This is a genomic window from Agrobacterium sp. P15N1-A, from assembly GCF_044626815.1.
GTDB classification, from domain to species: domain Bacteria; phylum Pseudomonadota; class Alphaproteobacteria; order Rhizobiales; family Rhizobiaceae; genus Agrobacterium; species Agrobacterium leguminum.
In genome coordinates, this window is record NZ_JBIUPF010000005.1 from 227504 (window position 1) to 284325 (window position 56822).

A 56822-nucleotide genomic window follows, 5' to 3' on the forward strand; every position below is an offset into this window, starting at 1 on the left:
GCGTTGAACTCGACGCCATCGCCGCGGTCGTGATCGGCGGCACGCTTCTGACCGGCGGCACGGGGCTGGTGGCGGGAACCTTTATCGGCCTTCTGATCCAGGGCTTGATCCAGACCTACATCGTTTTTGACGGGACGCTTTCCTCCTGGTGGACGAAAATCGTCATCGGTGTGCTGCTTTTCGTCTTCATCGTGTTGCAGCGCGCAATCATCTGGTATTCAAACAGGAGACTGGCCGGGCCACACCCGGCATAACCACCAAGGGAGGCTTGCTTGGGGCTGCTCGAAACGACGATAAGCGGGCGAAAACGCCGGAACAGCCACGCCCATGTGGTCTCCGAACTCGGCAGCGCCATCGTCTCGGGCAGAATTGCGGAAGGCTCCCTGCTGCCCAATGACGCGGAACTCTCCATGCGCTTCGGGGTCTCGCGCACCGTGCTGCGCGAAACCATGAAGACGCTGGCGGCGAAGCGGCTGGTGGAGCCCAAGGCGAAAGTGGGCACCCGCGTTCTTGACCGCTCGAGCTGGAATTTCTTCGATCCGGATGTGCTGGGCTGGCGCTGCGAGGCCGGCATAGACCAGGAATTCGTCACGCATCTGGCGGAGATCCGTCTGGCGCTGGAGCCGGCAGCGGCAGCAGCAGCGGCCCTGCAGGCCTCCAATGACGATATCGTTTCGCTTTACGTCATCGCCGCCAAATTCGATAATCCGAAACATACACCGGAAAGCATCGCCAAGGTCGATCTCGAATTCCACCTCGCCGTGGCGCATATGTCCGGCAACCCCTTCATGCGCTCGGCAAGCGGGCTGATCGAAGCAGCACTTGCCATTTCCTTCCAGCTCTCGTCGCCGGCCGCTTCGCCTGGCACCATCGCCGAAATCGCGTCCAATCATCTGCGCATAGTCCACGCCATTGCAGCGCGTGACGCGGATGCGGCGGTGAAAGCCATGCGTCATGTGATCGAGGTCGGTAAAGACCGGACGCAGAATGCGATCAAGACGGTTTGAGGAGGAGTAGGACCCGCAGGGGATGCGGGTCCGTTTTCTCCAACCAATTACCCCTGCGATGCCTCGACCTGCGGCACCACGCCACGGCGCGACGCCATCAGCGATGCACCGAGAAGGGCGGCAATCGCCACGAAGACGAAGACCATCGTCGCCCCCTGAAGATCGATCAACAGGCCGCCCAGAACCGCACCGCTGGAAATGGCGATCTGGAACGTGGTGAGCAGCAGCGCACCGGCGCTTTCCGCTTCATCGGAAGCGGCCCGCGTGATGAAGCTCTGCACACTGACCGGAAGCGCACCGAAGGCGAAGCCCCAGGAGGCGATGGCAAGGCCGGCAATCAGGGGCGACGCACCCGCCACGACCAGAACGGAGGCCGATGCCGCGATGAGAGTCGCCGCAAATGTCACGGCCCATGCCGTGTTTTTCTCGGAGAGGAAACCGCCGAAGAGATTGCCGAAAAAGCCGCCGACACCATAAATTAGAAGGACGAGCGAAATCGCCTCGACGCCAAGAAGCGTCACATCTTCCAGGAACGGACGGACATAGGTGAAGCCGGCAAAATGACCCGCAACGATGAACAGCGTCGTCAGAAGGCCGATCCGCACCTGCGGCCGCTGCAACAGGCGGAACATGGTGGAAAGACCGGGTGCGCCAGCCGGCGGCAGCGACGGAACGGTGAGCAATTGCACTAAAAGTGCGATGACACCGAGCGCGCCCGCAACCACAAAGGCCGAGCGCCAGCCAAGCGTCGCGCCGATCCATGCGCCCACCGGCGCTGCACAGACGGTAGCGACCGAAACCCCTGTCAGGATAATGGCCATGGCGCGCGGCATCTTCTCAAGCGGCACGAGCCTCAGCGCCAGCGCCGCCGACATGGCCCAAAAGCCGCCAAGGCCGATGCCGAGCAGGACGCGCGAGGCGAACAGCATGAAAAGACCGTTGGCGAAGGCGGCCAGCGTGCTGGAAATGATCAGCAGCGTGGTCAGCCCAAGCAATGTCCAGCGGCGGTCGATGCTGCGTGTGCCGATGACGACGCCGGGGCCGGCGACCGCCGCGACCAGCGCCGTAACGGCGATGGATTGACCGGCAATGCCGGAGCTGACGGCGAGATCGGCCGAAAGCGGCGTAAGAAGGCTGACCGGCAGGAATTCCGCCGTCACCAGCCCGAAAACGCCGAGCGAAAGCGAAACCACGGCCGCCCATTTCGCATCCGGCTCTGTCTTGCGCGGCACATATTCAAGCTCGTTTATGGTCCGGTTGTTCATGAAAATCTCCTGACGCGCATTCCCGGAATGCGTCCTGAAACGGAAAGGCGAAATGGTGAAACCGGTGGGAGCCTGGTTCAACAACCGCAAATCGATGCACATAAGCTATGCGTGACATCTCGGCGTTTCCATGCTAGAAAATCCATATTCCTTAACCAAACATCCGAATTTGCGAGAGCGCCATGAATGATGCCCTGACCGAAATGTTGCGTGGCCTGAGGCTCGATGGTGTCGAATACGGCCGGTGCCGCATGGCCACACCCTGGGCGACAGCCTTTCCCGAACAGGAAGCCGCGCGGTTTCATTTCATCGGCGTCGGTCAGGCGAAATTGCAGAAACCTTCCGGGGAATGGCTGACGCTGACCTGCGGCGACGCCGTGCTCCTGCCCCGTGGCCACGCCCATGTGCTGGGCAGCGGCGAAAATGTGACGCCTTCCCCCTTCGACCGTTTCGGCAAGAAGGAAGTGTGCCAGGGCGTTTTCGACTTGCAATGCGCCAGCGCCGGCGGCGATACCGTGGCCTTTACCGCTTCCATGCGGTTCAACATGGACAATCTGCACCCGCTGCTGCAGCTGATGCCGGATGTGATGCTGACCAGCGATCTGGCCAAAAGCGACCCGGCCATCCCCCATCTGCTTGAAGCCATGACGCGCGAGGTGGAACTGAACCGCGTCGGTGCGGGCGGCATTCTGGCAAGGCTTGCCGATGTGCTGACCGCGACATTGATCCGTACATGGGTGGAATATGGCTGCGGCGATTCCAGCGGCTGGCTGGCCGCCGTGCGCAATCCCGAACTCGGGCGGGTGCTGGCCGCCATCCACCTCAACCCCGAAAAGGACTGGAGCGTGGAGGAGCTTGCCTCGCTGATGGGCGCATCCCGCTCCAGTTTCGCGGAACGTTTCACCCGCGTGGTGGGCGAAAGCCCGGCCCGTTATGTGGTGCGCGTGCGCATGCATCAGGCGCGGCTGTGGTTGCGCGAAGGCATGCGCGTGACAGTGGCGGCGGAAAAGCTCGGTTACGATTCCGAAGCCTCCTTCAGCCGCGCCTTCAAACGTGTGCTCGGCGCGCCGCCCAGCCAGTTCCGCAGGAAGGACACGGCCGGGCTGGAGGATGCGGCATAGGAATATGTCTCAGTGGAAATTGCGGGAAATGACCTTTATCCGCTCCACCTCATCGTCATCATCGACCGTAGCCGGCGCGTGTTTCCTGATAGTGCGATGATCTTCCGGCGGCATGCCGTGGTGGAACTCATCGCCCCGCCCATGCGGCAGGGGAAAAGCGCGATTGCGCTCGCCCACGCTTGCCAGGGCCTCTGACAGATCGGTCAGCCGGTGGGCGACCAGATGGACCACCTCACCTTCCCGCTGGATTTTGCCGTAAATGCCGACCATGCCGGCGGACAACACCACGCGGCGGTATTTTTCGAAGGTTTTGACCCACAGCACCGCATTGGCAATGCCCGTCTCGTCCTCCAGTGTCATGAAGATCACGCCCTTTGCCGAACCGGGGCGCTGGCGCACCAGCACCAGACCGGCCGTTTCCAGCCATGTGCCATCCCGAACGCGCACCGCCTCCGCACAGGTGACGATGCGGCGGCGGGAAAGATCATGCCGCAGGAAGGTCATGGGGTGTTCGCGCAGCGTCAGCCCAACATGGCCATAATCCTGCACCACCTCGCCACCATCAGTCATGGGCCTGAGCGCAACGGAGGGTTCCTGAAGCTCTTCGATAACGGCATTTTCCCTGATGGAAGCGGCGGCGAAAAGCGACAGCGGCTCATCCCGCAGGGCCTTGATGGCCCAGAGCGCCTCGCGCCTGGCAAGCGAAAGCGCCGGCAAAAAGGCATCGGCTTCGGCGAGACAGACAAGGGCGGCGGCCGGAACACCCGCCCTTCGCCACAGATCGTCAACGGAGGCAAAAGGCCGATCCTGCCGGGCGGCGACGATTTTTGCAGCATGATCATTGGAAAGCCCCTTCACCATGCGCAGGCCAAGCCGCACGGCAAAGCGCTCCTCACCCTTGCCATTCTTCTTGCCCGTAGGCTCCAGCGTACAATCGAAGCGGCTGCTATTAACGCAGACCGGACGCACCTCGACACCATGATCACGCGCATCGCGCACGATCTGCGCCGGGGCGTAAAAACCCATGGGCTGCGAATTGAGAAGCGCCGTACAGAAAATATCGGGATGATGGCATTTCAGCCATGAGGAGGCATAGGCGATCAGCGCGAAGGAAGCCGCATGGCTTTCGGGGAAACCATAACTGCCGAAACCTTCCAGTTGCTTGAAGATGCGTTCGGCGAATTCCTGCTCATAACCGCGCTCTACCATGCCCGTGACCAGTTTCTCCCTGAATTTGGAAATGGTGCCTACATTCTTGAAAGTCGCCATGGCCCGGCGCAGCTGGTCCGCTTCATCTGCGGTGAAACCGGCGCAATCCATGGCGATCCGCATCGCCTGCTCCTGAAACAGTGGAACACCCATCGTCTTTCCCAGGACGCTTTCAAGTTCTTTTTTCGGAAAAAGGACCGGCTCCTTTCCCTGCCGGCGGCGTAGATAGGGATGCACCATATCCCCCTGAATGGGGCCGGGGCGAACGATGGCAACCTGAATGACGAGGTCGTAAAACTCCTTCGGCCTCAGGCGCGGCAGCATCGACATCTGCGCCCGGCTTTCAATCTGGAACGTGCCGAGCGTATCGGCCTTCTGGATCATGGCATAGGTAGGCCCGTCATCCGGCGGCATGGCGGCGAGATCATATTTCTCGCCCATGCGTGCCTCCAGCATGTCGAAGCCGCGCTTCATGCAGGAGAGCATGCCAAGCGCCAGGCAATCCATCTTCATGAACTTCACGACATCGATATCGTCCTTGTCCCATTCGATGATCTGGCGGTCGTCCATGGCGGCGGGTTCGATCGGTACCAGCTCGTCCAGTCGGTCATGGGTCAGAACAAAGCCACCCGGATGCTGGCTGTGATGGCGCGGTGTGCCGACAAGCTGGTTGGCCAGTTCAAAGGCAAGCTTCAGGCGGCGATCCTCCATATTGAGGTTCAGCTCCTTCACCTGCTTTTCACCTACCCCCTCGCTCCAGCGCCAGACCTGCGAAGACAGAAGTTTGGTCAGGTCTTCCGGCAGGCCCAGAACCTTGCCGACATCGCGCAGCGCTCCACGCCCGCGATAACGGGTAACGACGGAACAGAGTGCGGCCTTGTCACGGCCGTAGGTGTCATAGACCCACTGAATGACCTCTTCGCGCCGCTGGTGTTCAAAATCCACGTCGATATCCGGCGGTTCTCCCCGGTTCTCGGAAACGAAACGTTCGAAGACGAGATTGCTGAAAAGGGCAGGATCGATGGCGGTGATGCCAAGCACAAAACAGATAACCGAATTGGCCGCCGAACCACGTCCCTGACATAGAATATCTTTTGAGCGCGCATAACGGACAATGGCATTCACGGTCAGGAAATAGGAGGCATATTGCAGCCTGCCGACAACCGCCAGCTCATGAAGCAACGCCTTTTCAACCTTCTCCGGCAAACCGTGCGGATACCGCCCCGGCACCGCCTCCCATACCAGTTTTTCCAGCGCCTGCTGCGCCGTCAGCCCCGGCAGCGTGCGCTCCTCGGGATATTGATAGACCAGTTCCTTCAGCGAAAATTTGCAGCGTTTCGCGATTTCGAGACTGCGGGAGAGCGCCTCGGGGTAACGGGCAAACAGCCGGTGCATCTCTTCCGGCGGTTTCATATAGCGGTCGGCATGCCGCTCGCGGCGAAAACCCGCCTCGTCGATGGTGCAATTGTGCCGGATGCAGGTGACGACATCCTGCAGCATGCGCCGCTCGGGCACATGAAACAGCACGTCATTGGTCACCACGGTCGGTACACCTGCGGCTAGCGCCATGTTCGACAGTTCGAAAAGACGCATCTGGTCATTGGGACGTCTTCTGAGGCTGAGCGCCATATAAGCCCGGTCGGCAAAGGCGGCCCTCAGCCGCCGCAGGCGAAGCGCGCAGAGATCATCGGCCAGATCGGCGAGCAGCACCACGATCAGGCCTTCGCCATAGGCAACAAGATCGTCCCAAGCCAGCCGGCATTTGCCCTTGCCGCCCCTTTTCTTGCCGATGGAAAGCAGCCGGCAAAGCCGCCCGTAAGCCGGGCGATCCATGGGATAAACAAGCACGGAAAGATCGTCATCCAGATCGAGCCGGCAGCCGATGATGAGGCGGATGCCATGATTATTGGCGGCTTCATAAGCGCGGGGAATGCCCGCAAGACTGTTGCGGTCCACGATACCAAGCGCCTCGATGCCGAGGCTTTTGGCCTGTTCGAAAAGCTCTTCGCAGGAGCTTGCCCCACGCAGGAAGGAAAAATGCGTGGTCACCTGCAGCTCGGCATAACGGGGCGTATTCATGCAAAGACCCCATGGATGAACCAACCCTGCGAGCCCGTTTCGGCATGTTCGCCATCACCGGAGCGGAAAATCCAGAAGCGCTCGCCGCCTTCGTTTTCCACCATGAAATAATCGCGCACCGCAGCCTTTTCCCGGTCGCGTTTCCACCATTCGCCGAACACCCGTTCCGGTCCGTCGGCGCGCCTGACATTATGGCGCGCGCCTTTCCAGAGGAAATAACGCGGCGGATGGTCGGGCAGCAGCGCCAGCGTCTCGATGGGTTCAGGCCTGGCAAACAGCCTGACTGGACGCGGCCAGTGGCCGGGCCAGCCGAGCGTATCATCAGGCGCCAGCGCCGCAACTGAAGTAAGGGAACGTTCCGGCACATCGCTTGCCACCGCCGCATAACGATAGACCCGGTGGCCGCGATTGAGGATGACATCGACCGTATCGGCGATTTCCGCACGGCCTTCCTCCAGAAGCGAAGAACGGGCCTGCGCGGCGACAAGCGGCTCGGCATGGGTGGCGGTCAGCACCATCATCTCGATGCCGAAGCCGGGATCGATGGTGTCGATACGGTCGGTCAAAAGCCGGACAAGCTGTTTGACATCGCGCACCGGTCTGGATGTGCCGGCCCGTATGGCCTGCAGGCCGCTATCCACCCGGTGCAGCACCAGATCGACCCGGCGCGCGCCGAGGCCGCGCTTTTCCAGCGCGACGCAAAGTTCGGCAACCAGCTTTTGGCTATAACGGGCAATCGTTTCCGCCGCTGCGATGGGTTCGGGAAAGGCGCGCCGCACCTCCACCAGTTCGGCCACACGCACCGGTTCGATGGGTTCGCTGATCTCGCCGAGCGCCTGGGAAAGACGGCGAACGATCTCGGGGCCGAAACGCAGGGTCAGCGGCGCGCGCGGGGCTTCGGCAAGCTCGCCGATGCTGCGGAAACCGAGCACCTTCAGCCCGGAAACGATACGCTCCTCCACCCTGAGCGCAGCAAGCGGCAAGCCGCTGATCGCCGCACGCTGCCCGCCCGGCGGCACGATGCTGATTACCTCAGGGCTAAAACGCGCCAGCGCATGGGCCGCACCCCAGCTATCGGCAATGGCGGCGCGGGCGGTAAAGCCTGCGGCATGCAGGCGGTTGACCATGCCGCTTAGCATCAGCGTCTCATTGCCATGCAGATGGTCCGCACCCGCCGTGTCCAGCACCAGCCCGTCGGGTGGGTCGGCGGCGACGATCGGGGCATAGATGCGCAGGAAATGAAAGGCCAGCTGCTGCAGGGCGCGGGCATCACCAGCCGCATCCAGATCTTCAACGAGAAGACCCGGCACCAGCGCCTGCGCCTTGCTGACCGGCGTGCCGGGGCGGATGCCCGCTGCCTTTGCCGCCTTGTCGAGCGCCAGCACCAGCCGGCGGCTGCCCTGACGGCCGATCATGACCAGCGGCTTTTCAACCGGCGGCGCGTTCTTGCCCGAAAGACGCCGGAAACGATCCGTCGGCCATGTCGGCAGGTAGAGCGAGACGACCCTTTGCATCACAGGCTTCCACTTCAAATTCGGCACTTTCGCCGCCGCGACATCGCAAAAGCTCCAGAAACCAGCGCGGCCTGCCCACTCCCGGCACCGGCAGGGGGGATGAAGGCCGCACGGAAATGCGCCAGCGGGTCACCGCCGCCGTCGGCTCACCGAACAGCGCCGCATCGGCTTGACGCCGGAAGCGGCGGATGGCGATGCCGGTAACCCCAGAGGTTTCCGCCGCCAGCTGCAGCCGCCGCGAGGCGGTCATCGGCAGTTTCGCCACTTCACCCATCACCGCGCCGAAACCATTGCAGCGCAAGCCCTCCTCGAAACAGTCGAGCACGCCTTTCTCATCGCGGCATTCAACGATGATGAGCCGGTTCTGCGACAGGCCGGCCTGTGTCAGACCCGGCATGAACAGATCCCGCCGGGTGACACACCATAAAACCTTGCCGGAAAGCCGTGCCGCCACACCGGCAGCAAACAGCGCTGCCGCTGCCCCATCGGCAGCGCCATTGCCGCCGCCGCTCAGCTCATGCAGGCAACCGAGCTTCAGCCCGCCTCCCGGCAGGTGATGGTCGATGGCATCCACGCCGAAAGGCAGGGTCTCGTGCAGCCGCTCAGGGCCGTTACCGATCCTTTCCAGCCTTTCACGCAGCTCTTCGACAACGAGCAACTGGTCCGCGCGCTTTTGCATGGCATGACGGTTTTCAATTCCGGATTTTCAATCTTGCTGTTCTTGTTTTGTTCCTATTTCAGCAAAGAGTCAAGCAACAGGCTGTCGCTCATCAACAGTTTGCACGGGAAGAGAGGATTAAGCCCTTGCAGCGCTTCGTCCCGCCGTTAAAACGGAATTGTCCGTTCGCTGCCGTTCTTCTCACGAGAAACCGATGCACCACGGACATCAGCGTTTTGGAGGAAACCGCCGATGATCGCCAGCATTCTGATTGCCGTGGTTGCGGCCATCCACATTTACATCGTCATTCTGGAAATGCTGCTGTGGGAAAAACCGGCCGGCCGCAAGGCCTTCGGTCTCTCGGCGGATTTCGCCCGGCAGACGAAGGTGCTGGCCGCCAATCAGGGGCTATATAACGGATTTCTGGCAGCCGGGCTGATCTATGGGCTCATGCAGGGCGATACCGGGCTGAGCTTCAAGGTCTTCTTCCTCACCTGCGTTCTGGTGGCCGGTATTTTCGGTGCCGTTACCGCCAATACCATGAAGATCCTGTTCATTCAGGCGCTGCCCGCCCTTTTGGCGCTTGGCGCGCTCTGGATTGGAGTATGAACCGATGACCGCATGGAATGACAGCCGCGCCAAAGACGCCCTCAACCGGATTTTCATGGCGGCAGTCGCAAGCGCCGATCCAGCAAAGGTGCTGCAACACCACCTTCCCTCCCCGCCCAAAGGCCGCTGCGTGGTGGTGGGGGCGGGCAAGGCCTCGGCCGCCATGGCTGCCGCGCTCGAAGCGGCATGGCCGCATGTCGATCTTTCCGGTGTGGTGGTGACGCGTTACGGTCATGCCGTTCCAACCTCCCGTATCGAGATCATCGAGGCCTCGCATCCCGTGCCTGATGACAAAAGTGCGGAAGCGGCCAAACGCATTCTCGCCGCCGTTGAGGGCCTGACGGCCGAAGACATGGTGATCGCGTTGATTTCCGGCGGCGGTTCGGCGCTGATGGTCGCCCCCGCCGAAGGCATGACGCTTGCCGACAAGATGGCCGTCAATCGTGCTTTGCTTGCCAGCGGCGCGACGATTTCGGAAATGAACGCCGTGCGCAAGCACCTCTCCCGCATCAAGGGCGGACGGCTGGCGCTGGCCGCCAAACCGGCCAGGGTTGTTTCACTGCTGATTTCCGACGTGCCCGGAGACGACCCCTCCGAAATCGCTTCCGGCCCGACGGTTGCCGATCCGAGCGACATCGAAACCGTGCGGGAAATCGTCTCGCGTTATGCGCTCGATCTTCCCGAAAACGTGCGCAAGGTGCTGGAAAAAGGCGAGGAAACCCCGAAGGCGGGCGATATCGAGGAAGATATCCGGCTCATCGCCGCTCCCTCGCTCGCCCTGCAGGCGGCAGCGGATGAGGCGGTGAAACTTGGCCTTACGCCGCTCATCCTCGGAGATTCGCTGGAAGGCGAGTCAAAAGATGTCGGCGCCGTCATGGCCGGCATCGCCCTTTCCGCCAGCCGCAAGGGCCTGCCGGTCAAAGGCCCGGCCGTGCTGCTTTCCGGCGGCGAAACCACGGTCACGCTGAACAGGGGAGTTGGCGGCAAGGGGCCGGCCGGCAAGGGCGGCCGCAATACGGAATTCCTGCTGAGCCTCGCGCTGACGCTCAAAGGTGCGGACGGCATATGGGCCATTGCCGGCGATAGCGACGGCATAGACGGCGTGGAGGATGCGGCGGGTGCGGTGGTGACACCGGACACGCTTGCCCGCATGCGCGCTGCCGGTGTCGATCCGCGCCAGTCGCTCGTGGGCCACGACAGCTACACCGCTTTCAGGGCAGCAGGAGACCTTGTCGTGACGGGGCCGACACTGACGAACGTGAATGATATCCGCGCGATTTTGATCGGGGGATAGCGGGGGAGTTAGCAGGGATTACCGGCCTTCAGGCATGGGCGTCGTGGAGGGAAGACGTTTTGACTATGCCCTCGGACAGGAGTAATCTGGCGGGATATCCTTTGGAGCCTCAGCCATGCGTTCTGGAGTGCTCATACTTGGCCTGATCATGGCCCTTATTCCAAGTTTGGCGGATGCCCACAATTGCAAATGCCGAAATCGCGGCGTCATGTTCCAGCTCGGCCAGACATCCTGCCTGAAGGTCGATGGCGGCTCTTATCTCGCGCGCTGCGAGATGAAGCTCAACGTTTCGTCCTGGACAAAGATTGAGGACGGTTGCCCCATAACGGAACGGGCGCAGACGCAGTCAAGCCGCGTCAATTGATGGCGTTGGGTGGAGGCAGGCCAAGCTCTGCATCGCAGTCGCGTATCGCCACAGCCTTCATCCTTCCGGTTCCGACAAATAATCCTGAACCAAGAGCCAAGCGATGACGCGAGCGCATGCCACTTGTTTCTTCTCCCCGGCGGGGAGAAGTCCGCGGCAGCGGGATGAGGGGGCAAGGATCGAGATATTCGGCAACGTTGCCCCTCATCCGACCCTTCGGGCCACCTTCTCCCCGGCGGGGAGAAGAAGCTTGCCACGCCCCCGTGCGCAATCTTATAGCTTCACCCAGCCGCCATTCTTCTTGCCGGACTCGATGCAGGCCGTGACGAAAGCGACACCTTTAACCCCGTCATCCACGGTCGGGTAAATCACCGCCGCGTCGAGCGCCGAGCCGGTGCGGCGGGCTTCGATGGCATGCGCCGCCTCGGTATAGATGGTGGCGAAGGCTTCGAGATAACCTTCCGGGTGGCCGGACGGAATGCGGGTGACGCGTGCTGCCGCAGCCCCTGCCCCGGCGCCGCCACGGGTGATCAACTGCTTGGGCTCGCCAAGCTTCGTGAACCAGAGATAGTTCGGGTCGGCCTGCGTCCACTCGATGCCGGCCTTGTCGCCATAAACACGAACCTTCAGCCCGTTTTCGTGACCGACCGCAACCTGGCTGCACCAGAGCAGCCCCTTGGCCGCCTGCTTGCCGCCCTTTTGCTTGAAGCGCAGCATCACATGCGCGTTGTCGTCCAGCCGGCGGCCTTCGACAAAGGTGTGCACATCCGCCGCCAGCTCATCCGCTTCCAGACCGGAAATGAAGCAACCGAGATTATAGGCATGGGTGCCGATATCGCCGGTGGAACCGCCGACGCCCGATTGCGCCGGATCGGTACGCCAGACAGCCTGTTTCGCACCGGTCTGTTCCACCGCTTCCGTCAGCCAGTCCTGCGGATATTCCATCTGTACCAGACGGATGGTGCCGAGTTCACCGGCCTCCACCAGTTCCCGCGCCTGCCGCACCATGGGATAGCCGGTATAATTATGCGTGAGGATGAACAGGGCATCGGCCTTGTCGGCCACCTGCTTCAGCTTTTTGGCGTCTTCCAGGTTGGAGGTCAGCGGCTTGTCGCAGATGACATGGACGCCGCGCTCCAGAAACGCCTTGGCGGCCGGATAATGCACATGGTTGGGGGTGACGATCGCCACGGCCTCAATGCCATCCTCACGCAGCGCTTCCTTTTCGGCCATTTCCTCGAACGAACCGTAGCAACGCTCGGGATCTAGCCCCAGCTCACGGCCGGAGGCGAGGGATTTTTCCGGCGTCGAGGACAGGGCCCCCGCCACGAGATCGAAGCGATTGTCGAGCCGCGCGGCCATGCGGTGAACGCCGCCGATAAATGCCCCCGAACCGCCACCCACCATGCCAAGGCGAATCCGCTTGTTCGCCTTGTCGGTTGTCTTTCCTTCAATAGCCATAATATCTCCCCTGAAATGCTCTCAAAGCCCAAGCATACGGCGGTTGGCCGCATCGTCTGTGCCGCTCGATGCGAAATCGTCAAAGGCTTTTTCCGTGACGCGGATGATATGCGCCTTGACGAATTCGGCCCCTTCCCGGGCGCCATCTTCAGGGTGCTTCAGCGCGCATTCCCACTCGACCACGGCCCAGCCATCGAAATCATTGGCCGCCATCTTGGAGAAGACCGCACCGAAATCCACCTGCCCGTCGCCCAGCGAACGGAACCGACCCGCGCGGTTGACCCAGCCCTGATAACCGCCATAAACGCCCTGCCGTCCGGTCGGATTGAACTCCGCGTCCTTGACGTGGAACATCTTGATGCGGTCCTTGTAGATGTCGATATTGTCGAGATAATCGAGGCATTGCAGAATGTAATGCGAGGGGTCGTAGAGCATGTTGGCGCGCTTGTGGTTCTTCACCCGCTCCAGGAACATCTCGAAGGTCACGCCGTCATGCAGGTCTTCGCCCGGATGGATTTCGTAGCAGACATCCACACCCTGCTCATCGGCATAATCGAGGATCGGCGTCCAGCGTTTCGCCAGCTCATCGAAGGCCGTTTCCACCAGACCGGCCGGGCGCTGCGGCCACGGGTAGACGAAGGGCCAGGCGAGCGCACCGGAGAAGGTCGCATGCGCCTTGATGCCGAGATTTTTCGACGCCTTCAGCGCCAGCTTCACCTGCTCCACCGCCCATTGCTGACGCGCCTTGGGGTTGCCGCGCACTTCCGGTGCGGCAAAACCGTCAAAGGCCTCGTCATAGGCGGGATGAACGGCGACGAGCTGACCCTGCAGATGGGTGGAAAGCTCGGTCACTTCCACGCCGTTCTGGCGCGCAACACCGGCGAACTCGTCGCAATAATCCTTCGATTCCGCTGCTTTTTTGAGATCGATCAGCTGCCCGGCCCAGGTCGGCACCTGCACGCCGAGGTAGCCTTTTTCCGCCGCCCATTTGGTAATGCCGTCCCAGCTGTTGAAGGGTGCGGCATCGCCGGCAAACTGGCCGAGAAAAAGACCCGGCCCCTTGATCGTTCTCATAAAATAACCTCCCTGTATCGATACAGTTTAGCGGTAAAACCGCTTTGACTCCCAGCGCCAAGCTAACCGCTCGTAATTTTCAGACAAGCCCCAAAAGCGGAGGGGCGAGAGAATTTCGCCATTTCACTAAAAAAGCGAAGTAGGTTTAAAGCGCCAGCCCGCTGGCCCTGTCGAACACATGCACGCGCTCATGATGCACGGTGGCGGCAAAGGGTGCGTTGACCTTCACCAGCTGCTCGCCATCCACCACGGCCGTCACCTGATCACCCGCCAGTTCAAAGACCACATGGGTCTGCGCACCGGTCGGTTCCACCAAGACGGTGCGGCCGGAAAGCGAGATATCACCGCCAATGGTCGAGCCGATATGTTCGGGGCGAAGCCCGATCGTTACCGGCTGGCCGCGTTTGACCTTTCGGGAGGCGGCAATGCGGATCGCGGTGCCGTCCTTCAGCCGGGCGGCGGGCTGATCGCCCTCACCATCGACCACGCATTCGATGAGGTTCATGGCCGGTGAGCCGATGAAGGCCGCGACGAAGAGATTGGCGGGCGTCTTGTAAAGTTCGAGCGGCGTGCCCTGCTGTTCGATGCGGCCGTGATTGAGCACCACAACCCGGTCCGCCAGTGTCATCGCCTCGATCTGGTCATGGGTGACATAGATGGACGTCGTTCCAACTTTCTGGTGCAGCGCCTTGATTTCACTGCGCATCTGCACGCGCAGCTTGGCGTCCAGGTTTGACAGCGGCTCATCGAACAGGAAGACCGCCGGGTTGCGCACCACGGCCCGGCCCATGGCGACACGCTGGCGCTGCCCGCCGGAAAGCTGCGAGGGCTTGCGGTCGAGAAGCTTGCCGAGGTCGAGCATGCGGGCGGCTTCCGCCACGCGCTCCTCGATGACGTTTTTCGGCTGGCCGGCGAGCTTCAGGTTGAAGCCCATATTTTCGGCCACCGTCATATGCGGATAAAGCGCATAGGACTGGAACACCATGGCGATGTTGCGCTCACGCGGGGTCATGCCATTGACCACCCTGTCGCCGATGAGGATATCCCCGCCGGTGATTTCCTCCAGCCCGGCGATCATGCGCAAAAGTGTGGACTTGCCGCAACCGGAAGGGCCGACCAGCGCGATGAACTCACCATCCGCTATATCAAGCGAGATGCCGTGGATGACATCGAGCGAGGCATAGGACTTGGCGATATCCTTGAGTTCGACGGAAGCCATGTTTTGCTCCTTTCAGGTCACGATTTGACGGCACCGGCCGTCAGGCCCGCGATGATGTGTTTCTGTGCGAGGAAGAAGACGATGACGGTCGGCAGGATCGTCAGCGTGATGAAGGCGAGCACCAGCTGCCACTCGGTGCCGAATTCGCCACGATAAACCATGATGCCGAGCGGCCAGGGATATTTCGATTCCGAATTCAGCATGATCAGCGGCAGGATATAGCTGTTCCAGCTGCCAACGAAGGAAACGATGCCAACGGTGGCGACGATCGGCCGCGAAAGCGGCAGGGAAATGTGCCAGAAGAAGCGCAGATACCCGCAGCCATCCACGAAGGCGGCCTGAAACAGTTCCTCCGGCAGATTACGGAAATAATTGCGGAAGAGAAGAATGCTCATGCCAAGCCCGAAGGCCACCTGCGGCAGCACCACACCCCAATAGGTGTCGAGCAGGCCGAGATCGCGGATGCGGATGAACAGCGGCAGGATGGCGGTGGCCGCCGGGAACATCAGCCCCAGCAGGAAATAATTGAGCAGGAATGACGAGCCGAAGAACTTCACATGCGCGAAGGTGAAGGCCGCCATGGCCGAAACGGTGAGCGTCAGGAACACCGTCAACAGCGCGATGACCAGCGAATTGAAGATCTGCAGCCAGTAACGTTTGCCGAAGAGAATATCACCGTAATTGGCCCATTGCCATTCCGCCGGAATGCCGAACGGGTTGACGCGCAGGTCTCCCAGCGTCTTGAAGCCGCCAAGTGCGGTGGTGAGCAACGGGATGAGCACGATGGCCGCGATCAGGCTTAGCGATATATAAAGATAAAGCTTGGTTTGCAGCGGCATGCGGACGGAGGTGGATGTGTCAGTCATGGCGCATGAAAATCCTTTTGTAACCGAAGGCGAGCGTCACGCAGATGACGAAAAGAACGACGCCGACCGCACTGCCAAGCCCCACCTGCATGCGCATGACGCCGTAAGTGTAGAGGAACGTGACCATGGTCTGCGTGGAGTTGGACGGACCGCCGCCGGTGAGCGGCATGATCATGTCGAACAGCTGCAATGAGCCGATAACCGCAAAGAAAACGGAAAGACGAACGGTGGACCCGAGCATCGGCAGGGTGACATAACGGAACTTCTGCCAGCCGGAAGCGCCATCGATTTCGGCGGCTTCCAGCACGTTCTTGTCGACGGACTGAAGGCCTGCGATGAACAGCATCATGTGGAAACCGAAATATTTCCAGACGATGACGCCGAGCACGGCATAGATCGCCACATCCTTGTCGGCCAGCACGTAAGGGTTGGCAAAGCCGAAGAAATTGGAAATGGCAGCAAACAGGCCATAATCGCCATCATAAACGAAACGCCAGATCAGACCCGCCGCAACATCCGCCAGGACATAGGGCAGAAAGAACACCAGCCGGAAGGCGACGACGCCCGGAATGCGGTGCGCCAGCATCGTGGCGAGCCAGATGGCCAGTGGGATCTGGATCAGAATGGAAATCAGGATGATGAGGCCGTTATTGAGCAGGGCCTGCGAAAAGGCGGCATTGCCGAACAGGACCTGAAAATTCCTTAAGCCGACGAAATCCGTCGGCGTGCCATAGCCGTTCCAGCGATAAAGGCTGTACCACGCCGCCTCGCCCATGGGCAGGATGACGAACAGGGTAAACAGCAACAATGCCGGCGGCAGGAAGACCAGAAGGGTCAGCGCCCGGTCATGCGCAACCGAACTTTGCTTGCGCTTTGTCTTCGCCGCGCCGCGCGCCGGTATCGACGCAGAAGTCATGGAAATATCCGTCATCTCTATCCGCTTTCATGGAGGCAGATAATTGCGGCGCCGCATCCCGCGCGGCGCCGTCATGGAACACAAATCAGCGAAGCTCGAAAGCGTCCTGAATTTGCTTGGCGCCCTCTTCCGCGCTCATCTGGCCGGAAACGATCTCGACGGAGACGTCGTTGACGACACGGCCGACGGTGGCCCCCAGCGTCTGGTCGAAGAAGTTCTGGTGCCAGGTGGAGCCGGCAAGCTGTTTGGCCGAATCCGCCAGCAGCGGGTTCTTGACCGCGCCGTCCGCTCCGCTCGCAACCGGCAGGATCATGCCGGCAGCCGCCATCTTTTCTTCGCTTTCCTTGCTGGTCAGGAATGTCGCAAAATCAATGGCTTCCTTGGATGCATTTTTCGTGACTGCCCAGCCGTTCAGACCGCCCAGCGTATCGGTGGCCTTGCCCGCGCCGCCCTCGACGACGGGGAAGGCGAAGCGGCCGATATTGTCTGCGGCCAGCCCCTTGCCGTCACCGGCATTCTTGCGCTGGTTGGCTTCCGTATTGTCGAAACCGAGAATAATCGCTGCCTTGCCATCACCGAAGACGCCGAGCGCCTGCGGCCAGGTGGAGCCGAGATAACCGGGCTGGAAGGGTTCCAGCTTGCCGAATTCGGCCAGCTGCTCGCCGGCCTTGATGATGGCCGGATCCATGAAGCCTTCGCCCTCACCCTTGCGGGCGGCATCGAACACGGCCTGCCCGCCATTGCGCATGACGAGATAGCTCCAGTAGAAATGGATCGGCCATTTTTCACCGCCGCCGCCGGCGATCGGGACGATGCCCGCTTCCTTGATCTTCTTGACCGTGGCGCTGAAATCGTCCCAGGTCTTGATGTCCTCGGCCTTCACCCCGGCCTTGGCAAACAGCTCCTTGTTATAGAAGAAGCTGACGAGGCTGACCTTGTAGGGCACGGCCCAGACCTTGCCATCGAAAGAAAGGCCGTCGATTGCGGATGCATTGTAGGCCTGACGCAGCTTGCCGCCATCGGCGTCGAAAACCTCCGTCAGGTCCTTCAGTGCGCCGGTCTTGGACTGTTCCTCAAGAACGCCGCCACCCCAGCTATAGAAAAAATCCGGCACGTCGTTGGATTGCAGCAGCGTCGGCAATTTTGCCTTGAAAGCCTCGTTTTCGAGGAACTGCAGCTGAATATCGACATCGGGATGCTTGGCCTCGTATTCCTTGGCGATCTCCTCCCAGACAGCCACGGATTTCGGGTCCAATTCCACATGCATCCATTTAACGACGGTCGCCGCCGAGGCGCTGGCCGCGCCGAGCATCAGGGCTATGCTTGTCGTTGCGGCAAAGGCGATCCGCCTGCCGCTCAGGCTTGCGCCTGCGTGCCAATAGGTCATGTTCGTGATCCTCCCTGGGGTTCCTCACCATTTATTCCCCAATGCGGATTAATTCACCCCACGCCCTGCCCAATGTCAAGGCGGGTTGCTGATTTTTTACCCTGACGGCTTGACACACCCCTCCCGGCAGACGTTATTTAATCCGCAATCCGATATAAATTCGTTTTAGATCGAACCCGATCGCAGCAGGACCCCATGAAGACCGCAGACCCCGAATTAATGCGCGCGATCAACAGGCTGAGCGTGCTGGACAGTATCCGCCGCCATGGGCCGATCTCGCGGGTGGAAATCAGCGAAAGAACGCAGCTCTCCACCACCACCGTTTCGGCGATCACCGCCTCCCTGCTCGATGACGGGCTGATTCTCACCCGCCATATCGGCGATATCCGCACCGAAGGCGCACGCGGCAGGCCGCGCGTGATGCTGGAACTGAACCCGGATGCCGCCCGCGTGGTGGGCGCGAAGATCGCCGCGAGCCGCATGGTCTTCGTCGTCACCGATTTCTGCGGCAACGTGCTTTCGACGCTTGCCCTGCCGATCCGTGTCGACCGCCAGCCGATTGGCGTCATCGCTGATCTGGTGGAGGACGGGGTTCGCCGCTGCGTGGTCGATGCCGGTCTTTCGCTGGAAGATGTGGACATGGTCTGCCTCGGCCTGCCCGGCGTCATCGAACATCGCACCGGGAAAATCCGCAGCAGCCCGATTTTGCGGGAAGTAAACGTCAATTTCGCCGAGGAAATGACCGCACGGCTGAATTCGCCGACCATCATCGAAAGCGACGCCCACGCCATCACGCTCGCCCACCACTGGTTCGGCCATGCGCGCGATCTGGAAGACATGGTGCTGATTTCGCTCGAACAGACGCTCGGGCTTGGCGTGCTGCATCAGAACCAGCTGTTTCGTGGTGCCGGCGGTCTCAGCCACAATCTCGGCGATCTTGTCATCGGCCTTGCCAATGAGGGCACGGTGCGGCTGGCGAGTCAGGCGGGTGAAAACGCCATTCTGGGCTCACGCCCTGCGGATGGGCGCTTTGCCGAGGCGATCCGGCTCGGCCGTGGCATGCAGCATGCCCATGCATTGATCGCGGCGGAAGACCACGATCTCATCGCGGCCGCTTTGCGCGCCGGCGCAGCCCTCGGCCTGACGCTTGCCAATATCGTCACCCTGTTTGCGCCGCCGCGCGTCATCATCACCGGCTCCAGCCTCGAGCTCGGAGAACCCTTCATCGCCAGCATCCGCGACAGCTACAACGCCGCCGTGCCGCCCTCGCTGGCCGGCGTCGCCGAGCTTGTTTTCGACATTGCGAGCGACGAATTATGGGCGCAGGGGGCAGCGGCCGTCGCGCTTTACGAGCTTTACGAATCGCCATGGAACACCACGGGGCCGGCACTCTGACCAGCAAGGTTGAGCACGGGCTTGGCATTTCTGATTTACGGGAGGAAATCACATGAACAGGGTCGGTATCGGCATCATCGGCTGCGGCAACATTTCCAGCGCCTATCTCAAGGCCATGGCGTCGTTTCCCATTCTCGACATTCGCGGTCTCGCGGATATGAACGAGGCGGCGGCGAAAGCCCGCGCCGATGAATTCGGCCTTCAGGCAACCAGCATCAACGCGCTTCTCGCCGATCCTTCCGTGGAGATCATCGTCAATCTGACCATTCCCAAGGCGCATGTGGAGGTGGGGCTGCGCGCGCTGGACGCCGGCAAGCACGCCTATTCCGAAAAACCGCTCGGCATCAATTTCGCCGAGGGCAAACGGCTGGCGGATGCGGCAAAGGCAAAGGGTCTGCGCATCGGCTCGGCCCCGGATACCTTCCTCGGCGGCGGGCACCAGACCGCACGCCGACTGATAGACGAAGGCGTGCTGGGCCAACCGGTTGGCGGCACGGCCACCTTCATGTGCCCCGGCCATGAACGCTGGCACCCCAACCCCGCCTTCTATTACGAAGTTGGCGGCGGGCCGATGCTGGATATGGGACCCTATTACATCACCGATCTCGTCAACCTGTTCGGCCCGGTCGCCAGGGTGGCGGGTTTCGCCATCGCGCCACGCAATGAGCGCCTCATCACCAGCGAGCCGAAGAACGGCGAAAAAATCCCCGTCCATGTCGCCACTCATGTTTCCGGCGTGCTGGCTTTCGAGAACGGCGCCGTGGTGCAGGTGGGCATGAGTTTCGATGTAGCGGGCCACAAACATGTGCCGCTGGAACTCTATGGCACTGAAGGCACGCTGATCGTTCCCGATCCAAACCATTTCGGCGGCGAAGTGCAATTGCTGAAGAAGGGCGGCCAGTTCGAGCCGCAGGCGCTGTCATCCCCCTATGCGGACGGCAATTATCGCTCGATAGGTGTCGCGGATATGGCCCATGCGATCCGCGAAAACCGCCCGCATCGCGCTAATGGCGATCTTGCCCTGCATGTGCTGGAGGTGATGGAAGCCTTCCAGACCGCATCGGACAGCGGCGCCGCCGTTTCCATCACCACCAAGGCGGAGCGCCCTGCCCCGCTTGAAACATCGCTGGTCGACGGCCAGCTCGGCAAATAATCCTGAGGAGGAAATAAATGCGCGAAGCACTCATCGTCTGGGGCGGTTGGAGCGGCCACGAACCGCAGGAATGCGCCACCATCGTCAAGGACATGCTGGAGGAAGACGGTTTCAAGGTCTATGTCGAGCACAGCACGGAAGCTTTCGCCGATCCTTCAGTGCATGATCTCAGCCTCGTCGTGCCCATCGTCACCATGTCGAAGATCGAGAAGGAAGAGATCAAGAACCTGACGGCCGCCGTGGAAAACGGCGTCGGCATTGCCGGCTTTCACGGTGGCGCGGGCGACAGTTTCCGCGAATGCGTCGAATATCAGTTCATGATCGGCGGCCAGTGGGTTGCCCATCCCGGCAATATCATCGACTACCATGTCAACATCACCCGCCCCGACGATCCGCTGATGGAGGGGATTTCCGATTTCCCCTATACATCGGAGCAATATTACATGCATGTCGACCCCTCCAACGAGGTGCTGGCGACGACGAAGTTTACAGGCGACCACGCATGGTGGATCGACGGCGTGGTGATGCCGGTGGTCTGGAAACGCAAATACGGCAAGGGCCGCGTCTTCTATTCGGCGCTCGGCCATCAGGCCAAGGAGTTTTCCGTGCCGCAGATGAAAACCATGTTCCGCCGCGGCGCGAATTGGGCGGCGCGTTGAGGTTATCGGCGACGTCATCAACTCTGTTGAAACTTGTCGTCTTTGAGCCTTGCATTGATGGTGACGAGGAGAGGTATCACCCCTTCGTCACATCATGGTTCCCCTTGGGAAAGCCCGAAGCTAGCGTGCTGTACCACTTACCGCTGTTCTTCAGCGTGCGCACCTGTGTGTCGTAATCCACATGCACGAGACCGAAGCGCATGCGATAGCCCTCGGCCCATTCGAAATTATCCATCAGGCTCCAGGCGAAATAACCGCGCATCGGATAACCCTCGCGGATGAGATCGGCGACGATGCCGAGGTGTTCGGCGTAATAGTCGAGACGCGGCTGGTCATCCACCTCGCCGTTTTCGACGTCCATATTATAGCAGGCGCCGTTTTCGGTGATGTAGCATTCCGGCAGGTCGTAACGCTTGTAGAGCGTTTCCACCAGCGACTGCAGCGCCGGGGCATAGACCTCCCAGCCGATATCGGTCTTCACATCGCTGACGGCCGGGGCCGGTATGGTCGCGGGGAATTCCGCGCCCGGTGTCGCATCGTCGGCAACGCGCATCGGCGTGTAATAATTCAGGCCCCACCAGTCTAGCTTCTGGCTGATGATGGCGAGGTCTTCCGCCTCCACCACCGGCATGCGGCTTCCCAGCGCCTCCATCATCTCGGCCGGATATTCGCCCTTGAAGACCGGATCGAAAAACGCGCCGTTGTGGAACTGGAAGGCCCGTTCGGCGGCCTTGAGATCGGCCTCGCTATCGGAAGCCGGGATGACGGAATGGGCATTCAGCACCAGCCCCACCGGCACCTTCGGCGCGACATGGCGGGATGCCTCCACACCGAAACCATGGGCGAGATTGATGTGATGCATGGCGGCAAGGGCCGCCTCCATGTTGCGCTCTCCCGGCGCATGAATGCCATAGAGATGGCTGAGCCACACCGCGCACCAGGGTTCGTTGAAGGTCGCCACCGCATCCAGCCGGTCGCCCAGGCGGGCCATCACGGTCTTGGCGTATCGCTGGAAAGCGTGCGCGGTGGAGCGCGAGGCCCAGCCACCATCGCCCATCAGCGTCAGCGGCAAATCCCAATGGTAAAGCGTCGCATAGGTCTTGATACCGCGCGCCTTGCAGCCATCGACGAGGCGGTCGTAGAAATCGAGCCCCTTCTCGTTGATCGGCCCGAAACCATCCGGAATGATGCGCGGCCAGGCGATGGAGAACCGATAGGCCTCGACACCCATGTCCTTGATGAGATCGAGATCCTGCTCCCAGCGATTATAATGATCGCAGGCAATATCGCCATTGTGACGCTCGAAGACGTGGCCCGGCATGTTGCAGAAGGCGTCCCAGATGGAGGGCTTGCGGCCATCCGCCCGGGTGGAGCCTTCGATCTGGAACGAGGCGGTCGCGACGCCGAACAGGAAATCGCCGGGGAAACGGGCGGCTAGCGTTTTGGGATCGGTCATCTACGAGGCCCTTCTCTGTCCATCGAGCGTGAAAAGATCAGCAGCGGTTTAGACCATGTCGGCCGGCAGGTACAGTCGTGGGCGGCAGGAATCTACAACGTTTCAGGATGCGCAGTTAACAAGTCCAAAGCGCTTTGCATGCGGGCGCGCCGCCGCAGCGGTTTGCCGGCGGCGCGAGAGATCGACCCGGCGAATGCGGGTGGGAGATGGGAGGTGGTGGAAGTCGTTGCATTCACCGGGCCGTATCATCAGGGCAGCCTGGGCAGCCCATCGGTCACAGCCTTTTCACGGCACCTATCGGATCGGTCCTTCCCGCCTCTGGCCCGGCGGAATGCCTTTCCGAAACACGGTCTGCCAGAACCATGCTTGTCGATGCCGGCCTCCGGTTCGCGAAAGACGCCGCGCGTATCGCCCTTCCGTTCCGGTTGCGGGAGGAATGATGCGGCCAAATGGGCAGATGGGGATGAGTGGGGAAGGATTTTTTCGGAAGTGGCTGAAAAGGATGGAATGCTGGCGCAGAGTTTTCCGCATCTTTTGGAGCAGAACGGAGAGCAAGCCCCCCTCATCCGGCCCTTCGGGCCACCTTCTCCCCGGCGGGGAGAAGAAATATGCCGTGCCCTCAGCGTGGCAAGGAGTGTGGAGCTTGTTCTTCTCCCCGCCGGGGAGAAGTGCCGGAGCGTAGCGAGGCGATGAGGGGGCGACGTAGCCATCGCCCCCTCCATCGCGTCAAACGTAACGATTGACCACGTTTTCGAGATATTCCTGACGACCGGACTTCGGCTCGGGATTGATATCCTCGCGTTCGACCAGGGCGGCAATCTCTTCCAGCTTCAGTTCGCCGCGCAGCATCTTCTGGGCTTCCGGCTCCTCCCACTTGGCATAACGGTCCTTGAGCGGCTTCGAAAGCGCACCGTCCTCGATCATCTTCGCCGCCGCCTTCAGGCCGCGGGCGCAGCAATCCATGCCGCCAATATGGCCGATCAGCAGGTCCTGCGGATCGAGCGACTGACGGCGCAGCTTGGAATCGAAGTTGGTGCCGCCGTTCTTGAAACCGCCACCGGCCAGAACATGGTAATAAGCCAGCGCCATTTCCGGCACGTTATTGGGGAACTGGTCGGTATCCCAGCCGGACTGGTAATCGTTGCGGTTCATGTCGATGGAGCCGAAAATGCCGAAGGCATTGGCCATCGCCAGTTCGTGCTCGAAGGAATGGCCGGCGAGAATGGCGTGGCCCTGCTCGATATTGACCTTCACTTCCTTTTCCAGACCGTTCTTCTGCAGGAAGGCGTAAACGGTGGCGACGTCGTAGTCATACTGGTGCTTGGTCGGCTCCTGCGGCTTCGGCTCGATCAGGATCGTGCCTTCGAAGCCGATCTTGTATTTATACTCCACCACCAGATTGAGGAAGCGGCCGAGCTGGTCGAGTTCACGCGACAGATCGGTGTTGAGCAGGGTCTCGTAACCTTCACGGCCGCCCCAGAGAACATAGTTGGCGCCGCCGAGCTTCTTGGTGGCGTCCATGCAGGTCTTCACCGTTGCAGCGGAGAAAGCGAAAACATCCGGGTCCGGATTGGTCGCCGCGCCCGACATGAAGCGGCGGTTGGAGAAGAGGTTCGCCGTGCCCCACAGAAGCTTCACGCCGGTATCGGCCTGCTTTTGGGCAAAATAATCAACGATCTCGTTGAGGTTCTTGGTATTCTCCGCGAAGTTCCGGCCCTCCGGGCGCACATCGGCGTCGTGGAAGCAGTAGAACGGCGAACCGAGCAGCGAGAAGAATTCGAAAGCCACGTCGGCCTTCAGTTTTGCCGCTTGCATCGTATCTTCGAACCATGGGCGCAGGAAGGTCTGGCCGCCGAAGGGGTCGCCGCCCGGCCAGGTGAAGGTATGCCAATAGGCCACCGCGAAGCGCAGGTGATCTTCCATGCGCTTGCCGGCGACGATTTCGTCGGGGTTGTAATGACGGAAGGCCAGCGGGTTGGTGCTGTCGGGGCCTTCATATTTGATCTTGGCGATATCGCCGAAGAAACCTGTGCTCATGGTGATCCTCCTCTTGGGGTGGGTTTAGATGGTGTTCTGAAATTTCAGGGTTGGCGTTTGCCGCTCACCCCCCTCTGTCCTGCCGGACATCTCCCCCTCAAGGGGGGAGATCAGCAGGACGCTATCGATCGCTCCATACTCAGCCTCGCATGAGGACGAGATGTAGCCGCTTGTCGATCTCCCCCCTTGAGGGGGAGATGCCCGGCAGGGCAGAGGGGGGTGAAGCCGCACACGCCGTGTCTCAATGCGAAAGCGCCCGAATAGCCGGATAAAGCGCATGATAGCGCCGGTAAGCCTCCTCATAGGCGCCGGCCAGCGCCGCCACCGGCTCGATGGTCTGCGCCGTTTCCGGCTGCGCGCAAACCGCCACCGGATCGGCCCCGGTCGCGGCGATGAGGCCGAGGCGGGCCGCACCGAAGGCGGCGCCGAAATCGCCCTCGGCTGGAATATCGACGGGCACGCCGAGCGAGGTGGCGATGGAGGCCAGCCAATAGGCCGAGCGCGAACCGCCGCCGATGGCGGTGACGCGGGAGATGGACGTGCCAGCCGATTTCAGCGCTTCGAGATTGTCCCTGATCGCGAAAGTCACGCCTTCCAGCACCGCCTGGGTCAGCGCCTTGCGGTCGCTTTCATGCGAAAGGCCGATGAAGGAGCCGCGAATGGCGGCGTCGTTATGCGGGGTGCGCTCGCCAGAAAGATAGGGCGCGAAGGTCACCCCGGTCGGTGCAAGCAGCGTCTCGCCCAGCTCGCCGGTCAGATCGGCGACGGATTGGCCGGTGAGGCGCGAGTACCAGTTCAGCGCATCGGTGGCGGAGAGGATGACGCCCATCTGGTGCCAGGTATTGGGCAGCGCATGGCAGAAGGCATGCACGGCGCTTTCCGGCTTCGGCAGGTAAGATGCATTGGCGGCGAAAAGCACGCCGGATGTGCCGAGCGACACGAAGGCATGGCCTTGCCTCACCGTGCCCATGCCGCAGGCGGAAGCAGCATTGTCGCCCGCGCCGCCGGCAACGACGGTGCGGCCGGAAATGCCCCATTCGGAGCCAAGTTCGGCGCGCAGCACGCCCGCCTCATCCGTGCCTTCCACCAGCGAGGGCATGTGTTTTTCATCCAGCCCGGTGGCGGCGAGAAGTTCGGAAGACCATTTGCGCGCGCCGGTATCGAGCCAGGAGGTGCCGGCGGAATCCGACATTTCGGAGATGTATTCGCCCGTCAGCCACAGACGCAGATAATCCTTCGGCAGCAACACCTTGGCCACTTTCGCGAAGATTTCAGGTTCGTTCTTCGCCACCCAGGCAAGTTTCGGCGCGGTGAAACCGGGGAAGACGATGTTGCCGGTGATCTTGCGGAAACGCGGATCGGCATCCAGCGCGGCGGCCTCGGCATAAGAGCGCGTGTCGTTCCACAGGATGCAGAGGCGCAGCACCTTGCCGGCCGCATCGATCAGCGTCGCGCCATGCATCTGGCCGGAAAGGCCGATGCCCTTGACGGCGGCAAGCTCCTTCGGAAACTTCTGCTTCAGGCCGGCAACGGCGGTTTTCGTCGCGGCAATCCAGTCGGCCGGGTCCTGTTCGGACCAGCCGTGATGCGGGCGCGAAACCTCCAGCGAGCCGTTGGCCGAGCCGATGATTTTCTGATCGCCGTCCATCAGCAGGGCTTTGACGCCGGATGTGCCAAGATCGAGACCGAGATACATGTATTTCTCCATTCCGGCGCGCCATGCGCCGCTTTCAGCGTTTTTTAAAAGTCACCGCATTCCGGACGGAAAACCGGCGGCCACTTTTCCTGGAAATGCTCTCATCAGGGAAGATTGTCCCTGAGGAATATGTCGATACGGATACGTTCCTGCGCGGCGATGACGGGCAGGCCGTCGGCCCGCGCCTTCAACACGCGGATGGCGCTGCGCACCTCATGGCCGGCATCCTGGTTGAGCACGGCGTCCAGCAGCCCTTCCCGCAGCGCATTGGCGGTGTTTTCCGTCAGCTCATGGGCGATGACCGAAAGCGCTCTTTCGTCCTCTGCCGCGCCAAGCGCCCGGATGAGGCCGCGATTGCCCGCGCCGAGGCTGTAGATGCCGGAGAGCGCGGCATTGCCGAGCGCCTTGCGCACCAGCGTCTCGACGGTCAGCGGATCGTCCCTGCCCTCCAGCACCGGCAGCAGCCGCAATTGCGGAAATTCGGATTCGATGACGGTACGAAATCCTTCCAGACGTTCGCGATGGTCGCGCACCAGCATGGAGCCGGCGACAACCGCGACATCGCCGCCGCGCCCGGAGAGAAAACGTCCCATCAGGCTCGCCGCCGTGCGCCCGGCCGCGACGTTGTCCACACCGGCATAATGATCCCGCCGCGAACCGGAAAGATCGGACACCAGCGTCACCGTGGCGATGCCGTCTTCGGCCAGCCGGTCGGCGGCTTCGGCCACATCTTCGGAATCGGTGGCGACGAAGGCGACGCCCGAGGGTTTTTCCCGCCGCGCGACTTCCAGAGCCTCCGTCAGTGCCGTGGCATTGAACGGCGGCACCTCGATGACGCGGATCGCCGTGCGCTCCAGATGCGCCCGTGCCGCTGCGGCCCGCACTTCGGCGCGCAGCGTCGCCATGAAGGAATTGTCATTGCCCGGCAGGATGAAGACCAGCGAATAATTGCGGCCCTTGGCCAGATTGGCGGCCGCGATATCGCGCACGTAACCAAGCTCGGCAATGGCCGCCTCTACCCGTGCCCGCGTTGCCGCATGCACGCCGGGGCGCATGTTCAGCACCCGGTCGATGGTGGCGAGACTGACGCCCGCCCGCTCGGCGATATCGTGAACTGTCGGCTTCATGGCTCCTCCCTCCCCTTTGCATATCCAGCTTTGCCGTCGAGGTAAACTGAAAAATGATGTACGTACCTCATATTTCACGGAAAGGCGGTATCGGGTTGGCGGCTCTTCGCGAAACGGTGCCGTGCGTTTCTTCTCCCCGAGGGGGAGAAGGTGGCCCGAAGGGTCGGATGAGGGGGCAACCCAGCGATAGACCGAGAACGCGCCCCCTCATCCCGCTGCCGCGACCTTCTCCCCGGCGGGGAGAAGAAATATGCCGCCCTCGCTCGCTCCATATTCAAAACAAAAAAGGGGCCGTCATTTCCGACGGCCCCAGCTCTGCGGTGGATGGGAGGGGATTCTTGTTAGTGCGCCGCGTCTGGCGGCGGCGCTGCCTTGGGTTTCTGGATCAGCACGGTCATGAAGATCAGGCTCGAGAACAACAGCGTCAGCGCGAAGAACACATCCGCGAAGGCCAATATCCATGCCTGCTGCGAAACCATGCCGACCAGTTTCTTGACGGCGACGGACGCGCCGTCCAGCCCGTAGGAATCGTAGTTGGCGCCGACGCTGTTCAGCCATTCCAGCGCCTGCGGGTTGGAATAGCTTACATGTTCGGCCAGCCGCACATAATGGTCGTCCGTGCGCTGCGACAGCATGGTGTTGATGATGGCAAGACCGACCGCGCCGCCGAGGTTACGGGTAAGGTTGAACAGGCCGGACGCATTGCGGATGCGGGCCGGCGGCAGGGTGCCGAGCGCGATGTTGTTGATCGGCACCATGCACATCATCAGGCCGAAACCGCGCAGGACCTGCGGGATCAGCAGCTCGTAGAAATCCCAGTCAGTCGTCACATGCGTCATGATCCATGTGCCGCAGCCGAAGCTGATGAAGCCAATGGCCATCATCGCCCGCGGATCGAGCTTGGTGGAGACCTTGCCGGCAATCGGCGCGGTGAAGAACATGGCAAGACCGGAGACGAACATGGTCTCCCCGATCATCAGCGCATCGTAACCGCGCACCCGGCCGAGATAGAGCGGGTAAAGATAGGTCAGCCCGTAAAGCCCGATGCCCATGACGAAGGAAAACAGCGAGCCGATGGAGAAGTTGCGGTCGGCGAAGGCGCGGATATCGACGACCGGGAATTCCACCTTGAAGGCGCGCCAGAAGAACACGACCGCGCCGATGACCATGGCGACCGTTCCCATGACGATATGCTCGTCGTTGAACCAGTCCTTGTTGTTGCCCTCTTCCAGCACATATTCCAGCGAGCCGAGGAAGACGGCCATGGAGATCAGCCCCCACCAGTCGAACTTCTTCCAGAGCGACTTTTCCGGCTTGTCGAAATCGATCAGGCTCCAGGTGAGGATGGTGACGATGATGCCGGGGATGATGTTGACGAGGAACAGCCAGTGCCAGGAAAAGGCATTGGAGAGATAACCGCCGACAGTCGGGCCGATGGTGGGCGCAAGCGTGGCGACGAGACCGATGATCGGCGAGACGACCGAACGCTTCGAGGGCGGGAAGATCGTGAAGGCGGCGGCGAAGACGGAGGGGATCATGCCGCCGCCGATAAAGCCCTGGATCGCGCGGTAGACGATCATCTGGTCGATATTGGTGGCTGTGGCGCAGAGCGCGCTCGATATGGTGAAACCGGCCGCGCAGGTGGCGAAGAGCACGCGCGTGGAGAGAATACGCGCCAGCGTGCCCGACAGCGGGATCATGATGACTTCGGCGATCAGATAGGACGTCTGCACCCAGGCGATCTCATCGGAACCCGCGCCGAGACCCGCCTGGATTTCCGCGAGCGACGCGGAGACGATCTGAATGTCGAGGATGGACATGAACATGCCGAAGACCATCGCGAAGAACGCGATGAGCCTGCGCCTGTCCATCGGGGGATCGGCGGGGATGGACGCCCCGCCCGTACCGACAACCGTAGCCGCCATGATCTTGACCTCAACGGCGCATCAGCGATGCGCCTTACTTGGCTTCCGGGTTAACTTGCGCGGTTTTCGTGGTTTCCGGCGCCGTGCGGGTATCGACATCGACAACGACGCTGAGGCCGGCGCGCAGATTGTGCCTGGCGAGGTCTTCCTTCGAGAAGACGATGCGCACCGGCACGCGCTGGATGACCTTGGTGAAGTTGCCGGTCGCATTTTCCGGCGGCAGCATGGAGAAGACCGAGCCCGAGCCGGGCGAGATCGACTGCACCGTGCCTTCGATCGTCGCATCGTCAAAGGCGTCGACATGCACGCGCACCTTCGAACCGGGCACGACGCGGGCGAGCTGCGTTTCCTTGAAATTGGCGTCGATATAAAGCTCGTTCATCGGCACCAGCGAAGCCAGACGCTTGCCCACCGAAACCAGATCGCCGTTCTGAACCGCCAGATTGCCGATGACGCCGTCATAGGGCGCCTTCAGAACCGTGAAGGAAAGATCGCGGGCGGCCTTGTCGCGGGAAAGCTGCAGCGAACGGATCGTGCTTTCGGCTTCCTCGCGCTGGGCGCGCAGGAGTTCCACATTGGCCTTGGCGGAGGAGATGGCGGCATCGCCGGCCACGACATTCGCCCTGGCCTGATCGAGCGCGACCTGCGCATTGTCGGAAGCGGCAACCGTGCCGACATCCTTCGCCTGCAGCTCGCTGGCGCGCTTCTGGGTGATTTCGGCACCGCGAAGGGCGGCATCCAGCGCGCCCTTCTGGGCGACGGCCTGTTCCAGCGAAGCTTCGCCGCCGACGATCTGCGCATCGATGCGCTTCAGCGACAGTTCCTCGGTGCGGATCTGGGCTTCGGCCTGATCGAGCGCGATGCGATAATCGCCATCGTCCAGCGTCACCAGCGGATCGCCCGCCTTGACTTCCTGGTTCTCGACCACGTTCACCTTGGCGACATAGCCCGAAACCTTCGGTGCGATGACGGCGATATCGCCTTCTATATAGGCGTCGTCCGTCGAGACCATGAAGCGGCCGTCGACCCACCAGTTGTAACCGTACCAGCCGGCGCCGGCGAGAAGGGCAACGGCGATGACCGGCAGAAGCTTCGAACGCTTCTTCTGCTTCGGCGCGGCGATGGTCTGGGGCTGCTGCGGCGGCGCGGCCTCGGCCGGCTTTGCCGGAGAGGTCTCGGCCTTGGCGGAGATATCCGCCTCTTCCGCATCGTTGACGGCGCGAACCGCGCTATTCTTCTGGGCCGACATGGGAGCTTACCGTGATAAATTGAAGAAAGTTTTTCGAACTGAACCGTTCGGTTCGATTGACATAATCTCTTTCCTGACACATATCAAGTGTTATCGAACCGATTGGTTCGACGTTCGGTTAATTTTTTTTACGCCATTGCGATGCTAAGAGGCGGGTAGCGATGGCAGGTGAAGACAGGGATATGGAGACGGAAACGGAAACGGGCTGTCCGGGCAATGCCGCCGGGCGTTTTGCGGCGGGTGAAGACCCGGCCAAACGCGAGCAGATTCTGGCGGGCGCCTGGCGTGTGTTCAAGCGCAAGGGTTTCGATGCGGCCAGCATGAACGACATCACGCGTGAAGCGGGCGTTTCCAAGGGCACGATCTATGTCTATTTCTCCAACAAGGAGGATCTGTTCGCGGCGCTGGTCGACCAGCACCGGCAGGAATTCGCCACCTCCATGCGCAATATTCTGGCCGGCACCGAAGAGGTGCGCGACGGGCTGAAACAATTCGGCAAGGCCTTCGCCAACAAGATGATCTGCTCGGACATGGTCCCGGCCATGCGCTCGGTCATCGGCGTCATCGACCGCATGCCGAAGCTGGCGCAGCGCTTCTTCATCGCCGCACCCAACAATGTCCGCACCGTGCTTCAGGATTTCATCGAGCACCATGTCGCGCTCGGCCATCTGAAGGTCGATGACGTGGAACTGGCCGCCCGGCAATATATCGAGCTTTCCACCGGCACCTTCTTCAAGCTGCGCCTGTTCGGTGAGATCGAAGGCCCGGTTCCGGAAGAAGAACTGGACCGGGTGATCGCCAGCGCCATCAAGGTATTCATGGCCGCCTACGGAACCGACAAGGCCTGAGATCATTAGAGTTTTTTCGCTTTTCTCCGAATCGCGAAAACACTCCAGCTCTTTGTTTCGGAGCATTCCCGGACGGAAAACCGAGGGCCACTTTTCCTGGAAATGCACTCGCAACGGCGTGAACGCCAATACGCGGTCTGCGCGAAATTTCGATGAAATCTTGCGCCCCGGAGCCATCAACTCCTTGTTTCTCGCGTATTGCGCTATAAATTCCACCCACCGAATGTTTCGGCTGGCCTTGTTGCTGAAAGGAAAACCTACTTGATGGAGTCCATTCTCCCTCTTCTATCTGACCCCGCCGCCTGGGTGGCGCTCGTCACGCTGATCGTCATGGAGGTCGTGCTCGGCATCGACAACCTGATCTTCATCTCCATCCTCACCAACAAGCTGCCGCCCGAACAGCGCGAAAAAGCCCGCAAGATCGGTATAGGCCTTGCGCTCATCATGCGTCTCGGCCTGCTCGGCACCGTCGCATGGATCGTGCAGCTCACCACGCCGGTCTTCGAACTCTTCGGCCACGCCTTCTCCTGGAAGGACATGATCCTTATCGCCGGCGGTCTTTTCCTGATGTGGAAGGCCACCAAGGAAATCCACCACAATGTCGACCCGGAAGACCACAAGGAAGACATGGTGGGCGGCCCCGTGGGCATTAATTTCGGCGCCGCCATCGGCCAGATCCTGCTGCTCGACCTCGTCTTCTCGGTGGACAGCATCATCACCGCCGTCGGCATGACGCCGCATCTGCCGATCATGATCGTCGCGGTCATCGTGGCCGTCACCGTCATGCTGCTGGCCGCAACGCCACTCGCCAACTTCATCGAGCGCAACCCCACCATCGTCATGCTGGCGCTCGCCTTCCTGATGATGATCGGCACGACGCTGATCGCCGAAGGCATGGGCTTCCATGTTCCGAAGGGCTACGTCTATGCCGCCATGGCATTCTCTGCGCTGGTGGAACTGCTCAACATGCTGGCCCGCAATGCGAGGCGAAAGAAAAAACAGCCGCAGTGACGGCTGCAACGACTGGCAGGGCCCGCCGCATGCGGGCCTTGCGCTGCCAAGACCGGACAAAGCGGGGTCGACATCCCGCACCGCCCGGGAGGGGAAGAGAACATGGCTTTCGTCATCAAAGCGGAAATCTCAAATCCCGACGCGGAAACCTTCGCATTCGCCGCGCAAAAAACCATGTATGGCGGCAAGACAATAAGGGAAGGCGACACCGTTTTTCTGTTTGCCAGTGAAAATGAGGGCGGGCATGGCCTCATCGCGCGCGGCACGGTGACAAGCGCCCAAGCCGTTGCCCGCAAACCCGGCATCGCGCGACAGACACCCCGGGTCGATCTCACCATAAAACGAACCGAAACCGCTCTGCGCCCGCTCGGTCGTGCGGAACTGCGCGACTTCCGTGACTGGGACGACGGGCAGCCCGGGACCGAACTCAATTTCAAGCTTTACCGCCAGGCGACAGACAAGATCGTCGGCATCTCTGACCGGGCAGCAGATTATATCGACACTTTTTTCATGCAATGAAACGATATGCGCCTGCGGGAGGAACTCCCGTTGCGCACTTGCGTTGATGGATACGTTCCTTACAAAAAAGCATATACGATTCCATCCCCGCATGCGAAAGTAACCCGCCCAGATGACGACAGACCAGATCCTCGCCTTCACCGTCATCGCCGGCATGATGGTCGCGTTCATCTGGGACAGGCTGCGTTACGATGTCGTCGCCTGCAGTGCGCTGCTCGTGGCCGTCGCGCTCGGCGTCGTGCCTTTCGAAAAAGCTTTTTCCGGTTTTTCGGACGATATCGTCATCATCGTCGGCAGCGCGCTGGTGGTCAGTTCGGCGGTGGCGCGGTCGGGCATCGTCGATATGACGATCAAGAAATATTTCCCCGAAATGCATTCCAAGAGCCTGCAGCTGGCCTTCCTGATGATCGTCGTCGCCGTCATGTCGGCCTTCATCAAGAATATCGGCGCGCTCGCCATCATGATGCCGGTCGCCTTCCAGTTCGCCCGCAAATCCGGCAGCCCGGTCTCCTATTATCTGATGCCCATGGCCTTCGCCGCCCTGCTGGGCGGTCTGATGACGCAGATCGGCACCTCGCCCAACATCGTCGTCTCGCGGCTGCGCGAGGAGATGACGGGACAGAGTTTTTCGATGTTCGACTTCACCCCCGTCGGCGCGGGGCTGACCGTCATCGGCATCATCTTCCTGACCTTCGGTTACCGGCTGCTGCCGGTGCGCAACCGCCAGCAGGCATCGGTGGAGGATATTCTCGACCAGTCCGCCTATACCGCTGAAGCCACCCTGCCCGCCGACAGCACCCATGCGGAGAAGCCGCTGCGCGAATTGCTGAAACAGGCCGACGGCGATGTGATCGCCAGCACCATCCTGCGCGGCCCCCGGCGCATCTCCCCCTTCCCCGATGTGACGCTGAAGGCGGGTGACACGATTCTTCTCGAAGGCAGCCCGGAGGGGCTGGACCGCATCGTCTCGCAGGCGAAGCTTCTGCTTTCCGGCAAGCCGCTGATGGAAAACGGCCAAAAAACCGTCGATCTCATTTCCATGGAAGCGGTCATCAGCAATGAATCGGTGCTGAGCGGCATTTCCGCGCGTGAGCTTTCGCTCTCCTATACGCGCGGCGTCAATCTGATCGCCGTCAGCCGGCGCGGCCAGCGCGTCAGCCAGCGGCTCTCCGAGCTGACATTGCAGGCGGGCGACGTCATTCTTCTGCAGGGCAGCCGCAAGAACCTGCCGCAGGTATTGCAGGAATTTTCGCTCTTGCCGCTGGCGCAGCGGGAAATCCTGCTGGGCGTGCAGCGCCGCGCGCTTCTGCCCGTCATCGTGCTCGCCGCCGCCATGATCGCCGCCGGCAGCGGGCTGGTGCCGGTCTCCGTCGCCTTTTTCGCCGCCGCCTTCATGATGATCGTCGTCGGCGCAATACCGCTCACCGAGGTCTATAAATCCATCGACGGGCCGATCCTCGTCATGCTCGCCGCCCTCATTCCCGTCAGCGACAGCCTACGCACCAGCGGGGCGAGCGAACTGATCGCCGCCTGGCTTGGCCATGCCGCACAGGGATTGCCGCCTTTTGCGGCGCTCGGCATGATCCTGCTCACCGCCATGGCAGTGACGCCCTTTCTCAACAGTGCCGCCACCGTGCTGGTCATGGCCCCCATCGCCGCCGGTTTCGCCACCACGCTCGGTTTCCGGCCGGAGGCCTTCCTGATGGCGGTGGCGATCGGCGCGGGCTGCGATTTCCTCACCCCCATCGGCCACCAGTGCAACACGCTGGTCATGGGTCCGGGCGGTTATCGCTTCAGCGACTATCCGCGCCTTGGCCTGCCGCTGTCGATCATGATCGTCATCGCCAGCATTCCCATGCTGCTTTACGTCTGGCCAGTGAACTAGGACTCTCAGCTGGGACGCTGAACCAGCGCGGGCTTCGTATTTCCTTGACGCCTGCGGCAGAATATGGCCTAAGCCGAGACCGAACGGGAATGTGCAAAAGGCGCTTTCATTGCGTCTTCCAACATGATTTCCTGCCGCATCCAAACGAAAACATCGTGACAGACGGGTGAAACCGCCCCGATGTCACTGCCACGTCACGACGAGTGAATTTCATGACCACTTCCGGCGTTCGCGTCCGCATCGCACCTTCCCCCACCGGCGAGCCGCATGTCGGCACCGCCTATATCGCGCTGTTCAACTATCTCTTCGCCAAGAAACACGGCGGCGAGTTCATCCTGCGCATCGAGGATACCGACGCCACCCGCTCGACCCTCGAATATGAGCAGAAAGTGCTGGAAGCCCTGCGCTGGACCGGCCTCACCTGGTCGGAAGGCCCGGATGTCGGCGGCCCTTACGGTCCCTATCGCCAGTCCGAGCGCAAGGCCATGTACTGGCCCTATGCCGAAGAGCTTCTGGAAAAAGGCCATGCCTTCCGCTGTTTCTGCACGCCCGAGCGGCTGGAAGAAATGCGCGAAGCCCAGCGCGCCGCCGGCAAGCCGCCGAAATATGATGGCCACTGCCTTAACCTCAAGGCCGAGGAAGTCACCGCCCGCGTCGCCGCCGGCGAGCCCAACGTCGTGCGCATGAAAATCCCGACCGAAGGTTCGTGCGATTTCCATGACGGCGTTTATGGCGATGTCTCGATCCCCTGGGATTCGGTCGACATGCAGGTGCTGATCAAGGCCGACGGCATGCCGACCTATCACATGGCCAACGTCATCGACGACCATCTGATGAAGATCACCCATGTGGCGCGCGGCGAAGAGTGGCTGGCATCCGTGCCCAAGCACATTCTGCTTTACCGTTATTTCGGCTGGGACCAGCCGGTGTTCATGCATCTCTCGCTGATGCGTAACGCCGACAAGTCGAAGCTTTCCAAGCGCAAGAACCCGACCTCGATCTCCTATTATTCCGCGCTGGGTTACCTGCCGGAAGCGCTGATGAACTTCCTTGGCCTGTTCTTCATCCAGATCGCCGAAGGCGAAGAACTTCTGACCATGGAAGAACTGGCGGCGAAGTTCGATCCGGAAGCGCTGTCCAAGGCCGGCGCCATCTTCGACATCCAGAAGCTGGACTGGCTGAACGGCCGCTGGCTGCGCGAAAAGCTTTCGCCGGAGGAGTTCATTGCCCGCACGCTGGAATGGGCGATGGAAAATGCCCGCCTGACCGAAGGGCTGAAGCTTGCCCAGAGCCGCATTTCGAGACTCGGCGAGTTGCCGAACCTTGCCGGCTTCCTGCTGGCAAGCGATGTCGGCCTGACGCCGGCCTCCTTTGCCGGGCTGAAGAGCAAACCGGAGGAAATCCACGAGATCCTCACCACGGTTGCCGCCGACCTCGAGAAGATGCCGGACTGGAACGTGGAAGCGATCGAGGCCGAGCTGCGCGATGTTGCCGAACGCACCGGCAAGAAGCTGCGCGTCGTGACGCCGCCGCTCTTCGTGGCCATGTCCGGTTCCTCGCGCTCGCTGCCGCTGTTTGACTCGATGGCGCTGCTTGGCCGCTCCGTGGTGCGCCAGCGGCTGAAGATGGCGATTGCCGTTGTGGCCACGATGGTGGGCAGCGGAAGCTGATGATGACGTGCTGGCGGTGACGGCAGCACACTGAAATATACCCCTCTGCTCGGGGTACCCCCCTCTGCCCTGCCGGGCATCTCCCCCTCAAGGGGGGAGATCAGGTGCCGCACCCGCTCGCTCCATGGGCACGGTGCCCGCCGCTTGTCGATCTCCCCCCTTTGAGGGGGAGATGTCCGGCAGGACAGAGGGGGGTAAGCCCGGAGCGCACAGGGTAACCGCAACGAACAAGCCCGCTGAAGGCGAATACGATGAACGACAAGACGACCGAAACCACCGCCCTCTCCTCCGACGCGACAGAAGTGCGCCGCCAGAAACTTGCGCTGCTGCGCGAACAGATCGGCGATGTCTATCCGGCGCATTTCCACCGCACGCTGACCAATGCCGAGCTCGCGGAAAAATACGCCGATATCGAAGCCGACGTCGAAACCGGCGATACGGTGACGGTGGCCGGCCGCGTTTATTCCTCGCGCAATTCCGGCATGTTCATGGATATTCATGACGCCTCGGGCAAGGTGCAGATCTTCTCCCACAAGGATACGACACCGGAAGCGGCGCGTAACCTTTTGCCGATGATCGATATCGGCGACATCATCGGCGTGACCGGCAAGGTACGCCGTACCAAGCGCGGCGAGCTGACGATCAACGCCGAAGAAATCACCATGCTGACGAAGTCGCTGCTGCCGATGCCGGAAAAGTGGCACGGCGTCTCCGACATCGAGCTGCGTTACCGCAAGCGCCACCTCGATATCCTCTCCAACGAGGAATCCAAGCTACGCTTCCTGCAGCGCTCGAAGATTCTTTCCGGCATCCGCCGCTTCATGGAGGCCGAAGGCTTCCTCGAGGTGGAAACGCCAATGCTGCAGACCATCTATGGCGGCGCGACGGCCGATCCGTTCAAGACCTTCCACAACACGCTGAAGATGGACATGTATCTGCGCATCGCGCCGGAACTGTTCCTGAAGCGCACGCTGGTTTCGGGCCTGACCGACAAGGTCTTCGAAATCAACCGCAACTTCCGCAACGAAGGCGTTTCCACAAGGCACAATCCTGAATTCACCATGATGGAGTGCTACTGGGCCTATGCCGACTACGAAGACATCATGGGTCTCGTGGAGCGGCTGTTCGAGACGCTGGCGATTGCCCTGCACGGCACGACCGAAGTTGAATTCCAGGGCCAAACGATTTCCTTCAAGGGCCCGTTCAAGCGCGTGCCGATGCCTGACGCGGTGAAGGAAGCGACCGGTATCGATTTCCTTGGCCTCAAGACCGACGAAGAAGCCCGCGCTGCCGCCAAGGCCGCCGGTTTTGCCGTCGAGAAGGACTGGACCTGGGGCGAATGCCTTGCCTTCATCTTTGAAGAAAAGGTCGAAGGCACGCTGATCCAGCCGAGCCATGTGACGCATTTCCCGAAGGACATTTCGCCCTTCGCCAAGGAAGTGCCGGGCGAACCGCGCCTCGTCGAGCGTTTCGAAAGCTATTGCAACGCCTGGGAAGTGGGTAACGCCTTCTCCGAACTCAACGATCCGGAAGAACAGCGCCGCCGCATGGTGGAGCAACTGGAGCAGGCGCATGCCCGCGGTGAAAAGGACAAGCAGCTGGACGACGAGTTCCTCGACGCCATCGACCAGGGCATGCCGCCCGCCGGCGGCCTCGGCATCGGCGTCGATCGCCTGATCATGCTTCTGACCAACGCCCCGTCGATCCGCGACGTCATCCTCTTCCCGGCCCGCCGTAACAAGGCGGACTGATCGGACGAAACCCGGGGCGGCCTCGCGGCCGCCTTCCACTCCCCGATTTTCTCGCTAGTGGCGAAGGGGAGTATTTTCTTGACGTCGGGGAGTGTGACGAGGTTTCGCCCCGTTTGTCTGTCGGTTTTCCTCTCCATAGATAGACGCTCGCAAGTAATTATCCGGCTTTCAGCGAACGGATCGCGTCAGTTTATTTAACTTTCAGTAGAATATACTGGCGATATCGCCTCAACTTGTGATACCCATTCTCCATCATTCGCATTGTGTTTGACGGCTTTCGATCAGGAGGCCGCCGGGGGAGATACGCATGCCCGAGAATGAGCTTCCCAGATACCAGCCCGATATGTTCGCCGCACCTGAAAAGGAATGCGACGTGGTGATGAAAGGCGGCATCACCTCCGGTGTCGTTTATCCCTATGCGGTTCTGGAACTGGCGCGCCGGTATCGCTTCCGCTCGATAGGCGGCACATCGGCCGGGGCGATTGCCGCCGCCTTTGCGGCGGCGGCGGAATATTCCCGCACGGTCAGAAACGATCCGGATGGTTTCACCCGCCTGCAGGCTCATTGCGACACGATACCTACTATTCTGGACAGGCTTTTCCAGCCGCAGCGCCGTTTTCGCCCGCTGATGCGTTACCTGCTGTGGGCGCAGGCCGGCGGCTGGCCGGGCAAGGTTTTGGGCCTGCTTCTGGCTTTTCCGCTGGCAGCCATAGTTGGCATTGTCATCGGCGCAGGCGCCCTGTGGGTTCTGGGCGGCGGTTGGGCCGGGTCGGTTCTCGGTGGGCTGGTGGGAATGCTGGCCGGCATCCTCGGCCAGATCCTGTGGCTGGTTTTCTACCGGTTGCCAAGGGACGGCTTCGGTTTCTGCTCGGGACTGACGGTTTCCGATGCCGAGGTTCCGGGCCTCACGGAATGGCTTCATGCATCGATCCAGGACATCGCTTTCGGCAGCGACGCCGCAACCGCGTCACCGCTGACCTTCGGCGACCTCATCGGCGCGGAGCCGGAGAAGCCGGTCATCAACCTGAAGATGGTCACGACGAACCTGTCGATGCGGCGGCCGCACACGCTTCCGACCACCAGTCTCATGGTGGCTTACGACCCGACGGAATGGAGCCAGCTCTTTCCCGCGGCCGTGATGAACTGGCTGAAGCAGATCGCAACACCGGGCGGCCCCTTTCCCGAACTCAAGGCTTTTCCCGAGCCCGCCCAGTTGCCGGTCATCATTGCAACGCGCATGAGCCTGAGCTTTCCGGTGCTGTTCAAGGCCATTCCGGCCTATACCAACGATCGCGGCACGCTGGATATCGTGCAGCGTCTCGGTGGCAAAGCGCGGCCCGTCATGAAGGCGAAAATCTGGTTCTCCGATGGCGGCATCAGCAGCAACTTCCCCATTCATCTTTTCGATGCCCTGCTTCCGTCGCGTCCCACTTTCGCGCTTAGCCTCGATGAATTGCCGAAATCCATCGCAAGTAGCGGCAAGCGCGTCACGATCCCGCAGGCGGCGGGCGAAGGGATCGGCGTGCCCGTTCACAAGATGGAAAAAATGAGCGGCTTTCTCGGCAGCATCCTCAGCTCGGCGAAGGACTGGCAGGATCAGTCGCTCGCCACCATGCCGGGCCAGAGAGAACGCATCGCCCGCGTTTTCCTCAACGAGGAGGAAGGCGGGCTGAACCTCACCATGCCGCCGGAACGCTCTGCGAAGCTGATGAGCTACGGCCTCGAGGTCGGATCGCTCTTCGCCAATGGCGCGCTGGATTTCGACGAGCATCGCTGGCGACGGACGCTCGTTGCCTACGATCGGCTGGAAGACACGGTGTTTGCGACCGAGCGCCTGTGGAACGAAGGCAAATATCAAGACTGGCTGACGGGCTATATCGACAAGATCGAGAGCTACGAAGCGGTGACAAAGGGTGATCGGGAAAAGCTGATCGCCCGCATTGCCGCCTTTGCCGCCCTGTCGCAGAGTTTCTCTCCGGCAATCGTCAACAAACGGAAGAAATTTCCAAATCCGGCTGGCCGCCTGCGGATCGGGCCGGATATCTGACACGTCAGATGCGAGCCCCGGAAGGATTCGGGGAGAGAAACCGCCCTCGCCCGCTTAGTGGCTCGCGGCCTTTTTCTCTGCGCCGGGTTCTCCCGCCGGCGCATTTTCGGCCGCCGGCTTTTCTTCCGCCGCCTGTGCGGTCGTCGAGCCTTTGCCGAAGATCAGCGATTTCAGATAAGACAGGCTGAAGATGCTGCCGCCATCGACTTCCGGCGTCGAGGTCAGAAGTTCGTCGGCAACCGGTTCGCCATGCGCTTCGGGAGACGGGGTTTCGCCATGGGCAGCGCCGCCTTCGTTGGCTTCCGCCGGCGCGCCGCCGTGGCCGCCCGCGCCGTCATCTTTGGTTTCGCCGTGTCCCGTCGCACTTTTCGCGGGCTTTGCTTCATGGCCTTCAGAACCGGCATCCAGAGCCGGGGTGGCGCAATCGGCCGAATCGCTGAGGCTTGCCGCCAGCGCCTCGGCATCTTCCAGCGGCAGATCGATGCGCAGGCCGTAAAACTGGCCGCTGGCATTGGCGGCGCCATCATAATAAAAGGCCGAATAACGATGGGCATCCGCGCCTTCGGGAATTTTTGCCGGATCGGGAATGAAAACCACCTGTGCGGCAATCGCACGGCCACGCATTTCCGAGCGCAACTGCGGACCGTTTTTATCGAGCACGGAGACCTGAACCAGATCGGGTTTCTGCTTGTCGTAGACCGCCCTTGCCACACGAAGCGCAGTCTTCAGCCGCTCTGTGCCGTCACCGCCCTGGGTGCGAATGAATTTGCGGACCCATAAGGAACCGTTCTTGCGGATATTGACCGTCTGGACCGCGTCGCAGGAAAGCCCGTTGGTGGAGGCATAGGATGGGCCGAGCAGCCGCTCGCTGCCGATAAACACGGCAGCAGAGCCGGTCGCACCCGCCAAAAGCAGGATCCCGCCTCCAATCATAACGAGCTTGCGCGAAAACCGCATTCGTCCGAATACAGCTTTCACCCGCAACATCCTGACATCAAGTACCCCGCCTCTCGCCCTCACCCCAATACGTGGCTCGAAGGATGAGGAACACACGCGGGACAAGCTTCGGACCACGCTGTCCGAGCCTTGCGATAGTGCCGCTTTCTCATTGAAAAAAGTTTAATCCCGCCGGCGCAACACCGGCAAAAACGCGCCATTTTCGGACATTTGCAAAACGCGCTAATTTGCGAATGATTTGCAATAGCGTTGACAAGCGTGATTTTATAACAGATGGTATTGCGAATTAATCGCAACAAAATCTGGTGAGCCCCGTGAACTTCCATAAAATCCGCCACGCCATTTTCGCTTTTTCGCTTTTTCTTCCCGGCGTCGCCCTTGCTCAGGAAAAGCCGACCGTCGTGACGACCTTCACCATCATCGCCGACATGGCGCGCAATGTGGCGGGCGATGCGGCCGAAGTGGAAAGCATTACCAAGCCGGGCGCTGAAATTCACAACTACCAGCCGACGCCGCGCGATATTCTGAAAGCCCGCAAGGCCGATCTCGTGCTTCGCAATGGCCTCAATCTGGAATTGTGGTTCGAAAAGTTCCTGGCCAACCTCTCCGGCGTGCCGAGCGTGACGGTGAGCGAAGGCGTGGAGCCCATGGCGATCAGCGGCGGCGCCTATCAGGGCAAACCCAATCCGCACGCCTGGATGTCGCCCGATAACGCCTTGATCTACGTGGAAAATATCCGCAAGGGCCTGACCGATATCGACCCCGCCCATGCCGATGTCTATGCCGCCAATGCCAAGGCCTATTCGGACAAGATCAGAGCCACAGTACAGCCGATCCGCGACACGCTTTCTGTTCTGCCTGAAAACAAGCGCTGGTTGGTAACGAGCGAAGGCGCGTTTTCTTATCTCGCTCGCGATTTCGGCCTGAAGGAACTGTTCCTGTGGCCGGTCAATGCCGACAGCCAGGGCACGCCGCAGCAGGTGCGTGGCGTGATCGACGCCATGCGCGAGCACAATATCCAGGTCATCTTCAGCGAAAGCACGGTTTCCGCCGATCCCGCCCAGCAGGTGGCCAAGGAAACCGGCGCGGCCTATGGCGGCATCCTTTATGTGGACTCGCTGAGCGAGGCGGACGGCCCGGTTCCGACCTATCTGGACCTTTTGCGCGTGACCAGCGAAACCATCGCCAAGGGGCTGTCTTCATGAGAATGGGCAGTAAAAAATCAGGCGGCGGCCTGACGGTTCAAAATGCGACAGTGACCTATCGAAACGGCCACACCGCATTAAGAAATGCCAGCTTTTCCATCCCCCGCGGAACGATCACTGCACTTGTCGGCGTCAATGGCGCCGGCAAGTCCACGATTTTCAAGGCGATCATGGGTTTCGTGCCGCTGGCGGCCGGTTCCGTCTCCATTTTCGACCTGCCGGTGAAGGAAGCGCTCCGGAAAAACCTCGTCGCTTATGTGCCGCAGGCCGAGGAGGTGGACTGGAGCTTTCCGGTGCTGGTGGAGGATGTGGTGATGATGGGCCGCTACGGCCACATGAATTTCCTGCGCATCCCCTCGAAACGCGACCATCACATGGTCGAAGAGGCGCTGAAACGTGTCAATATGCTGGACTATCGCAAGCGCCAGATCGGCGAACTCTCCGGCGGGCAGAAGAAGCGGGTGTTTCTGGCCCGCGCGCTGGCGCAGGAGGGTCAGGTGATCCTGCTGGACGAGCCTTTCACCGGTGTCGACGTGACGACGGAAGAGCAGATCGTCGCACTTTTGAAGGCGCTGCGCGACGAGGGACGCGTGATGCTGGTCTCCACCCATAATCTCGGCAGCGTGCCGGAATTCTGTGACCGCGCCGTCTTCGTCAAGGGCACGGTACTGGCATCGGGCAAGACGGCGGATACCTTCAACGAGGAGAACCTGCAAAAAGCCTTCGGCGGCAGCCTGCGCCATTTCGTGCTTGGTGGGGCAGACCTGCATAACGACGCCGATCCGCGCCGGGTGAAGGTCATTACCGATGACGAGCGGCCTTTCGTGATCTACGGCAAGAATGGCCAGAACGGGCGCGATCCTGAGGCTCCGAAAGAAAAAGTCGATGATAAACAGCCTTCTTGAGCCCTTCACTTACGGTTACATGCTGAACGCCATCTGGGTCAGCGCACTGGTGGGCGGCGTCTGCGGCTTTCTCTCGGCCTATCTGATGCTGAAGGGCTGGTCGCTGATCGGCGATGCGCTTTCCCACGCCATCGTTCCCGGTGTGGCCGGCGCCTATATGCTGGGCCTGCCCTTTTCGCTCGGCGCATTCCTTTCCGGCGGGCTTGCGGCCGGTTCCATGCTGTTCCTGAACCAGAAGACGCGGCTGAAGGAAGACGCGATCATCGGGCTGATCTTCACCTCGTTTTTCGGGCTTGGCCTTTTCATGGTCTCGCTCTCGCCCACCTCGGTCAATATCCAGACCATCGTGCTCGGCAATATTCTGGCGATCACCGCCGAAGACACCATCCAGCTGGCGCTGATCGGCGGTATCAGCCTGCTGGTACTGGCGCTGAAATGGCGCGACTTCATGGTGGTGTTCTTCGATGAAAATCACGCCCGCACCGTGGGGCTGAAGCCGGAAGTGCTGAAAGTGATCTTCTTCACCCTGCTTGCCGCTTCCACGGTTGCCGCCCTTCAGACCGTCGGGGCCTTCCTTGTCGTCGCCATGGTGGTGACGCCGGGCGCCACCGCCTATCTGCTGACGGACCGTTTCGAGCGGCTGATCCTGATGAGCCTTATCATCGGCGCGGTCACCAGCTTCGTCGGCGCTTATCTCAGCTATTTCCTCGATGGAGCGACCGGCGGCGTCATCGTCGTGCTGCAAACGGCGATCTTCCTTGCTGCCTTCGTTTTCGCGCCCAAGCACGGCCTGCTTGCTTCCCGCGCCAAGGCCCGCAAGGCGCTGGAGGAAACGCCATGAGCGAATATCTCGAACTCGCCATCCTGCCGTTTCAGCTGCCCTTCATGCAATATGCCTTCGTGATCACGCTGATGATCGCGGTGCCGATGGCGATGCTCTCCTGTCTTCTGGTGCTGAAGGGCTGGTCGCTGATGGGCGATGCGGTTTCGCACGCCGTGCTGCCCGGTGTGGTGGTGGCCTATATCGTCAACATCCCGCTTTCCATCGGCGCTTTCATCGCCGGCATGATCTGCGCGCTCGGCACCGGTTTCATCAAGGAAAACAGCCGCATCAAGGAAGATACGGTGCTCGGCATCGTCTTTTCCGGCATGTTCGGGCTGGGGCTGGTGCTTTACGTGAAGGTGCAGAGCGATGTGCATCTCGACCACATCCTCTTCGGCGACATGCTGGGCATTGCGCCGTCGGACATGCTGGAGACGGGCCTGATCGCGCTGTTCGCCACGCTGTTTCTCGGTATCCTGCGCAAGGATCTGCTGGTCAACGCTTTCGACGCGCAGCATGCGAAAGCCATCGGCCTGCCGGTGCGTATCCTGCATTATGGCCTGCTGATGGTTCTGTCGCTCACCGTCGTCGGGGCGCTGAAAGCGGTGGGCATCATCCTCTCGGTCGCCATGCTGGTCGCGCCGGGCGCAATCGCCTTCCTGCTGACCCGGCGTTTTTCCGCCATGCTGCTGGTGGCCATTGCGGTGGCGGTCGCCTCGTCGCTCTCGGGCATATGGCTGAGCTTCCTCATCGACAGCGCACCGGCTCCCACCATCGTCATGTTCATGAGCCTTGCTTTCGTCGCCACCTTCATCCGCACCATCTGGAATGCCCGCCGGATCGATGCGGCGCGTGAAACAGGCTTCTAGAGCATTTCCACGAAAAGTGGCCCCGATTTTCCGTCCGGAAATGCGCCAAAACAAAGAGTTGGAGTGTTTTTGCAATTCGAAGAAAAGCGAAAACACTCTAAAACAACGATTTTTGCGGGCGTATGGAACATTTTCGCCTTTTGCGCGTCATTTTACCGAGCCTGTCGCGGGGCGGCGAGCTCGGCAAATTACGCAAAAGGGGAAGCGCCATGCTGAAGTGGGCTCTTATTTTCTTTGTTATTTCTTTGATCGCAGGCGTATTCGGCTTCACCGGCATTTCCGCGGCGGCGGCGGGCGTGGCCCGAATCCTGTTCTTCATCGCCGTGGTGATCTTCCTGGTCTTCCTCGTGCTTGCACTGATGGCCGGAAGCGCCGTCGTCTGAATGAAAAAGGCGACCGGTTTTCACGCCGGTCGCCTCTCCTTTCTCCCTTAAAAAGATTCAGCCCGTCCAACCGCCGTCAATGACGTGAATCTGGCCGGTGGTGAAACCTGCCTCATCCGAAGCGAGATAGGTGACGAGTGCTGCGATTTCGTCCGGCGTGGCGATGCGGCCCATCGGCTGGCGGGCGATGAAATCGGCCAGCGCCTGTTCGTAATTGCCGGTGGCGCGCAGGCGGTCATGCAGGGACGGGCTATCGACCGTGCCGGGGCAGATGGCGTTGCAGCGAATGCCCCTGGTGACGAAATCGGCGGCGATGGCCTTGGTCAGACCCACCACGGCCGCCTTGGAGGCGGTATAGGCGAAACGGTTCGGCACGCCCTTCACACTGGAAGCGACGGAGGACATGTTGACGATTGCGCCCTTGCCCTTTTCCAGCATGCCGGGCAGAAAGGCGCGGCAGGTGCGGTACATGGCCTTGGCGTTGAGATCGAAGGAGAAATCCCAGTCCTTCTCTTCGCATTCGAGGATGGTGCCGGAATGAACGAAGCCGGCGCAGTTGAACAGTACATCCGCATGGCCGATATCGGCGGCGAAATCCTTGACGCCATCGCCATCCAGCACGTTCAGAACCCGGGTTTCCGCACCTTTCAGCGTCGAAAGCGCCTGCTCGTTGATATCGGTGGCGATGACGCGCGCGCCGAGCGAGACGAACCGCTCCGCCGCCGCCCGGCCGATACCCTGACCGGCGGCGGTGATCACCACTGTCCGGCCGTTAAAATCCTGCACCATGAATAGCCTCCCGCTATAGCGCGCCCGCCCATCAGGGTTTAGGTCGCTGAATTTCGATGATCTCAAATATGGATCGACAATTCATATGTAAACGCGGTATTCATATGGCGTCAAGCAAACTTGCGTGGATGGCGGCTCTCGGGCAACCATATTTTCAGGCTGCCCACCCGGCGACCGCGCAAAACACCATCGAGGCCAGATGACCGACGACGACAGCGAAAGATATCGCGCTCCCGCCCTCGACAAGGGTCTGGACATTCTCGAACTTCTGGCCCGCACCGATGGCGGGCTGACGCAGATCGAGATCGCCAAGTCTATCGGCAAAAGCCCGAACGAGCTTTATCGCATGCTGGACCGGCTGGTGCGCCGCGGCTATGTGCAGCGGCTTGACGGAGACCGTTTCTCATTGACGCTGAAGATGTTCGGGCTGGCGCATTTCCACGCGCCGATCCGCCGGCTGGTCTCCTTTGCCGCACCGGTTATGCGCGATTTTTCCGCGAGCGCCGAGCAGGCCTGTCATCTGGCGGTTTATGATCGCGGCAGCGTCGTCGTCATCGCCCAACAGGAATCGTCCACCTATTGGGCCATGTCCATGCGGGTCGGCGCGCAGATGAGCCTGTTCCACACCGGCTCCGGCCATGTGCTTCTGGCCTTCCAGACCGAGGCGCAGCGCCAGATCATGATAACCGAACAGGTGCGCGGCAGCGGCGAAACCGTGCCGCCGGACCTTGCCGGGCGGCTGGCGGAGGTGCGCAAAAACGGTTTTGAATCCATGGACAGCCTTCAGACCGCCGGCGTGCGCAATATTTCCGCACCGGTGCTGACGCTCGACGGCACGGCGCTTGCCGTCATCACCTGCCCCTATATCACGCCGCTCGGCGGCAAGGCCCCGACACGCGAGGCCTGTGAAGCGCTGATCCGCGAGGCGGCAAAGCGGATTTCCGAAGTGGCGACGGGAAACGGAAATTCCTGAGACGCACAAAAAAACGCGACCGGCAGGGACCCGATCGCGTTTTGAGTGACTGGAGATTTATATCTCTTAAACGCGGGGGAACGTGGATGGTTCCCCCTTTTTGTATCAGGCCGCAGCCAGCGTCAGCTCCTTGCGGACCATTTCGCGCAGCGTCACCAGATCCTTGGCGAACAGGCGGATGCCTTCCGAAAGCTTCTCGGTGGCCATCGCGTCCTCGTTGAGCGCCCAGCGGAAGGCCTTCTCGTCGAGCGACTGCAGCGGCTCTGCCTTGACATTGTCAGGCGAAAGCTTGCGCTCCAGCTTGCCGCTGTCCTTGTCCAGTTCTTCCAGCAGCGCCGGGCTGATCGTCAGGCGGTCGCAACCGGCCAGCGCTTCGATTTCGCCGACATTGCGGAAGGAGGCGCCCATGACGACGGTGCCGATGCCATTGGCCTTGTAGTAATTGTAGATGCTGCGCACCGAAACGACGCCCGGATCGGTCTCGGCGGTGTAGGTCTCACCGGTGGACTTCTTGTACCAGTCGAGGATACGGCCGACGAAGGGCGAGATGAGGAAGACCTTGGCTTCGGCGCAGGCAATCGCCTGCGCCTGCGAGAAAAGCAGGGTCAGGTTGCAGTCGATGCCTTCGGACTGGAGAACCTCGGCAGCCTTGATGCCTTCCCAGGTGGAGGCCAGCTTGATGAGGATGCGTTCACGCTCGATGCCGCGCTCCTTGTAGGCGGCGATGATGTGGCGCGCCTTGGTGATGGAGGCCTGCGTATCGAAGGAAAGGTCGGCATCGACTTCGGTCGACACGCGGCCGGGAACGAGGCCGGCAAGGGCCGCGCCCACGGAAATGGCCAGACGGTCGGCAACGGCGGCAACTACGGCGTCGGACTGGCCGCCCTGCTTCTTGCCCCATGCGACGGCTTCCTTCACCGCATCCGCAAAGGCCGGCGTGCCGAGAGCCTTCAGAACGATGGTCGGGTTGGTGGTGCAATCCACCGGCTTCAGGCGCGCAACCGCCTCGATATCGCCGGTATCGGCAACGACCGTGGTGATGGCGCGAAGTTGTTCGAGTTTGGATGTCATATCTGATGATCCTTCATGATCTCTTGAAAACTTGCTCAGCCGTCATTTCGTTCCCGCACCGGGGGTGCGCCCAAGGCCGAAATCGCGGTTTCGTCGGTTCCAACTATCGCAAGTCGAAGACGCGAAAGTCAAGACATTTGCGCATCCCAATTGACATAAGTTTCACGCCTGCGATACTCGGTCGCTAATAAAGAATGGCGGAAACCGTGGCGAAACTGAGAAGAGAAACCCATACGGCCTATTCGGAAGCGGCTTCGCTGAGGCTACGCGCCGCATGGCTCTATTATAATCAGGGCATGACGCAGAAAGACGTCGCGGAAAAACTCGGCATCAGCCGCTCCACCGTCATCCGCCTTCTGGACGAGGCGATGAAGCGCTCCGAAGTGCAGATATGGATCAACGAGGGCATCGAGGATTTCGTCGAGCTGGCCGGCCAGCTGGAGGCGGCTTACGGGCTGGACGAGGCGGTGATCATCCCTTCCCCCGGCCCATCCCCGGACAAGGCGAACGCCGAAGGCACGGCCAAGGCAGTCGGGCTGGCGCTCGGGCAGTTCCTCTCCGAAGCGGTGCCGAACGAGGCCACCATCGGCGTCGGCTGGGGCCGCACCATGACCGCCTCGCTTTCGAGCTTCCGCCCGCCGCGCCGGGAAAATTGCAAGGTCGTCTCGCTGCTCGGCGGTATCGTCGCCGTGCACCAGACCAACCCGCTGGATTACACCTGGCGGCTGGCGAGCGCGCTCGGGGCGGAATGTTACATGTTCCTTGCGCCGCTCCTGGTGGATTCCGTCGAGACGAAACGGGCGCTGATTGAAAAATGCGGGCTCGCGACGCTTTACGATCTCGCCGAAACGCTCGATCTCGCCATCGTCTCCTGCGGCGATATCGGCCCGCATTCGACATCGCTGTCGGAAGGCTTCATTTCCAAGGCGACGCTGCAGGAACTCATCGATGCCGGCTGCGTCTGCGACACCATGTTCAATTTTATCGATGCCGAAGGCCGCTCCGTCGATCACCCGATCAACCAGCGCGCCATGGCGATCGATCTCGATACGCTGCGCAAGGCCAAACACATCGTGCTGGCCTCCGGCGGCGCCCACCGCGCCATCGCCATCCGCGCCACGATCAAGCGGATCGGGTGCAATACGCTGATAACAGACGAGGCGGCGGCAAGAGCGTTGATGGAGCTAGTTTAGGCCTCATCAGTCGATTTAGGCTCTCCCTCATTCCTGTGCTTGTCACAGGAATCCAGTCGGCGCGCGTCTGCGCGACGGGAAGAGTCTTTTCAACCCAAGGACTTGGGTTGGCTGGATCCCTGTGACAAGCACAGGGATGACGGAAACCGGCCTCACACCTTCCCCGTTTCCCAGCCGAGCATCGCCCGCTTGCGGGTCAGGCCCCAGTGGTAGCCCGTCAGAGCCCCGCTTTTCCCCACGGCGCGATGGCAGGGAACGACGAAGGACACCGGATTGGCGCCGACCGCCGCACCAACCGCACGCGACGCGGTAGGCTGGCCGATATCGCAGGCGATGTGCGAATAGGTGACGGCGCGGCCCATCGGGATTTTCAGGAGGCTTTCCCAGACCCGCACCTGAAAATCCGTGCCGAGCAGAACCACGCGCAGCGGCCTGTCCGCCGACCACATGGACGGATCGAAGATGCGGACGGCGTAGGGTGCCGTCGCTTCGCGATCCTCGAGATATTCCGCATTCGGCCAGCGGCCGGCCATGTCCTCGAAGCAGGCCCTTTCCTCACCCGGATCGGCAAAGGCGCAGCCGGCAAGGCCACGATCTGTCACCATGACCAGCGCAAGCCCGAAGGGCGAGGTGTGGAAACCGTAACGGATCGTCAGCCCGCCGCCCTTGGCTTTCCATTCGCCGGGCGACATGGCCTCATGGGTGACGAACAGATCGTGCAGGCGTCCCGGCCCCGACATGCCGACCTCGATAGAGGTTTCCAGCAGCGGCAAATCCTCCTCGCGCAACAGCCGCTTGGCATGATCGAGCGTTACGGCCTGCAGGAATGCCTTGGGCGAAAGGCCTGCCCAGCGGGTGAAGGTCTTCTGCAATTGCGTCGGCGACTGGCCGAGCTCAGCGGCGATGGCTTCGAGGGAGGGCTGCTCGCGATAATCCAGCGTCAAAAGCTCGATAACCCCGCGTACCGTATCGTAATCCGTTCCGATGGGGGTGATGTCTTCGTTCAGCATAATATTGGCGTTCATCGCAAATCTCCTAACGTTAGGAGGAAACCATTAAAGCGACTTCGTCTCCACCCGTTTCTTGCGCCGTACTCAGTTTCTACCGTCATACCGGCCTCGAGCCGGTATCCAGCCAGCCCAAGTCCTTGGGCTGAAAGGAGTCTTTTCCGCCGCGCGGACGCGCGTCGGCTGGATTCCGGCTCAGCGCCGGAATGACGGAGGGAGAGCTGGATTATCCTCTTACATCCGCCGCCTGACAGTCGCGAGCGCGCCGCCGAAAGCTTTCGCGAAGCTCTCCCGGTCATCCGGGTTGAGAAACGAACCGATATCAGTCGCCCGGCCTTCACCCGTCACATGCATGGAGACGATGCCGATCTCGTCATGCCGTCTCACCCTGAAACGCGCCCAGAAGGGATTGAAGCGATGCTCCACCATCCGCCCGGCCGGAGAGAATTTGCGAATAGACAGGCTGGTGCGCGAGACGCTGACCTCTTCCCGCGCCTTCGCCGCCCGGTAGTTGGCGCGGAAGGCGGCATAGAGCAGCAGGAAATCCAGCCCGAAGAACAGGCCGACCGGCCATGCCCCGGTGGCGAGGAAAAAGCCGCCATAGACAAGGCAGGCAAGCCCGGAGAAAAGCAGGAGCAGCCGGAAACCCCTTCTGCCAAGCGAACGGTGCGGAACGAGTTCCGCCGCGAAAATCGGCTGGTCGTTGAGCGTATCCACGTTGCTTTCCTCAAGGCGGGCTGGCTATAGATAGTCCATGACAGTCGCCAAAAAACGATCCAGCACCCAAACATTGAAAAAGTCAAATCCGGCATCCGCGCGCAAGCCGGCGCGGGTGAAAACGGCCTATTCGAAGGACGAGCTCACCGAGATCTTCCGCCGCTTTTCCATTCAGCGGCCAGAGCCGAAAGGCGAGCTGGAACATACCAATCCCTTCACCCTGCTGGTGGCCGTGGCGCTTTCCGCACAGGCGACCGATGTGGGTGTGAACCGGGCCACGCGCGCTCTGTTCAAGGTGGCCGATACGCCGGAAAAGATGCTGGCGCTCGGCGAGGAAGACCTGATCGGTTATATCAAGACCATCGGGCTTTACCGCAACAAGGCGAAAAACGTCATTGCCCTGTCGCAGATGCTGATTGACAATTTCGGCGGCGAGGTGCCGAAAACCCGCGAGGAACTGGTGACGCTGCCGGGTGTGGGCCGCAAGACGGCCAATGTGGTGATGTCCATGGCCTTCGGCGCGCCCACGCTTGCGGTTGATACACATGTGTTCCGCATTGCCAACCGGCTCTGTCTTGCGCCGGGCAAAACCCCTGACGAGGTTGAAGACCGGCTGATCCGCATCATTCCCGAACAATATCTGTTCCACGCCCATCACTGGCTGATCCTGCACGGGCGTTACTGCTGCAAGGCGCGCAAGCCGGAATGCGAACGCTGCGTGATTGCCGATATCTGCAAATCGCCGGAAAAGACCTTCGATATCCCAGCGCCGCTGGTGGAGTTACCCGCGCAGCTGTTCAGTGCTGCCGGCGGCGAATGAGGGATCGCGCCGGCTGACGGCCTTGTGCAGATGCACCATCATCGAGGCGGCAAAAAGCGGCGTCAACAGGTTGAGAAACGGCACCGCCAGGAAGGCCGCTATCACCAGCCCGGCCATGAAGACGGTGGTGCGGTGTTTTGAGCGAAACTGCCTTGCCTCCACGGGGGAGCGGAAACGCATCGCCGCGAACTCGAAGAATTCCCGGCCGAGCAGATAGCCATTCACCAGAAAAAACGCGATGAGATTGATACCCGGCACCAGAAGCAGCAACAGCGCGACAAGGTTGCCGGCAATGACGACGCCGAAAAACTTGATGGAAGATAGAACGGCCTCGCCGACCGGCATCGCCTTGCCCGGCGGATCGTTCGGATAGCTCTTTTTCTCAACCACTTCGGCGACATCATCGAGAAACAGGCCGGCAATGACGGCGGTGACCGGCGAAATGAGCAGTGCGAGCGCCAGCGCCAGCCCGATGCCGGCGAAAATGGCGAAAACGAAGGTCAGCCAGCCCGCCCAGTCCGGCACGCCGGGGATCAGCGTATCCACCCACGGCAGGGCGAAATAAATGAAGATCGAGCGGATGGCGAACCACAGCGCGGCAAGCACGAGAAGCGTGAGCCCCAGAACCTTCCAGAATACCGACCGGGTTTCGGCGGCAAAGAGATTGTGGAAGGCAAGCCTCGCCGCATCAAAAATCATCCGGAACTCCTCGACGCCTTTCGCGTTGAAACACACTTACCAGACGAGAGATAAGTGCTGCCCGCCCGCTTCGCAAGACGGACGGAAAGATGCCAAATGGCTGGATTTAAACCGCAGATGGAATTTCTCTTGAATAAAAGGTATCTCTAAAATATAATAATATACCTATTACATTTCGCATTCCGGTCCGGTGGAGGACAAGGCCGGAAAAGCTATCCCCCACCGTCAAATTGCGGTTCGCACGCTCGTTTGCGCGCGCGCATGCATCATCGTTAAATAAAGATAAAAGAATGAGGCGTTGGTGGAAAAGCTGCTGTTGAACCTTACGCGCGCCATGAAGACAGGCACCCCTTCAGAGCGCAAGATCGCCAAATATCTGATCGAACATCTGGACGAATTGCCGTTCGAGACGGCGCAGACGCTGGCCGCCAAGCTCAGCCTCAGTCCGATGACGGTCGGCCGTTTCCTGCGCTCGCTGGGATACCGGCAATTCAGCGATATACGCGCCGATCTGCGCCATGCCGAAGAAACGGCCGGCGCGGACCAACCCGCCATGACCGAAGGCGGCGAACGCCATTCCAACCCGTTTTCACAGCTTCTGTCGCAGCAGATTCAGGCCATCCAGACCGCTTTCGACATGACCACCCAATCGATCTGGCGGATTGCCATGAACGAGATCGCCACGGCGGCCAATGTTTTTCTGGCAACCTCTCCGGAAGGTCTCGATGCCGGGCGGCATTTTTACGGGCGGCTTCTGGAGAGCCGGGGCCATATCCATTATCTCGGCAGCGACAGCGCGGCCTATGTCGCCCTGTGGGATTTCGACCCCGCGCAGACGCTGCTCGTCATCATGGATTGCGGCGGCGCCCTGTCGCCCCTGCAACGCCTGTCGGCAATGGCGCGCAAAAGCGGCTACAGGACATTGCTGATCACCACACGCTTTTATGAATGGGGACCGGAAAGCGCAGATCTCTGCCTTGCCATGCCGCAGGCGCAGAATGGCGGCCAGGGCCTGCTGCAACTGGTCTCCCTACTGGAATTCACCCTCTGTGCGCTTGGCGCCAGCGCCGATGACAGCGGCAGGGCAAGGGCAAAGAACCTGACCGCCCTGAAACGCTCGCTGCGTGGCTGATTGCGTTTAGCGGCAGCGGCGGCATATGGAATCGAGCGGTTGCCGCTTGTTTCTTCTCCCCGCCGGGGAGAAGTCCGCGGCAGCGGGATGAGGGGGCTGGAGTGCGTTCATCGCTGGCGTTCCCCCTCATCCGGCCCTTCGGGCCACCTTCTCCCCGGCGGGGAGAAGAAACGCGCGGCACCTACTCGGCCTTGCCATTTGCCTTCAGAAAATCAAAGGCTCTCGAGTTCCTGACGATGACGGTACATGGCGAGAAAGCGGCGATAATCCCGCTCATAACGGGGGCCACGCGCCGGATTGCCCGATATTTCTGCATTGCCCGGATACATGGCGGCCCCTGCAGCCGCAAGGTTCGCATGCACCCCGCCAGCCGTCGCCGCCGTCATCGCCGTGCCGAGCAGCACCGCGTCGGCGGTGGCGGGAACGACGATGCGCTTGCCCGTCACATCGGCATAAAGCTCCATCAGCAGCGGGTTCTTCACATGCCCGCCGGTAACGTGCAGGCTTTCCACCGCATAACCGAAACGCTCCATCGCATCGAGCACATGGCGGGCGCCGAGCGCAATGGCGACGGCCGTGCGCCAGTAAAGACGGCAGAGACTGTCGAAAGACGTGTCCAAAGTCAGCCCGCTGATGACGCCGACGGCATGCGGGTCGGCAAGCGGCGAGCGGTTGCCGTGGAAATCCGGCAACACATGCAGCCGCTCGGCGAAGGCCTCGCCCTCAAGCGCGCGCAATTCCGTTACCCGCGCAACGATGCGGGCATGCAGCGCCGTATCCGGCTCACCGCCAGCCGCGTGCATGCGCACAATATGGTCGAGCAGCGCGCCGGTGGCCGATTGCCCGCCCTCCACCAGCCAGTGACCCGGCAGGATCGCCTGCCAATAGGGCCCCCAGAGGCTGTGGCCGGGCATCTGCCGCTCCGACATGGCGACAAGGCAGCTCGATGTACCGGCGATCAGCGCCACATGCCGGCCCACATCCGCAGACAGGCAGCCGCCCAATGCGCCGAGCGCGCCGGCATAGGCGTCGATCATGCCCGCCGCCACCTGGCAGCCGGTATCGAGACCCAGCTCGGCGGCGGCCTCGGGCGAAAGCGGGCCGATGCTGTCACCCGGCATTACCGTGGTTTCGGGCAGCCCTGCCCGCTCTCTCAAATCGGCAAGGCCCGCCAATTCGAGATAATCCGCCTGCCAGCCGGGATTTTCCTGCGCCAGGAAATTCCACTTCGCCGTCTGCGTGCAATTTGAACGCTGCGCTGAACCGGTCGCCTTCCACGTCAGAAAATCCGCCAGATCGAAAGCGAAGGACATGCGCGACCAGCTTGCCGGCATATGCGTCTTCAGCCACATAAGCTTCGGCATCTGCATTTCCGGCGAGACGCTGTTGCCAGCGAAATCCAGCACCCGGTGGCCGGATGCCGTCAGCCTATCGGCCTCGCCTATCGCCCGGTGATCGAGCCAGACGATGGTGTCGAACCGGTCTTCCCGGGTAACGGAAACCGAAACCGGCTCGCCACGCCCATCGCGGATGACCAGCGAGCAGGTGGCGTCGAAACCGATGGCGGCTATGCTTTGCGGCGAAACACCGGCCTCGGCGAGCGCCGCCCTCACCACGATGCAGACCGCTTCCCATATGTCGGTGGAATCGTGTTCGGCGTGGTTTTCCTGCGGCCTCTGCATCAGGATCGGATGGGTGGAGCGGGCAAGCAGCCGGCCAGCCGGATCGAAAATGCCGGCCCGGGCGCTGGCGGTGCCGACATCGACAGCGACGAGATTTTGACGCATCAAGACTGCAATTCCATCCCTTGCGCAACGACCTCCGGACGGCAGCAGGCAGAGTCCCGCTCAGCCTGCATCGCGTTCCGCCCGCCTGTCAAAACCGCCCTTCCCCACATAATGGCCGACAAGTTGGACCAAATCCGGCATCGCGTCAAACACCGCATCCGCCCCAAGCCCGGTGATCTTTTCACGGAATGCGGGAAAGCGCGCATGCGAACCGCCGGTGAAGGCAAAAACGCCCATGCCGGCCGCTTTTGCCGCGGCAATGCCGGCCGGGCTGTCTTCGATCACGATGCAGTGACGCGGCTCGACGCCCATTTCGCGCGCCGCATGAAGAAAAAGATCCGGCGCCGGCTTGCCGTTCTTCACCATGGTGGCGCTGAAGACATGCGGCTCGAATTTATCGATCAGCCCGGTCAGCCCCAGCGAATAACGGATGCGTTCCGGCTGGCTTGAGGAGGCGACGCAGCGCCGCAGCGGCAGGAGCCTGTCCAGCGTTTCGCCAATGCCGTCAATCGGCCGAAGCTCGGTGCGGAAACGCTCGAACAGCGTCGCCCGCATATGGTCGAGAAAATCGATGTCGGTTTCGACACCGTAATCCTCAAACAGCGTCGCCGTCATGCTGGCGACGCTGCGGCCGAGAAAACGCTCATAGGCCTCTTCCTCCCCCATCGTCACGCCGAGATGGGAGAGCATGTCGAGAAGGACGGAGATGGAGACCGGCTCGCTATCGACGAGAACGCCGTCGCAATCGAAAATCAAAAGGGGCCCGGTCTCGTCTTCCATCTCATGGTCACTTTTCAGCCAGCTTGTCATCCAGATAAAGCTTCAAAGTCTTCGCCGTGCCTTCTTGCCACAGCGTCTTCAATGCATGGGCAAAGCGTTTACGGAAAAGCTCCGATTCGGCAACCTCCCCGAAAATATCGCCAAGCGCGAGGAAGGCCATCGGATCGTCCTTGGCCTTGATCGCCGCCGCCTGAAGCCGTTCGGCGCTGGCATCGTTGAAGGCGATTTCCCTGCCGCTGTC

At 61.2% G+C, this 56822-nt stretch carries 50 protein-coding genes (2 of these 50 running past the window's edge); 25 read left to right on the forward strand and 25 right to left on the reverse strand.

Translation table 11 applies throughout. From position 1 onward, the window contains the following. Positions 1-254, forward strand: partial view of a galactofuranose ABC transporter, permease protein YjfF gene (yjfF, locus tag ACIK7D_RS18460; protein WP_127758064.1) — the 3' portion only. Its footprint begins 727 nt before the window's first position; 254 of the gene's 981 nt are visible here — the last part of the coding sequence; the start codon falls outside the window, past its left edge; the stop codon is at positions 252-254. A gap of 18 nt (positions 255-272) precedes the next feature. Further along, positions 273-1007 (forward strand): FadR/GntR family transcriptional regulator, encoded by a 735-nt coding sequence (locus ACIK7D_RS18465; protein WP_127758065.1) that lies wholly within the window; start codon positions 273-275, stop codon positions 1005-1007. A gap of 47 nt (positions 1008-1054) precedes the next feature. Here ACIK7D_RS18465 and ACIK7D_RS18470 read toward each other — a convergent pair whose 3' ends face one another. Then, positions 1055-2272, reverse strand: a complete 1218-nt coding sequence (locus ACIK7D_RS18470; protein ID WP_400157008.1) for an MFS transporter — start codon at positions 2270-2272, stop codon at positions 1055-1057. Positions 2273-2454: 182 nt separating this feature from the next. Here ACIK7D_RS18470 and ACIK7D_RS18475 point away from each other — a divergent pair, with 182 nt between their 5' ends. After that, positions 2455-3393, forward strand: a complete 939-nt coding sequence (locus tag ACIK7D_RS18475; protein WP_080820666.1) for an AraC family transcriptional regulator — start codon at positions 2455-2457, stop codon at positions 3391-3393. A 9-nt stretch (positions 3394-3402) separates the two neighbouring features. Here the strand turns inward: ACIK7D_RS18475 and ACIK7D_RS18480 are convergent, their stop codons facing one another. From ACIK7D_RS18480 to ACIK7D_RS18490, 3 genes are read right to left on the reverse strand one after another with little or no spacing between them, the layout of a single operon-like run. Next, entirely contained in the window at positions 3403-6681 is a 3279-nt protein-coding gene (locus tag ACIK7D_RS18480; RefSeq protein WP_400157009.1) for an error-prone DNA polymerase, read from the reverse strand. Next, positions 6678-8195, reverse strand: a complete 1518-nt coding sequence (locus tag ACIK7D_RS18485; protein ID WP_400157010.1) for a Y-family DNA polymerase — start codon at positions 8193-8195, stop codon at positions 6678-6680. Before ACIK7D_RS18485 ends, ACIK7D_RS18480 begins: the two co-directional genes overlap by 4 nt. Then, positions 8110-8874: an ImuA family protein gene (locus ACIK7D_RS18490; protein ID WP_127758068.1), complete on the reverse strand. Its 765-nt coding sequence runs from the start codon at positions 8872-8874 to the stop codon at positions 8110-8112. Before ACIK7D_RS18490 ends, ACIK7D_RS18485 begins: the two co-directional genes overlap by 86 nt. Positions 8875-9105: 231 nt before the next feature. Between ACIK7D_RS18490 and ACIK7D_RS18495 the strand changes: the two genes are divergently transcribed. The 3 genes from ACIK7D_RS18495 (at position 9106) to ACIK7D_RS18505 (ending at position 11120) form a co-directional block, all read left to right on the forward strand. Then, a complete protein-coding gene (locus ACIK7D_RS18495; RefSeq protein ID WP_080820661.1) occupies positions 9106-9462 on the forward strand; it encodes a DUF1304 domain-containing protein in 357 nt (118 codons plus the stop codon). Positions 9463-9466: 4 nt separating this feature from the next. Continuing rightward, a complete protein-coding gene (locus ACIK7D_RS18500) occupies positions 9467-10756 on the forward strand; it encodes a glycerate kinase (RefSeq protein WP_400157011.1) in 1290 nt (429 codons plus the stop codon). A gap of 115 nt (positions 10757-10871) precedes the next feature. Continuing rightward, on the forward strand, positions 10872-11120 hold the full coding sequence (locus ACIK7D_RS18505; protein WP_080820656.1) for a hypothetical protein: 249 nt from the start codon (positions 10872-10874) through the stop codon (positions 11118-11120). Between the two features lie 273 nt (positions 11121-11393). Here the strand turns inward: ACIK7D_RS18505 and ACIK7D_RS18510 are convergent, their stop codons facing one another. From ACIK7D_RS18510 to ACIK7D_RS18535, 6 genes are all read right to left on the reverse strand, one after another. Then, complete coding sequence (locus ACIK7D_RS18510; protein ID WP_400157012.1) at positions 11394-12581, reverse strand: Gfo/Idh/MocA family protein; 1188 nt, start codon at positions 12579-12581, stop codon at positions 11394-11396. Positions 12582-12602: 21 nt separating this feature from the next. After that, on the reverse strand, positions 12603-13655 hold the full coding sequence (locus ACIK7D_RS18515; RefSeq protein ID WP_059757362.1) for a sugar phosphate isomerase/epimerase: 1053 nt from the start codon (positions 13653-13655) through the stop codon (positions 12603-12605). A gap of 145 nt (positions 13656-13800) precedes the next feature. Then, entirely contained in the window at positions 13801-14874 is a 1074-nt protein-coding gene (locus ACIK7D_RS18520) for an ABC transporter ATP-binding protein (protein ID WP_400157013.1), read from the reverse strand. Positions 14875-14891: 17 nt separating this feature from the next. Further along, on the reverse strand, positions 14892-15740 hold the full coding sequence (locus ACIK7D_RS18525; protein WP_035220775.1) for a carbohydrate ABC transporter permease: 849 nt from the start codon (positions 15738-15740) through the stop codon (positions 14892-14894). Continuing rightward, positions 15733-16671 carry a carbohydrate ABC transporter permease gene (locus ACIK7D_RS18530; protein WP_400157014.1) on the reverse strand — a complete coding sequence of 313 codons (939 nt, stop codon included), beginning with the start codon at positions 16669-16671 and terminating at the stop codon, positions 15733-15735. The genes ACIK7D_RS18525 and ACIK7D_RS18530 overlap by 8 nt, the downstream gene beginning before the upstream one ends. 70 nt (positions 16672-16741) lie before the next feature. Beyond that, positions 16742-18043: an ABC transporter substrate-binding protein gene (locus tag ACIK7D_RS18535; protein WP_400157015.1), complete on the reverse strand. Its 1302-nt coding sequence runs from the start codon at positions 18041-18043 to the stop codon at positions 16742-16744. 195 nt (positions 18044-18238) lie between these two features. On the opposite strand from ACIK7D_RS18535, the gene ACIK7D_RS18540 reads away from it, so the two are divergent. From ACIK7D_RS18540 to ACIK7D_RS18550, 3 genes are read left to right on the forward strand one after another with little or no spacing between them, the layout of a single operon-like run. Beyond that, entirely contained in the window at positions 18239-19438 is a 1200-nt protein-coding gene (locus tag ACIK7D_RS18540; RefSeq protein WP_020809468.1) for an ROK family transcriptional regulator, read from the forward strand. A 52-nt stretch (positions 19439-19490) separates the two neighbouring features. Next, on the forward strand, positions 19491-20591 hold the full coding sequence (locus ACIK7D_RS18545; protein ID WP_400157016.1) for a Gfo/Idh/MocA family protein: 1101 nt from the start codon (positions 19491-19493) through the stop codon (positions 20589-20591). Positions 20592-20608: 17 nt separating this feature from the next. Next, on the forward strand, positions 20609-21250 hold the full coding sequence (locus ACIK7D_RS18550) for a ThuA domain-containing protein (RefSeq protein ID WP_003523774.1): 642 nt from the start codon (positions 20609-20611) through the stop codon (positions 21248-21250). A 76-nt stretch (positions 21251-21326) separates the two neighbouring features. On the opposite strand, the gene ACIK7D_RS18555 is transcribed toward ACIK7D_RS18550, so the two are convergent. The 6 genes from ACIK7D_RS18555 to ACIK7D_RS18580 form a co-directional block, all read right to left on the reverse strand. After that, positions 21327-22706: a GH1 family beta-glucosidase gene (locus tag ACIK7D_RS18555; protein WP_400157017.1), complete on the reverse strand. Its 1380-nt coding sequence runs from the start codon at positions 22704-22706 to the stop codon at positions 21327-21329. Positions 22707-23432: 726 nt separating this feature from the next. Next, a complete protein-coding gene (gene xylA, locus ACIK7D_RS18560) occupies positions 23433-24743 on the reverse strand; it encodes a xylose isomerase (RefSeq protein ID WP_080820641.1) in 1311 nt (436 codons plus the stop codon). A gap of 241 nt (positions 24744-24984) precedes the next feature. Next, complete coding sequence (gene xylB / locus ACIK7D_RS18565; protein WP_400157018.1) at positions 24985-26439, reverse strand: xylulokinase; 1455 nt, start codon at positions 26437-26439, stop codon at positions 24985-24987. A 104-nt stretch (positions 26440-26543) separates the two neighbouring features. After that, a complete protein-coding gene (locus ACIK7D_RS18570) occupies positions 26544-27566 on the reverse strand; it encodes a LacI family DNA-binding transcriptional regulator (protein WP_400157019.1) in 1023 nt (340 codons plus the stop codon). A 341-nt stretch (positions 27567-27907) separates the two neighbouring features. Then, positions 27908-29491 (reverse strand): DHA2 family efflux MFS transporter permease subunit, encoded by a 1584-nt coding sequence (locus ACIK7D_RS18575; RefSeq protein ID WP_400157020.1) that lies wholly within the window; start codon positions 29489-29491, stop codon positions 27908-27910. A 34-nt stretch (positions 29492-29525) separates the two neighbouring features. Further along, positions 29526-30740 (reverse strand): HlyD family secretion protein, encoded by a 1215-nt coding sequence (locus tag ACIK7D_RS18580; protein ID WP_127758078.1) that lies wholly within the window; start codon positions 30738-30740, stop codon positions 29526-29528. Positions 30741-30901: 161 nt separating this feature from the next. On the opposite strand from ACIK7D_RS18580, the gene ACIK7D_RS18585 reads away from it, so the two are divergent. The 7 genes from ACIK7D_RS18585 (at position 30902) to ACIK7D_RS18615 (ending at position 40471) form a co-directional block, all read left to right on the forward strand. Beyond that, positions 30902-31588 (forward strand): TetR/AcrR family transcriptional regulator, encoded by a 687-nt coding sequence (locus ACIK7D_RS18585; protein WP_080820634.1) that lies wholly within the window; start codon positions 30902-30904, stop codon positions 31586-31588. Positions 31589-31852: 264 nt separating this feature from the next. After that, complete coding sequence (locus tag ACIK7D_RS18590) at positions 31853-32599, forward strand: TerC family protein (protein ID WP_400157021.1); 747 nt, start codon at positions 31853-31855, stop codon at positions 32597-32599. Between the two features lie 174 nt (positions 32600-32773). Next, complete coding sequence (locus tag ACIK7D_RS18595) at positions 32774-33118, forward strand: hypothetical protein (RefSeq protein ID WP_400157022.1); 345 nt, start codon at positions 32774-32776, stop codon at positions 33116-33118. A 112-nt stretch (positions 33119-33230) separates the two neighbouring features. After that, positions 33231-35003, forward strand: coding sequence for an SLC13 family permease (locus ACIK7D_RS18600; protein WP_400157023.1), 1773 nt, complete (start codon positions 33231-33233; stop codon positions 35001-35003). A gap of 212 nt (positions 35004-35215) precedes the next feature. After that, complete coding sequence (gltX, locus tag ACIK7D_RS18605) at positions 35216-36673, forward strand: glutamate--tRNA ligase (RefSeq protein WP_127758081.1); 1458 nt, start codon at positions 35216-35218, stop codon at positions 36671-36673. 251 nt (positions 36674-36924) lie between these two features. Next, positions 36925-38424 carry a lysine--tRNA ligase gene (lysS, locus tag ACIK7D_RS18610; RefSeq protein ID WP_065117072.1) on the forward strand — a complete coding sequence of 500 codons (1500 nt, stop codon included), beginning with the start codon at positions 36925-36927 and terminating at the stop codon, positions 38422-38424. A gap of 307 nt (positions 38425-38731) precedes the next feature. Further along, a complete protein-coding gene (locus ACIK7D_RS18615) occupies positions 38732-40471 on the forward strand; it encodes a patatin-like phospholipase family protein (RefSeq protein ID WP_400157024.1) in 1740 nt (579 codons plus the stop codon). 54 nt (positions 40472-40525) lie between these two features. Here ACIK7D_RS18615 and ACIK7D_RS18620 read toward each other — a convergent pair whose 3' ends face one another. After that, positions 40526-41428 (reverse strand): hypothetical protein, encoded by a 903-nt coding sequence (locus tag ACIK7D_RS18620; RefSeq protein ID WP_400157125.1) that lies wholly within the window; start codon positions 41426-41428, stop codon positions 40526-40528. 314 nt (positions 41429-41742) lie between these two features. Between ACIK7D_RS18620 and ACIK7D_RS18625 the strand changes: the two genes are divergently transcribed. The 5 genes from ACIK7D_RS18625 (at position 41743) to ACIK7D_RS18645 (ending at position 45613) form a co-directional block, all read left to right on the forward strand. After that, the gene (locus ACIK7D_RS18625; RefSeq protein ID WP_400157025.1) at positions 41743-42633 is read left to right on the forward strand and encodes a metal ABC transporter substrate-binding protein; all 891 of its coding nucleotides are present in this window, start codon (positions 41743-41745) and stop codon (positions 42631-42633) included. Then, positions 42630-43538, forward strand: coding sequence for a manganese/iron ABC transporter ATP-binding protein (locus ACIK7D_RS18630; RefSeq protein WP_003523118.1), 909 nt, complete (start codon positions 42630-42632; stop codon positions 43536-43538). The genes ACIK7D_RS18625 and ACIK7D_RS18630 overlap by 4 nt, the downstream gene beginning before the upstream one ends. Further along, complete coding sequence (locus tag ACIK7D_RS18635) at positions 43519-44379, forward strand: metal ABC transporter permease (RefSeq protein WP_400157026.1); 861 nt, start codon at positions 43519-43521, stop codon at positions 44377-44379. The genes ACIK7D_RS18630 and ACIK7D_RS18635 overlap by 20 nt, the downstream gene beginning before the upstream one ends. Further along, positions 44376-45230, forward strand: coding sequence for a metal ABC transporter permease (locus ACIK7D_RS18640; protein ID WP_400157027.1), 855 nt, complete (start codon positions 44376-44378; stop codon positions 45228-45230). Before ACIK7D_RS18635 ends, ACIK7D_RS18640 begins: the two co-directional genes overlap by 4 nt. Positions 45231-45439: 209 nt before the next feature. Then, positions 45440-45613: a DUF1328 domain-containing protein gene (locus ACIK7D_RS18645; protein ID WP_003499086.1), complete on the forward strand. Its 174-nt coding sequence runs from the start codon at positions 45440-45442 to the stop codon at positions 45611-45613. Between the two features lie 57 nt (positions 45614-45670). Here the strand turns inward: ACIK7D_RS18645 and ACIK7D_RS18650 are convergent, their stop codons facing one another. Next, positions 45671-46402, reverse strand: coding sequence for an SDR family oxidoreductase (locus ACIK7D_RS18650; protein ID WP_174024694.1), 732 nt, complete (start codon positions 46400-46402; stop codon positions 45671-45673). A 199-nt stretch (positions 46403-46601) separates the two neighbouring features. Here ACIK7D_RS18650 and ACIK7D_RS18655 point away from each other — a divergent pair, with 199 nt between their 5' ends. Continuing rightward, a complete protein-coding gene (locus tag ACIK7D_RS18655; protein ID WP_003523122.1) occupies positions 46602-47375 on the forward strand; it encodes an IclR family transcriptional regulator in 774 nt (257 codons plus the stop codon). 105 nt (positions 47376-47480) lie between these two features. Here ACIK7D_RS18655 and tal read toward each other — a convergent pair whose 3' ends face one another. Further along, positions 47481-48446 carry a transaldolase gene (gene tal / locus ACIK7D_RS18660; RefSeq protein WP_080820620.1) on the reverse strand — a complete coding sequence of 322 codons (966 nt, stop codon included), beginning with the start codon at positions 48444-48446 and terminating at the stop codon, positions 47481-47483. A 206-nt stretch (positions 48447-48652) separates the two neighbouring features. On the opposite strand from tal, the gene ACIK7D_RS18665 reads away from it, so the two are divergent. After that, a complete protein-coding gene (locus ACIK7D_RS18665) occupies positions 48653-49639 on the forward strand; it encodes a sugar-binding transcriptional regulator (RefSeq protein WP_035259694.1) in 987 nt (328 codons plus the stop codon). Between the two features lie 152 nt (positions 49640-49791). Here the strand turns inward: ACIK7D_RS18665 and ACIK7D_RS18670 are convergent, their stop codons facing one another. After that, positions 49792-50664, reverse strand: a complete 873-nt coding sequence (locus ACIK7D_RS18670; protein WP_400157028.1) for a methylated-DNA--[protein]-cysteine S-methyltransferase — start codon at positions 50662-50664, stop codon at positions 49792-49794. 216 nt (positions 50665-50880) lie between these two features. Next, positions 50881-51363: a DUF2244 domain-containing protein gene (locus ACIK7D_RS18675; RefSeq protein WP_003523126.1), complete on the reverse strand. Its 483-nt coding sequence runs from the start codon at positions 51361-51363 to the stop codon at positions 50881-50883. 37 nt (positions 51364-51400) lie between these two features. Here ACIK7D_RS18675 and nth point away from each other — a divergent pair, with 37 nt between their 5' ends. Next, positions 51401-52183 carry an endonuclease III gene (gene nth, locus ACIK7D_RS18680; protein ID WP_400157029.1) on the forward strand — a complete coding sequence of 261 codons (783 nt, stop codon included), beginning with the start codon at positions 51401-51403 and terminating at the stop codon, positions 52181-52183. Here nth and ACIK7D_RS18685 read toward each other — a convergent pair. Beyond that, a complete protein-coding gene (locus ACIK7D_RS18685; protein WP_262532461.1) occupies positions 52145-52882 on the reverse strand; it encodes a sulfate transporter family protein in 738 nt (245 codons plus the stop codon). The genes nth and ACIK7D_RS18685 overlap by 39 nt on opposite strands. A 298-nt stretch (positions 52883-53180) precedes the next feature. Here ACIK7D_RS18685 and ACIK7D_RS18690 point away from each other — a divergent pair, with 298 nt between their 5' ends. Beyond that, positions 53181-54014 carry a MurR/RpiR family transcriptional regulator gene (locus ACIK7D_RS18690; protein WP_400157030.1) on the forward strand — a complete coding sequence of 278 codons (834 nt, stop codon included), beginning with the start codon at positions 53181-53183 and terminating at the stop codon, positions 54012-54014. A gap of 212 nt (positions 54015-54226) precedes the next feature. On the opposite strand, the gene ACIK7D_RS18695 is transcribed toward ACIK7D_RS18690, so the two are convergent. The 3 genes in view from ACIK7D_RS18695 to ACIK7D_RS18705 are tightly spaced (at most 60 nt apart) and all read right to left on the reverse strand, a layout consistent with a single transcriptional unit that may run on beyond the window. Further along, entirely contained in the window at positions 54227-55801 is a 1575-nt protein-coding gene (locus ACIK7D_RS18695) for an FGGY-family carbohydrate kinase (RefSeq protein ID WP_400157031.1), read from the reverse strand. A gap of 60 nt (positions 55802-55861) precedes the next feature. Further along, positions 55862-56581 (reverse strand): HAD family hydrolase, encoded by a 720-nt coding sequence (locus ACIK7D_RS18700; RefSeq protein WP_400157126.1) that lies wholly within the window; start codon positions 56579-56581, stop codon positions 55862-55864. A 7-nt stretch (positions 56582-56588) separates the two neighbouring features. Beyond that, positions 56589-56822, reverse strand: the end of a protein-coding gene (locus ACIK7D_RS18705) for a mannitol dehydrogenase family protein (protein WP_400157032.1). It continues 1251 nt past the right edge of the window; 234 of the gene's 1485 nt are visible here — the last part of the coding sequence; its start codon lies beyond the right edge, outside the window; it ends in the stop codon at positions 56589-56591.

What these genes read in the sequence shown, in the direction of transcription:
- ACIK7D_RS18470 (WP_400157008.1), bottom strand. Translation starts at nt 2,272, where the DNA reads ATGAACAACCGGACCATAAACGAGCTTGAATATGTGCCGCGCAAGACA.
- ACIK7D_RS18475 (WP_080820666.1), top strand. Translation starts at nt 2,455, where the DNA reads ATGAATGATGCCCTGACCGAAATGTTGCGTGGCCTGAGGCTCGATGGT.
- ACIK7D_RS18480 (WP_400157009.1), bottom strand. Translation starts at nt 6,681, where the DNA reads ATGAATACGCCCCGTTATGCCGAGCTGCAGGTGACCACGCATTTTTCC.
- ACIK7D_RS18485 (WP_400157010.1), bottom strand. Translation starts at nt 8,195, where the DNA reads ATGCAAAGGGTCGTCTCGCTCTACCTGCCGACATGGCCGACGGATCGT.
- ACIK7D_RS18490 (WP_127758068.1), bottom strand. Translation starts at nt 8,874, where the DNA reads ATGCAAAAGCGCGCGGACCAGTTGCTCGTTGTCGAAGAGCTGCGTGAA.
- ACIK7D_RS18495 (WP_080820661.1), top strand. Translation starts at nt 9,106, where the DNA reads ATGATCGCCAGCATTCTGATTGCCGTGGTTGCGGCCATCCACATTTAC.
- ACIK7D_RS18500 (WP_400157011.1), top strand. Translation starts at nt 9,467, where the DNA reads ATGACCGCATGGAATGACAGCCGCGCCAAAGACGCCCTCAACCGGATT.
- ACIK7D_RS18505 (WP_080820656.1), top strand. Translation starts at nt 10,872, where the DNA reads ATGCGTTCTGGAGTGCTCATACTTGGCCTGATCATGGCCCTTATTCCA.
- ACIK7D_RS18510 (WP_400157012.1), bottom strand. Translation starts at nt 12,581, where the DNA reads ATGGCTATTGAAGGAAAGACAACCGACAAGGCGAACAAGCGGATTCGC.
- ACIK7D_RS18515 (WP_059757362.1), bottom strand. Translation starts at nt 13,655, where the DNA reads ATGAGAACGATCAAGGGGCCGGGTCTTTTTCTCGGCCAGTTTGCCGGC.
- ACIK7D_RS18520 (WP_400157013.1), bottom strand. Translation starts at nt 14,874, where the DNA reads ATGGCTTCCGTCGAACTCAAGGATATCGCCAAGTCCTATGCCTCGCTC.
- ACIK7D_RS18525 (WP_035220775.1), bottom strand. Translation starts at nt 15,740, where the DNA reads ATGACTGACACATCCACCTCCGTCCGCATGCCGCTGCAAACCAAGCTT.
- ACIK7D_RS18530 (WP_400157014.1), bottom strand. Translation starts at nt 16,671, where the DNA reads ATGACGGATATTTCCATGACTTCTGCGTCGATACCGGCGCGCGGCGCG.
- ACIK7D_RS18535 (WP_400157015.1), bottom strand. Translation starts at nt 18,043, where the DNA reads ATGACCTATTGGCACGCAGGCGCAAGCCTGAGCGGCAGGCGGATCGCC.
- ACIK7D_RS18540 (WP_020809468.1), top strand. Translation starts at nt 18,239, where the DNA reads ATGAAGACCGCAGACCCCGAATTAATGCGCGCGATCAACAGGCTGAGC.
- ACIK7D_RS18545 (WP_400157016.1), top strand. Translation starts at nt 19,491, where the DNA reads ATGAACAGGGTCGGTATCGGCATCATCGGCTGCGGCAACATTTCCAGC.
- ACIK7D_RS18550 (WP_003523774.1), top strand. Translation starts at nt 20,609, where the DNA reads ATGCGCGAAGCACTCATCGTCTGGGGCGGTTGGAGCGGCCACGAACCG.
- ACIK7D_RS18555 (WP_400157017.1), bottom strand. Translation starts at nt 22,706, where the DNA reads ATGACCGATCCCAAAACGCTAGCCGCCCGTTTCCCCGGCGATTTCCTG.
- xylA (WP_080820641.1), bottom strand. Translation starts at nt 24,743, where the DNA reads ATGAGCACAGGTTTCTTCGGCGATATCGCCAAGATCAAATATGAAGGC.
- xylB (WP_400157018.1), bottom strand. Translation starts at nt 26,439, where the DNA reads ATGTATCTCGGTCTCGATCTTGGCACATCCGGCGTCAAAGCCCTGCTG.
- ACIK7D_RS18570 (WP_400157019.1), bottom strand. Translation starts at nt 27,566, where the DNA reads ATGAAGCCGACAGTTCACGATATCGCCGAGCGGGCGGGCGTCAGTCTC.
- ACIK7D_RS18575 (WP_400157020.1), bottom strand. Translation starts at nt 29,491, where the DNA reads ATGGCGGCTACGGTTGTCGGTACGGGCGGGGCGTCCATCCCCGCCGAT.
- ACIK7D_RS18580 (WP_127758078.1), bottom strand. Translation starts at nt 30,740, where the DNA reads ATGTCGGCCCAGAAGAATAGCGCGGTTCGCGCCGTCAACGATGCGGAA.
- ACIK7D_RS18585 (WP_080820634.1), top strand. Translation starts at nt 30,902, where the DNA reads ATGGCAGGTGAAGACAGGGATATGGAGACGGAAACGGAAACGGGCTGT.
- ACIK7D_RS18590 (WP_400157021.1), top strand. Translation starts at nt 31,853, where the DNA reads ATGGAGTCCATTCTCCCTCTTCTATCTGACCCCGCCGCCTGGGTGGCG.
- ACIK7D_RS18595 (WP_400157022.1), top strand. Translation starts at nt 32,774, where the DNA reads ATGTATGGCGGCAAGACAATAAGGGAAGGCGACACCGTTTTTCTGTTT.
- ACIK7D_RS18600 (WP_400157023.1), top strand. Translation starts at nt 33,231, where the DNA reads ATGACGACAGACCAGATCCTCGCCTTCACCGTCATCGCCGGCATGATG.
- gltX (WP_127758081.1), top strand. Translation starts at nt 35,216, where the DNA reads ATGACCACTTCCGGCGTTCGCGTCCGCATCGCACCTTCCCCCACCGGC.
- lysS (WP_065117072.1), top strand. Translation starts at nt 36,925, where the DNA reads ATGAACGACAAGACGACCGAAACCACCGCCCTCTCCTCCGACGCGACA.
- ACIK7D_RS18615 (WP_400157024.1), top strand. Translation starts at nt 38,732, where the DNA reads ATGCCCGAGAATGAGCTTCCCAGATACCAGCCCGATATGTTCGCCGCA.
- ACIK7D_RS18620 (WP_400157125.1), bottom strand. Translation starts at nt 41,428, where the DNA reads ATGCGGTTTTCGCGCAAGCTCGTTATGATTGGAGGCGGGATCCTGCTT.
- ACIK7D_RS18630 (WP_003523118.1), top strand. Translation starts at nt 42,630, where the DNA reads ATGAGAATGGGCAGTAAAAAATCAGGCGGCGGCCTGACGGTTCAAAAT.
- ACIK7D_RS18635 (WP_400157026.1), top strand. Translation starts at nt 43,519, where the DNA reads ATGATAAACAGCCTTCTTGAGCCCTTCACTTACGGTTACATGCTGAAC.
- ACIK7D_RS18640 (WP_400157027.1), top strand. Translation starts at nt 44,376, where the DNA reads ATGAGCGAATATCTCGAACTCGCCATCCTGCCGTTTCAGCTGCCCTTC.
- ACIK7D_RS18645 (WP_003499086.1), top strand. Translation starts at nt 45,440, where the DNA reads ATGCTGAAGTGGGCTCTTATTTTCTTTGTTATTTCTTTGATCGCAGGC.
- ACIK7D_RS18650 (WP_174024694.1), bottom strand. Translation starts at nt 46,402, where the DNA reads ATGGTGCAGGATTTTAACGGCCGGACAGTGGTGATCACCGCCGCCGGT.
- ACIK7D_RS18655 (WP_003523122.1), top strand. Translation starts at nt 46,602, where the DNA reads ATGACCGACGACGACAGCGAAAGATATCGCGCTCCCGCCCTCGACAAG.
- tal (WP_080820620.1), bottom strand. Translation starts at nt 48,446, where the DNA reads ATGACATCCAAACTCGAACAACTTCGCGCCATCACCACGGTCGTTGCC.
- ACIK7D_RS18670 (WP_400157028.1), bottom strand. Translation starts at nt 50,664, where the DNA reads ATGAACGCCAATATTATGCTGAACGAAGACATCACCCCCATCGGAACG.
- nth (WP_400157029.1), top strand. Translation starts at nt 51,401, where the DNA reads ATGACAGTCGCCAAAAAACGATCCAGCACCCAAACATTGAAAAAGTCA.
- ACIK7D_RS18685 (WP_262532461.1), bottom strand. Translation starts at nt 52,882, where the DNA reads ATGATTTTTGATGCGGCGAGGCTTGCCTTCCACAATCTCTTTGCCGCC.
- ACIK7D_RS18695 (WP_400157031.1), bottom strand. Translation starts at nt 55,801, where the DNA reads ATGCGTCAAAATCTCGTCGCTGTCGATGTCGGCACCGCCAGCGCCCGG.
- ACIK7D_RS18700 (WP_400157126.1), bottom strand. Translation starts at nt 56,581, where the DNA reads ATGGAAGACGAGACCGGGCCCCTTTTGATTTTCGATTGCGACGGCGTT.